Raw genomic sequence first — 57,671 nt, 5'->3', positions numbered from 1 at the left:
TTCCCGCAATGGCGGAACAGCGTTAATTGCTGTTAATAGCGGTGTCATAAACCGGGGTGCAATTTCGCTGGGTTTCACAACCACAGCACAACCTGCTAGCAGTGCTGGAATCACATCCATGGTTGACAGTAATAATGGTAAGTTCCACGGACTAATTACCCCCACCAGAGGATAAGGAACTGCTTTTTGTTGCAGTTTGATAAATGGTACTGCTGTCTGTTTTTCTGTTTCTTCTAATAACTTTGGTGCTAATTTACACCACTTATCAATATTAGAAAGAAACGAGTCAATTTCTAATACCGAAATTGACAATCTACCTGTATCAGCAACTAAGGCTTCAGTGAGTTTATCCCGCCCAGCAATAATAGCTTGTTTCCACTGTTGCAAAGCAGTTATTCGTCCTTCTAAACCAAGTTGCTGCCAGCCTTTTTGCGCTCTCCGCAAACGATTGCACAATTGTGCTAAAAGTTTTGGCGGTGGCGGTATAATTACGTAATCATATTTCCCCGTACGAGGATTACGGACATCTATTGGTTTGGTCATTGGTTAGTGGTTAATGGTTGGTTGTTGATGGTTGATAATAATTTCTCTACTCCCCCCATCACCCCATCACCCCACCCTCAAATCACTCCCAATTTGGCTAAACGCTCAATTGTTTGTTGCTGGGTTTGGATGAAGTGTTGGCGGTCTACTTCTTTGTCTAGCATAGTGTTTGCAGGATAAAAATTTGACTGGCGGTAGCTGTCTGCGTATAGTTCAAAGCGCTGGCGGGAAAGTAAATTATTTAACCCTGGACGACGGCGATCGCTACGCAAGGCTGCTAGGTTTATTTCTGCAAAAGCTGCCATGCTTTCCCCTGCTCCTGTTTCCGCTAGAACTAATCCCCGATAATCGATGATTTTAGAACCACCATCTGTAGAAGCTTGCGGTATAGGGGTATTGACGATACCAGCAGTATTGGCTGAGACTACGTATGCTATGTTTTCCACTGCCCGGCAAATTTTAGCAGCTTCTTTGGGTGCGCGCTCTTTTCCATAAACTTCTGATGTTGAATGCAGAAAAATCTCTGCACCCCGCATTGTCAAACACCGTGCTACTTCCGGGTACAAAATTTCTTCTGATGCCAAAGCTGCCAAATTACCTATTTCTGTTTTTGCTACGGGAAAAACACCATCCAAACCGTAACAGTCAAGATACTTATCCCAAACATCATGGGGTGTCGGTGTAAACATGGAATTTAAGCGTCGATAACGCAAAACTACTTCACCGGATGGGTCTATTACAAAGCATGTCTGAAAGTATAGGTCTGGGAAATTAGGATCAAGTTCGTAGGCATTACCAGCAATAAAAATTTTCAGCTTCTGAGCAATATTACTGAGGCTCTCATACTCTGCACCCCTCATTTCTAAACAAGCTTTTTCCGCCCAAACAGCAAACGTCTCTCCCATAGGAAAACCTGTGAGGAAGTACTCTGGTAGGACAATTAAACGACAGTCGGAGCCAATAAAAGCGATACTAGCAGCAATTTGCTGTCCTAAGCGCTCAATAGTCTTTTGCATTAAACAACGAGCTTCTTGGCGATCGCGTGCTTGGTTAACTGCATAACATGTTACTTGGAGTGCCAAAGCGCGGTATGAGTTGAGTGTAGTGGTATTTGCTGTCATAATATTAATTCTGTGATTTCAACAGATGCCTTTAACCACCCCATAAGGCTCGTATCAATTTGTCAACTGTACAGCAAGTTGATTTCCTGGATCACGTTCAAAAATGGTACGACGTATAAATAAATCACGAGCAGCCAGGGCTGGCTGCTCTTCTGCTGCTACAGGTTCTTCAGCTCTATCTACCCAGTTCAACCAGCGATCCATTATTTCATGAGCTATGGTGCGAAGTAAAATAATTGTCTAAATTTGTTTGCTGCTTAACCATAAAGTTCTTTGAGATAGTATCCTTACGGTTAACTGAGAGCTTAGCAGTCATGGTTTTATTATGAATGCGATCGCTTGGCGCTTACTGGAGACATTCGTTCACCTTTTAGCAAAGAAATCCAATCTTTACCACCACAAGAGTGCCTACAAGCATTTTCTACATTCAATGCTTATGCTGGAATCTATACAATAGAGGGCAACACGGTGACGCATCATGTCGAGATAGCCTCTATCCCTGGCGTTGCTGAATCAAAATATGAATTTACAATTTACGGGTGTGACCAGACGTAGCAATGCGTAGAGACGTAGCAATGCGTAGAGACGTAGCAATGCGTAGAGACGTAGCAATGCGTAGAGACGTAGCAATGCGTAGAGACGTAGCAATGCGTAGAGACGTAGCAATGCGTAGAGACGTAGCAATGCGTAGAGACGTAGCAATGCGTAGAGACGTAGCAATGCGTAGAGACGTAGCAATGCTACGTCTCTACGAAATGTAGACAAACACAATTCATGATCAAATTCAGCAACCCCCTATCCCTAATCGGGTTGGTACAGACTTAGTTCGTACTTTTACGTTGAACGGGAATCAAGTTACGCTGCAAACGCCACCAACTCAAACTGCTGGTGTCGAAAAAGTCTTTGAACTGGTGTGGGAAAAAGTAGAGCCTTAATCAAGTAGGATTGCTATGACGAAAAACAAGATCCCCGACTCTCTGCAAAAGCCGGGGATCTATATGTTTGGTTTGGGGTGTGCGCTATCTTTTAGTTGATATTGATTTTCGCCCAGACTTAAAATTGCTTATATTTACATAATTTTTAAATAAATATACGATCATTCTATGAAGCTCAGCCTGTGCATGATTGTTAAAGATGAAGAAAAAACACTACCCAAATGTCTGGGCAGCGTCAGAAATGTGGTAGATGAAATAGTAGTATTAGATACAGGCTCAACAGATAGCACCGTGCATATAGCTAACAAATTCGGTGCAAAGGTACATGAGTTTCAATGGTGCAATGACTTTAGTACAGCCCGAAATGAAGCTTTAAAATATGTCACAGGTGATTGGGTTCTAGTTTTAGATGCAGATGAAAGTTTGGCACAAAAGATTGTACCCCAGCTGCGAGAGGCAATCCATAGAGAAGAATATTTACTGATTAATCTAGTTCGTCAAGAAGTAGGGGCGGTACAATCTCCCTATTCCCTAGTTTCCCGTTTATTTCGTCATCATCCAGAAATTTATTTTTCTCGCCCTTACCATGCTTTAGTTGATGATAGCGTCACCGAGATTTTATCCAAAGAGCCAAAATGGGAAGTCGGTTATTTGCATGGTGTGGCAATTCTCCATTCTGGTTATCAAAAAGATGTCATAGATAAAAACAATAAATATGCCAAAGCCCAAGCAGCAATGGAACAGTTTTTAGCTACTCATCCTGATGATCCTTATGTTTGTAGTAAATTAGGGGCATTATATGTGGAAACTGGGAAAATTTCAGAAGGTGTAGAGTTATTGGCCAGAGGAGTCACTACCGCAGAAGACAACTATGACATTTTATATGAACTGTACTATCATTTAGGCATTGCTTACAGTCGAGTACAAAATTTAAAACAGGCTGTTGCTCATTATCAAGCTGCAATTAAATTACCTATTTATCCTATGCTGAAGCTAGGTGCATATAACAATTTAGGTAATTTGTTTAAAACAGCTGGAGATTTAAATCATGCCAAAATTGCTTACGAAAATGCTTTGAAAATTGACCCTAATTTTGCCACAGGACATTACAATTTAGGAATGACTCTGAAAGCAATGGGTTTATATACTGACGCGATCGCTTGCTATCAAAAAGCCATAGGGATCAATCCTAACTACGCCGATGCATATCAAAATTTAGGAGTTGTGCTGCTTAAATTAGGTAACTTGCAGGCTAGTTTAGCTGCCTTTGGCAGAGCGATCGCTCTACATGAAAAAAACAATCCCCAAGAAGCACAGCGACTGCGGCAAGGATTGCAAGAAATGGGGTTAATTTAGAGTAAAACTTCCAATTCATAACTTATAGTAAAAAAATCCTAAGCTTCTACAGGAAGCTTAGGACACTCAATAAATGGATTGCTTCTAAAATAGCAAATTTCAGGAAAAATGTAATTTATTTTTCCTTATGTGTTGTTTTTCTAGAGTTCTTTCCGTATTGACATGAAACCGAGATACATGTAAAAACCTGCACTCCGGGGCTGGAAATCTTTGATATACCTAGCTTTCAAAGATTTCGGATGGCAGATTCATTGCCGCCTCTAAGGTTGGGGAATATTATGTAAATTCACTACATAATCACCGTATCTTTTTATATGCCGATTTACATAAGGGCTTAAAGCCGCGATATGGCGTTGAAGAATCACTTCCCTCTGTTCACTCAACATTTAATTCCCCGAACGGGGTTGGATTTTATATATCCTTGTTCTACTGCAAAGTTAAATAGGCTTTGCAGTATCGCTTGATGCTTGTTGTGAGTTGTGTGTATCTTGTAACAGATTCTGGCCTTCAGGAAGTTGGCCTGTGCGGAGCCAGTGCTGAAGTTCAGCCGGAGGTTTAACCCGTTCTAAGGGCGATCGCAATGCTTCGCCCTCCAAAATTTCGGTTTGGAGTAGCGTCTGGGCAGTTTCTTCAAGCAGTTCCCGGTTTGTTTGCAAGACCGATAGAGCGATATGGTGAGCACCATCGACAATTTCTTTCACCTCACGGTCAATTTCCTCTGCTACCTTGGGGCTGACTGAACGGCGCGGGTTCGGATAGCCTTCCAAAAATTGCTGCTGAATTTTTTCAAACGCCACCGGGCCTAATGTATCGCTCATGCCGTAAAGGGTCACGGCACGCTCCGCCAGATCGGTCGCTTTCTGAATATCATCACTTGCCCCGGTGGAAACTTCGCCAAAGATGAGTTCTTCCGCTGATCGCCCCCCTAACAAAGTAGCAATTCGTCCTCGCAATTCACTCTCGACCATGAGAAACCGATCTTCTTCGGGCAATTGCAGCGTATAGCCCAAAGCCCCCACGCCTCGCGGCACGATCGAGATTTTCTCAACCTTTCCTGCCCCTGGCATCAATGCCCCAACCAGGGCATGACCCACTTCATGGTAGGCAACGGTCTTTTTCTCTAGATCATTAAGGACGCGCGATCGCTTTTCCAAGCCAGCCACCACTCGTTCAATCGCCTCATTAAAGTCAGCCATCGTCACGGCATCCCGATTTTGGCGGGCGGCTAGCAAGGCTGCCTCATTCACCAAATTAGCGAGATCGGCTCCGACAAATCCCGGTGTGCGAGCGGCAATTTTATCTAGATCCACATCAGAAGCGAGCTTGACCCGTCGGGCATGAACCTCCAGAATAGCTTTGCGTCCTATCTTATCGGGGCGATCGACCACAATCTGGCGGTCAAAGCGACCGGGACGACGCAGGGCGGGGTCTAGCACCTCTGGGCGGTTGGTTGCCGCCAGGATGATAACTCCTGTATTGGCATCGAAGCCATCCATTTCGGTTAGTAATTGATTGAGGGTTTGTTCGCGCTCATCGTTGCCGCCCACAAACGGGCCACCCGCCGCCCGCGATTTACCAAGGGCATCGAGTTCATCAATAAACACAATACAGGGAGCCTGTTGCTTCGCTTGTTCAAATAAGTCGCGCACCCGTGCAGCCCCAACCCCGACAAACAGTTCAATAAACTCCGAGCCGGAAATGCTAAAGAAAGGAACACCGGCTTCTCCAGCGATCGCCTTTGCCAGCAAGGTTTTACCCGTTCCCGGTGGACCTACCAATAACACGCCCTTAGGAATTTTGGCACCCAGACGGGCATAGCGATCAGCGTGCTTGAGAAAGTCTACGATCTCCTGTAGCTCTGCCTTCGCTTCGTCGATCCCGGCAACATCTGCAAAGGTGACCCCCGTATCCCCTTCTGAGTAAATCCGGGCTTTGCTTTTACCCACCGTCAATGCTGCCGGCCCTCCCTGGGCGCGATTAAACAACCATGCCCAAATGCCGAAGAAGATCAGTGGCGGCAAGACCCAACTTAAGAGGGTGCCGATCCAACCCGTGTTGCTAGGTGGTGGAGCCGCAAATTCCACATTATGCTCTCGCAAAATCTTCGGCAAGTCCAAATCGATTGCTACAGGCGTTGTGGCAAAAATGCGTGGCGGCTCTGTCTCACCGGGTTTGGGCTTCAACTGGTACTCAATTCGATTCGGACTGACGATTGCCCGTGCCACTTGTCCGGCTTCCACCTGCTCAACAAATTCGCTATAAGGAACTTCCGGGGGTCGCGGACTCAAGTTAGGAAAAATCAGCAAATTCAGCAAAAACAGGCTCACCAGAAAAATCAATAAGCTGCCACCTACATCCCTGGGTTTGGGCTGCTTTTGCGATCGCTGAGTTTCAGTTTCCACAGGCATAAGCACAACTTCCTTTGGCAATCACTGGTTCGGAAAACCCCAAAAGGTTCAAGGGCTTCTGGACGGGAAACCCTACTTCTGCCAAGAACCTACTGAAGACTAAATCCTGCATATTTACTGATTAGAGTAGAACATTCAAATCTGTGGAAAAAATGAGTACCGCGATCAGAACGATCATCCAATCGGATTGTTAGATCGTTGAGATTATTCCTCAGAAAGTCCTCAGATTTAGTTGTCAATTTATTGGGTGTAGGTACGGTGTCAGTCTAAACACCCTTGAATGATAGCTCCAGGCAGATGTTGCGTAATTAGATTGCGTATTTGGAGGATGAATACCTATGGCAACCATTAGCTTGAATGTTTCCACGGTAAAACCCTTGGGCGATCGCTTATTTGTTAAAGTTGCCCAAGCCGAGGAGAAAACAGCAGGCGGAATTTTGCTACCCGACACCGCCAAAGAAAAGCCTCAGGTCGGTGAAGTAGTGCAAATTGGGCCGGGCAAACGTGATGAATCAGGAAATCGCATCCCGATGGAAGTCAGCGTTGGAGACAAGGTTCTCTATTCCAAGTACGCTGGCACAGACGTTAAGTTAGGCAGTGAAGATTACGTCTTACTGTCAGAAAAAGACGTGCTTGCTATTGTTGCCTAGAGATCTGTGCTCTATCACCTCTGCTCATTTCAATGAGCAAAAAATCTGCTTAAGTTTCTGTTAGTTTCTGTCAAGTTCGGCCTCGGCTGGATTCCTGTCGAACATTCTACGCTCATGATCTCAATCATTTCAGGAGAGTGATTATCTATGGCCAAAACCATTTTGTACAATGATGTTGCTCGCCGCAGTCTTGAAAAAGGGATTGACGCGCTGGCAGAAGCGGTGGCTGTCACCCTTGGTCCTAAGGGGCGCAATGTGGTGTTGGAGAAGAAATACGGCGCACCGCAAATTATCAATGATGGCGTGACCATTGCCAAAGAAATTGAGCTAGAAGATCACGTAGAAAACACCGGAGTGTCTCTCCTGCGTCAAGCGGCATCGAAAACGAACGATATAGCAGGAGATGGAACGACCACCGCAACCGTACTTGCCCATGCCATGGTTAAAGAAGGGTTGCGCAACGTGGCGGCTGGAGCGAATCCATTGCTGTTGAAGCGAGGTATTGATAAAGCCACCCACTTTATTGTTGACCGGATTCAGGAACATGCCCGTCAGATTGATGACTCCAAATCGATTGCTCAGGTGGCAACCATTTCTGCGGGCAATGATGCTGAAGTTGGGCAAATGATTGCCGAAGCGATGGAAAAAGTCGGCAAAGAAGGCATAATTTCCCTAGAAGAAGGGAAGTCTATGCAGACGGAATTGGAAGTCACGGAAGGGATGCGCTTTGACAAAGGCTATATTTCCCCCTATTTCGTGACCGATGCCGAACGCATGGAAGCGATTCTGGAAGAACCCTATATCCTGATTACCGACAGAAAGATTACCCTGGTGCAGGATCTAGTGCCAATTCTGGAACAGATGGCACGGGCATCCAAACCGCTCCTGATCATTGCTGAAGACATTGAAAAAGAAGCTTTGGCAACCCTGGTTGTGAATAATATGCGTGGCGTACTACGGGTCTGCGCCGTCAAAGCACCAGGATTTGGCGATCGCCGTAAAGCCATGCTGGAAGACATCGCCGTCCTCACCAACGGTCAGGTAATCAGCGAAGACACAGGCTTGAAGTTGGAAAATGCCAAGCTCGAAATGCTTGGTAAAGCCCGTCGTGTCACCATCACCAAAGAAGACACCACGATCGTGGCTGAAGGCAACGAAAAAGCCGTCAAAGCCCGTTGTGAACAAATTCGTCGCCAAATTGAGGAAACCGACTCGTCCTACGACAAAGAAAAACTGCAAGAACGACTGGCGAAGCTCGCAGGTGGCGTAGCAGTCATCAAAGTGGGAGCCGCGACGGAAACCGAATTAAAAGACCGCAAACTCCGGCTGGAAGACGCCATCAACTCGACTAAAGCCGCCGTGGAAGAAGGGATTGTGCCCGGTGGTGGCACCACCTTTGCTCACCTCGCGCCGCAACTGGAAGAATGGGCGAAGAGCAATCTTCAAGATGAACAATTGACCGGTGCCATGATTGTGGCACGTGCCCTCTATGCACCCCTGCGTCGGATTGCGGATAACGCCGGTGTGAATGGTGCAGTGATTGCTGAACATGTGCGAGGGCTGCCCTTTGACGAAGGCTATGATGCCGCCAAAGATACGTTTGCGAACATGTTTGAGGCTGGCATCGTTGACCCAGCAAAAGTAGCTCGTAGTGCCCTGCAAAACGCTGCATCGGTAGCAGGTATGGTGCTGACAACCGAGTGTATTGTTGTTGATAAACCAGAACCAAAGGAGAAAACCCCCGCAGGCGCCGGAGCAGGCGGCGGTGACTTTGACTACTAATGGTAACAGATGAAATAGTGTAAACCGACGAGGAGGGAATATTTGATTTCTCTCCTCATTGTTATTTCTCAATTATTTCTTAGTCAAGTCACTGAAGATGTTTTTACTTGCTGCCAAATCAGCCACCGCCAGCCACCGCCAAGCTGAAATTATTGAAGTCATTTTACGCAATGGCTGGAATTATTTTCGCAGTCGCATTATCAAAGATGCCCAACCCGAACAACCCGCTTTACCTCTACCCCATGTTCTGCGACAAATCTTAATTGAGCTAGGGCCGACCTTTGTTAAGCTCGGACAACTGCTCAGTACTCGTCCAGACTTGCTCAGTCCAGAGTACATTGCAGTGCTGGAAACTTTGCAAAACAATGTTCCTGCTTTACCCTGGAATGAGATAGAACCGATTTTACAAAATGCTTTTGGAGAATCATTTCAATCTAAATTTCTCACTATTGAACCCGTGGCGATTGCCGCTGGTTCTCTGGCCCAGGTGCATCGGGCGGTTTTGAAAAACCACCAAACCGTTGCGATTAAAATTCAACGTCCTGGTATTCGAGAAATTGTCGAGCGGGACTTGGAGGTTCTAGAAGCTCTCGCGAACTGGTTTAGTCGAGATAAAATAGGACAGGCTTACGATTTACCTGGCTTAGTTGAAGAATTTCGATACAGCCTTTTGGGTGAACTTGATTTTCATCGAGAAGCTCGCAACACCGAAAAACTCCGCCAAAATTTAAGCAATAGCCGTTTTTGGAAATCTGGACAAGTCGTTGTTCCCAAGGTGTATTGGGATTGGACAACTGATTGTATTCTGACGTTGGAATGGATTGAAGGGATCAAGCTGAATCAGGTTGATCTCCCCGAACACCGCAAAAAGCGACTGGCAACCTTAGCGGTTCAGGTGGTGATGCAACAAATCTATCTGGATCGATTTTTTCATGCCGATCCCCATCCTGGTAATTTTTTGTATATCGGGGATGATACCCAGGATCGGTTAGCCTTACTGGATTGTGGCATGGTTGCCATGATCGACCCTCGTACACAAAGTATTCTCACCGATCTGCTCATTGGCATTGTGTACGAGCGGCCCAAAATTGTCACCCAGGCCATTCGGGAGCTAGGGTTTACCCGCTTAGATGTCGATTTACGATCAATTGAGTCTGCCTTTGACCGCCTGCTCAGGAGATTTTATACTCGACCTTTGACAGAAATTAACCTGGCTGAACTGCTCAATGAAGCACTGAGGGTGCCACGAGAAAATAATATTCAAATGCCAGGCACGATTGGATTATTTGTGAAAACGATCGCCAATGTGGAAGGAATCGCCCGCCAACTTGATCCCCTATTTCCCTTTGTAGAAGTTGCGCGTCCTATTGTAGAACAGGCAATTCGTCTGCGCCTATTTGGAACTGAGCTATGGCAAGATGCTGTGCAGTCGAGTCTTTATTTATCCCGGCTAACTACCCAATTTCCCCAGCGGTTTGAAGTGTTACTCGATCGCCTAGAGCGCTCAGAGTTAGGCATCAATCTAGGTTGGCGACTAGAGCAAGAATTTTTGCACACGCAGCAACAAGGGATGAACCGTTTGAGTTTAGCTATCCTGTCAATGGGTTCGCTGGTTTCTGGCGCAATTCTACAGCAATTATTGGGACAGGATTCTGTATCTTCTCCTTTGATTGAAATGGTTAGTCAAGGCTTACTCTTATCTGGCATTGGGTTGATGAGTTGGGTGACGATCGCTGTTTTGCGTTCTTTTTGATTGTCTTTTTCTATATACTCAAAACAATGTTTTTTTCATGAGAGCCAAGATCCCATCTATTACATACTGCACTGCCAGTGCCGCCAGTAAAATTCCCAACACTCTGGAAACGACATTAATCCCCGTCCGCCCGAGCCATTGGGTCAGGGTTTGGGCGATCGCCAGCGAACCATAGAGCAACAACAGCACAGACATCGTCATTCCTAAAACGATCACCGTACCAAAGGGATAAATAGTCGCCTCCCCCTGCAAGACCAAAATACTAGCCAATGCACCCGGCCCGGCAATCAACGGCGTTCCCAAGGGAAAGACGCTAATGTCTGTTCGGGTTTGAGCTTCTGATTCTTCTGCTTTCGTTTCTCGCTGATGTTGGGCAAACACCATATCAACGGCTATTTTTAACAATAAAATTCCAGCCGCTACCTGAAAGGCTTCCACGCTAATTCCCAGATAGCGCAGCAAATTGTTACCAAATAGGGCAAAGCTAAATAAAATACCCCCTGCGACTAAAATGGACTGGCGAATGATACGCATTTGCACTTTAGGGGAATACTCACCTGCCAGGGTCAGAAAAATAGGCACTAACCCGATCGGATCAAGAACCACGAAGAGCGTGAAGAATGCTCGTAGAATAAAAGGGGTCATGGGAAGGATCATGAAGCATCAAGATTGGCAGCTGTCAACGCCGTCGCCAGAACTTCCTCCGCCGCACTCACGGGTACAAACTGGAGTTGATGGCGCACTTCTTCCGGCACATCTTCTAAATCTGGTTCGTTCCGCTGGGGGAGAATCACTGTCTTAATTCCTGCTCGATAGGCGGCTAATACTTTTTCCCGAATTCCCCCCACTGGTAGCACTTTGCCCCGCAGCGTGATTTCTCCCGTCATGGCCACATCATTACGAACCAAGCGACCAGAGGCAACAGAGGCGATCGCTGTTACCATCGTCACCCCCGCTGAAGGCCCATCCTTGGGTGTCGCCCCCGCTGGCACATGTACATGCACGACTTTTCCCATAAATACCTTGGGATCAATCCCCAATTTCTCCGCATTAGACCGTACATAGGACAGGGCTGCCTGGGCAGACTCCCGCATCACATCCCCCAGCATCCCGGTTAACACCAACTGTTCGGCACGTCCAGGCATCATGGTCGCTTCCACAAACAACACATCGCCACCAGCAGGAGTCCAGGCTAAACCTGTGGCAATACCGGGGCGATCAATCCGTTCCACCACTTCATCAAGAAACCGGGGGCGACGCAAATAATCAGGAAGTTGCTCGGCTTCGACGGTGGTGGCTGTCACTTTTCCTTCCGCAATTTGGCGAGCCACTTTGCGCACCACCGCACCAATTTCTCGCTCTAAACTGCGAACCCCTGCTTCACGGGTATATTCCCGAATAATCCGCTGGAGTGCCGCATCGGTAATTGCCAGTTCCTCTGGCTTGAGTCCATTAGCCCGTAGCTGTTTGGGCAGCAGATAGCGACGAGCAATGTGCAACTTCTCCAGTTCAGTATAGCCAGAGAGACTTAAAATTTCCATGCGATCGAGCAAGGGAGAGGGGATGGTTTCGACAGTATTGGCTGTGCAGATAAACAATACCCTGGATAAATCAAAAGGTACGCCTAAATAGGTGTCTACAAAGGTATGATTTTGGGCTGGATCGAGGACTTCCAGCAGGGCTGCTGCTGGATCGCCCTGAAAACTTCTGCCCAGTTTATCCACTTCATCCAGCATAAACACCGGATCAGCCGTTTCGGCTCGTCGCAGAGCTTGAATTAAGCGCCCCGGTAACGCCCCAATGTAGGTACGACGATGACCGCGAATCTCGGCTTCATCACTCACCCCACCCAAACTAATGCGGACAAACTTGCGTCCCATTGCCCGGGCGATCGACTGTCCCAGGGAAGTTTTACCCACGCCGGGTGGCCCCACAAAACACAAAATCGGTTCGCGGCGAATCTCCTCTAGCACGGTTTCTGGAGGCTTTTGGGAAGCTGGTGCCTCTTCTGGAGCCTTTTCCTGGACAGAGGATTGCTCTTCCAGAACGGCACCACGCTCACTCTTGAGCTTTTTAACCGCCAGATATTCCAGAATCCGGTCTTTGATCTTCTCCAGATCATAGTGATCTTCATCCAATACTTGGTGCGCATATCCCAGGTCGATCGCCTCACCTGTCGTTGTATTCCAGGGCAGACTCACCATCCAGTCGAGATAGGTACGAATCATGCCGTATTCCGGGGAAATGGCGGGCAGTCGTTCCAGGCGTGACAATTCGCGGAATGCCTCTTTACGGGCTTCTTCGGGGAGCTGGGCTGCTTCCAGTTGGTTGCGTAGTTCTTGAATTTCTGCTTGTTCTGCGTTTTCTTCACCCAGTTCACGCTGAATCGATTTCAATTGTTCCCGAAGAATGTATTCCCGTTGAGATTTAGAAATTTTTTCCTGGGCATCCGAGGCAATTTGTTGCTGTAACTCCCGCACGGCTAATTCTTGCTGGACAATTTCAATCAGCCGCTGGAGCTTGTTTTCTACAGCATCTAACTCCAGGATTTCTTGCCGCAGGGGCGTTTCCATTGGGGTCATTGCCGCAACCAAGTAAGCAAACAGGCGGGGATCGCTGATATTTTCACCAGCAGCAGCTAATTCGTTAGGAATATCCTCCGTCAGGGGCACCAGTTTGCTAAATAACTCACCCAATGTGCGACGCAAAGCTTCTAGCTCCGTCACACCGGATATCACCTGCTCCGGAGAGGTTTCAATCCTGGCTACTAAGAAGGGTTCGGTTTGCAGAAAGTCCAGGATACGAATGCGTTTTAGTCCCTGAACAACGAGTTGGAGGGTGCCATCCGGCAAACGCAATAGTCGGTGAATAATTGCAGCAGTCCCCACACGGTAGATATCATCCGGGCCTGCTGGACGGGCCTCTGGGTGACGCTGGGCCACCAGTGCCACCAGCCGATTAGTCCGCATAACTTCATCTACCAGTTTGACCGATCGCTCCTGCCCAACCACAATGGGAGCTACCGCCATTGGAACTATCACCGTGTTGATGAGCGGTAAAACCGGCAGAATGTCGGGAATTTCGGGAGTTGTTTGGGCATCTATTTCGGAATTCTGATTCACATTGATGGGTGTATCGGTCATAATCACACCTCTGCTTTGGGTAGGATGACATACAGGAAACCCCGGTCATAGCGCGCCTGGATGCGATCGCGGTCAATTCGCTGCTGGATGGGAACTTCCAGTCGAAAAGCACCATAGTGAATGTTAACAGCGTGGTACAGTCCCTCCCCTTCAAAGCTCTCCCAGGGGCGCACACCTTGAATCACCAGGGCATTTTCGTAGAGGGAAATTTCAAAGTCTTCTTCCACCATGCCCGCCACTTCAACTTTCACAATTAGGGCGGTGGGCGTTTCATAGAGGTCGGCGGCGGGTTGCCACTGTGGATAGGCAAAGCTTGCCTGAAGTTGACCTTCCCAAACGGTGGACTGGGAAGGCGAAGTTATGCCAGAAAAAACACCCGTATATCGGTAGCTAAATCGACGGTAGCGCATAAATTTGATGGTTTCAATGATGATTTTGATAGATAATTGTCTTTTTCCTGGAACTGGCAATCACCAGAGATGTACTTAAGCTTCAACAATAGGCATTTTGCAATAAAAATTTGACTCCTTAGAATGACAATTTAGTGTTTATCGTGGTGCGAATTTGCGATCAGGTTTTACAAACTTGATTTAACTCGATAATCCCACCCCATCTTCAATCCAAATGGCAACCGTGCCGCCATCAGCCAGGAAATCAGCCCAACCAAATTCATCAGTGTAGAGTTCTTCGGCTTTGCTGCCATACATTTCGTAGCGATCGCGCACAACCAGGAAGCCATCTGGCGTTGCTTTAATGGTTGCCAGGTGATAGAAGCGTTTACTCGAACGTCCCGTATTCATACGAATTGCCTCCACACGGTTGTATGCATTATTGATGACAACAGCCATAGCCTCAATTAAGATCATTAAGATCATTTTCAGGGCAAAATTTGATTGATTCCATTCAATCTAAAAGTGGAAAATGCCAACCACCATCGGGTGGAGTCAGGCGATCGGCAAGGGGAGGTCCCCATGTGCCGGGTTCATACTCATAAACTGGCGATTTTCTGGTCAAAATAGGCTCCACAATTCGCCACTGGGCTTCTATTTCCTCCTGGTGGGCAAACAGCATGGGTTCTCCTTTAATTGCATCTCTTAAGAGGCGCTCGTAGGGTTGCATTTCACTCGCAGGTTCAACCTGAGCAACCAGTCCCACTTCATTACCAACCATTCCCTCACCGGGTGCTTTAGAGCGAACTCCGATCGCGGTTAACATATTGGGACTGAGACGAAAGTAAAAATAGTTCGCCAATCCAAACGCCCGTTCACCAAACACATCTTGAGGAGGACGCTTGAGCCTGAGTAACACTTCTGTTGCAGAAATCGGTAGACATTTCCCCGCACGCAGATAAATTGGCACCCCCGCCCATCGCCAGGTTTCGAGTTCGAGCTTGATCGCCGCAAACGTTTCTACCTTAGAGTCAGGGGCAACATCTGTCTCTTGGCGATAGCCACGATATTGCCCCCGAACAACATCAAGCGGATCAATTGGACGAATTGCTTTTAAGATACGTGCTTTTTCTTTGCGAATTGCATCACTATCTTCGGTTGGTGGTGGCTCCATAATGAGGCATGCAAGCACTTGAAGCAGATGATTTTGGATGACATCTCGAATGGCACCTGTTTCTTCATAAAATTTGCCGCGCCCCTGAATATCGAGGGTTTCAGCCATTGTTATTTGAATGCTAGAAACATGGGTACGGTTCCAGATGGGTTCTAATAGGGAGTTGGCAAAGCGCATATAAAGCAGATTCTGAACTGGCTCTTTGCCAAGATAATGGTCAATCCGAAAGATTTGTTCTTCTGAGAACAGCGTGTGGAGAATGTGATTCAGGTGCCGTGCAGATGCAAGATCGCGTCCAAAGGGTTTTTCTACAATGACACGCCCATTTTGAGAGCAATTGACCTGCTTTAATCCAGCTACGACAGTACTAAACAGGCTGGGCGGAATCGCTAAGTAAAATAAGGGACTCTTTGAGTTTTCTAAGACATGGCAAAGCTTTTCGTAAGTCCCGCGATCGCCATAATCTCCTGAAATGTAGCAAAGTAATGAACACAGCTTCTTAAAGGCAGGTTCATCCACCCCTCCCCGTTCCTCCAGGCTGCTGTGAATATGGCTTTGTAATTGCTCAATGCTCCAGTCACGCCTTGCTACCCCAATCACCGGAATCTCCAGGTGCCCCTGCTGAATCATTGCCTGCAACGCTGGAAAGATTTTTTTGTAGGCTAAATCACCTGTAATTCCAAACAAGACAAGTGCATCAGACGCTGTGGCTACCATCATTTACCTCCAGAACCGGAATGGTAGGTTTGCACATGTCCACCAAACTCATAGCGCAAAGCAGAGAGCAGCTTATCTGCAAAGTCGGCTTCACCCCGTGAGCTAAATCGCGAGTAGAGGGCTGAACTCAAAACAGCGGACAGCATCAGCCAGAAGGTACGGGGTTTGGCAAGCGCATTCACTAAATTAGAGAAAGCAGTCACGCCACGGGCGATCGCCCCTTCTTTTACTAATGCTTCTGTTTTTTCAGATTGGCGAGTGTAGCCAATAACTGTATGTCCAGCTTGTGTTAGCCGACGTGCCATGTTAGCCCCCATCCGCCCCAGTCCAATCAATCCAAGTTCCATGATCAAAATCTCGTCTATTGATTTTTTGCTTTTAGATCTTCCACAGAATTGGCAGGATTCCTCCTACCGTTGTGCTGAGTGTGCAGACGATTGCTAAAAGCCCAAAGATCTGCGAGTAACGCCATCCAATTTGATGGAAACGGTCGATCAGATGGGACAGGCTAATATCGAGTAAAAAAACGTTCATCCAACTGAGGGCGATCGCCACTGCCCATCCATAGATGCCACTATCCGTCAGGGCACCAACCAGAATCCAGGTAGCACTAAACGTCAGCGAGAGTAAGCCAGCCCAAACTGGAAACCCCGCTAGCCAACAGCCACGCACTCCTGCGGTTGCAATCATCAACAAAATCGCGCTGATTGGAGAATGATTAGTGACCGTGAACCAGCCCAAGCCGCCGAAAATCAGGATCAGCAAACTCAATTCTAAAAAGCCACTGATCTGGGAACGGAGCGAAGAAGAGAATGATAATGTTGAGCGATTATCACCTTGAAGCGAGTCTGAAATTTTGCTGATCATGATCCTGTAGCTCCTTGCGAACTTCTCTGGGAAGAGTCATGCAATCAATCTGATTTCAACGCACGTAATAGATCATCCCGTGTAATAATCCCAACCAGTGCCCCCGTTTCATCCACAACAGGTAGACGATTTACTCGTTTCTCTAGCATTAAATCAGCCGCTTGGGAGATAGGAGCATCTGGGGCGATCGTGATTGGGTCAGGTGTCATCACATCCTGGACTAGAATCCCTAAACTCTTTTTCAACTGCTGCACAAAATGATCAAGCGGTTCGAGATAAATGATTCCACCTAAAAACGAGAGATACAATGGCAAGCGAACAGGACGCTCTCTGAATAACAAATCTGCTTCTGAAACGACGCCAACCACCTTACCTGTTTCATCAACTACAGGAAGTCCACTGATGTGGTTTTCCTCAAGACATCGCAAAACCGTTTCAACAGAATCTGTCGGCTTTACAGTCACCGGGTCGGTCGTCATCAAATCCTTAACCTGGCGCGTTTCAGTCAGCATCGTTGCAATTCATCGAAAGTGGGCTATTTAAGCTTAAGCCGAAAATCTGAGGAAAATCTGAGGTGAATGAGTGTTGTCTTGTCTGTTACCGTGTGGGCGACTGGCCAATCAGTTTTGACGTTGATAGATTTGCTGCCACAACTGATCTTTAAGGAAAGTCTGTGCCGCCTCAATATCTGCCCGTACTTCTGTAACGCTTCGTTGTTGCAGCATGGCGATTTCCTCCACCTCCCATCCTTCTAGGAGGTAAAGCATCAATGCCCGACGTTGCAGCTTGGGCAATTTCGATAATTGGGCAAACAACCACTGCTCCTTCTCATCAAGGCTGTAGGCCTCCCAGGGTTCTTCAACTTCGTGTTGGGGAAGGATGTCCTCTAAAGTCAAAGATTCCAAATCGCCCCAAAATGGCTCGTTGTCTAGAATCCAGCCACTTGCCACACGAAACCGCGGATCATCTTCTGAAATTTCGGTCTCTAAAGAAATGGCAGGAATTGCTTTAGCTTCTCGCTCATCGATGATTTCATGCATTAGTCCACTGATCCACTGATCGAGAGGTTGCTGAGGAGGACGTTGCTCAAAGCCTTCCCAGGCCCGGAGGATCGCTTCATCGAGTAGATCGGATACCGTCATTTCATCAGGGGAAACCTTGCCTTCTAGTTGAGCAAAAACTAATTCCCGCCGGGCATGATTTCGTAAGTTGCGTAGTACAGGACGTAATAAATCAAAGAAGAATTCTCGGCGTTGTTGGCGAATATCTTGTTCTAACAATTCCAGGGCAGTAGCAAAGTCTGTTTGCTGCTGTTGTTTTTTCCGGTGGGTGCGATCGCGCCGCAACTTATCTTTGTGGCGACGAATTTCTTCTGCCAGAATATCGACAGCTTCATCGATCGCAGCTTGATACACGTCCTGTCGAGTTTTGGATTGAGCCACAAGCACCTGAGTCGGCAACATTAATACTGCTCTTGCTTGATAGCCGTCAGGATTGCGATCGACCATCAATCTTAAATGCCGTTGCTCCTCTGGAAATGTTTGCAAGAGTCGAGCAATTCGAGGCTGTTTTCGGCTCCAGTAGTCGCGAATTCCTTCTTTGACCGTATCGGGACAATTGTGAAAAATCAGATGCTGTACCATCAGTTCCTCCCGTGTATTGCAACAGTAAATAGTTGCTTTTTATACCTAAAACCCGAAGATTGGATGCCACTAGTGTTCGACAACTTCAAATCCTCTATCCCTATCACTGCAACTTTTACCAGGGAAACCTGTAGAAAAAATGAGACGTTTGTAGATTGTGCAACTTCAGCTTGACGAATTGACGGTGATGGGTTCCTGCGGAGAAATCATTGCCAGTGCAGCTTGTGTCATCACTAAGTTTCCTGCTAACTCCACTTGGTTACGTTCGATGACTCCCACCACTGTACGGGGGTTATCTTTATCAACTACTGGTAAGAGATATAGCCCTCTAGCTCCCATACGCTCTAGTGCTGCGGCAATGGATTCATCCTCATAGGTATAGAGAACTTCTCTAGTGCAGATTTCTTCAAGCGTTTGCTGAAAGGGATTTTGATCAGTTGATTGAGATGCCTTATCGATAGACTGAGAGCGTTCAGCGACAACTTGGGTGATTTTTCGCCGAATGTCGGCGAGGGTGACCACTCCAACTAATTGTCCTGTATTATTAAGAACTAAAGCTGTATGGCATTTGTTTTGTAACATCGTTTGTCCTGCCTGAATTAATGGCATCGATGCAGGTAAGGCAAAATAATCTCGATTCATGAGGGCAGAAACAGCTACATCTCCCAGAAGCTCTATCTCATCCTGGTTTTGCAGATTTACCCCCATTTGGGGTAGATCTAATTCTCGATTCGAGGAATTATACTGCATCAAATCAACTACCCAAACACTGATCCCCACTGCCGCCATCAGTGGCAAGACAATCAGGTAATTGCGGGTCATCTCAAACAGCAACAGAATCGCAGTCAGTGGTGCTCTCACACTTCCGGCTAAAACAGCAGCCGTTCCCACTAGGGCATAGGCTGGAGGAGGTGCGATTTCGGCATGGGGCCAGATTGTAAGCAGGAAATTGCCATAAGCACTCCCCAAGCAAGCTCCCAGAAGCATGGCAGGCGCGAAGATTCCCCCTACCAAACCACTGCCTAAACTAATTGCCGTGGCAATTAATTTGACAATTAGTAAGACACAGAGAAATTGTAGAGAAAATTGCTCTCCTTGAAGAATTAACTCTAGTACATCATAGCCGACACCAAGAATTTGTGGTAGCTTGAGTGCCAGAAGTCCGACAATTATTCCTCCTAGCAGTGGTTGTGTAATAGCAGGTAATTTACCTATCCCTATTTGGTTCGTCCATTCACCTTGAAAACATGCCTGGGCAAATCGAATTGATCGCGTATAGATGATTGAAACTAAACTTGCTAGTATCCCTAAGCCAAAATAGTTCAACCATTCCCAGTAGTTCATTAATTGATAAGTTGGCAAATCAAAGGCAGGATGTGCTCCCAAAAAGCTTTGAGCAATTAAGGCAGAAATAACCGCTGACAGCAAAATTAAACTGGCAGCAGGGGTAGCAAATCGGGTTCCCAAAATTACCTCGATCGCAAAGAAGACCCCGGCGATCGGTGCATTAAATCCGGCAGCAAATCCAGCAGCAGCCCCCGCTCCTAGCAATAAACGATAGCGTTCTCGCGAAACTTGAAATGTTTGTCCTAGTAATACACCCACACTAGAGCCAATTTCCACACTCGGTCCTTCTGGTCCTAAGGATGCTCCTGTTCCCAAAGATACAGCAGCAGCCAGCATTTTCACGAAGGGGCGCAACGGAGAAAACAGTTGGACTCTGGTATTACTCAACAGTGCTGCTAGGTCTTGTCCTAATAGGGTTGGAAACGACCAACGCAAGATACCAATCAGCAAGCCGCCTAGGGCAGGAATAGTAGCGAGTGTCCAAGTTCCCCATTTTAATAAGTAACTGAGTACCTGCACAAATGCCAAAGTTTGCACTAAGGAAATTAAGTTTTGAAATAAAACAATTGCTAAGCCTGCTCCTCCACCAATAATCAATGCAGAGAAGATTACCAAGACTTCTGGCGAGGGCTGCAAGCGATTCAGCAGGCTGGTGAGGCGATCGCTCAGCGAAGGGATTTTCGCTCCTAAGGACGGCAGTATTCTAGGTGGCGGAGTTGTCGCAGTCATTGAGTGGGGCTTGAATAAGGTGAATTGGTGCAACGTGAGTGCCGATGAAAATCTGGGAGGAAGTTGCTAGACGTGTGAACTGCGCACGCAGGTCACACTAAACTTTTCAATTCGATCTTCATCGTTTGCTTAGATTATTAATTTAATTTCTAGAAGTTGTTAGTTCAACAAAAGCCTATGTCGGACACTACCGCCCCCAGTACCATGAGCGCGACTCCAAAGCCCAACTTACCTCAGCGCGCGATCGGACTATGGATTGTTACCGTCTGGATTGCTGCGGTGGGGATAACGAATTTGTTATCTGCCGTCACGCCGGGTGTATCTGAACGAATGGAGTGGCTAAGAGCAATTTTTCCCTTTGAGGTCAGTGCAGGCGGTAATTTATTTGCAGCACTCAGTGGTTTTTTTCTACTCAGTTTGGCGACAAATCTGCTGCGACGAAAGCGTTTAGCTTGGTGGCTTGCGGTTTTCCTATTAGGTATTTCTTTGTCTTCTCATCTTGTGAAAGGATTGGACTATGAGGAGGGATTACTGTCTTTGGGGCTGTTTGTCTTGTTGTTGCCGATGCGACACCAATTTACAGCCCAATCCGATCGCCCGTCGATCGCCCAGGGGGTACGGGTCTTAATTGGTGCATTGTTATTCACCTTAGCCTACGGTACGGCTGGATTTTTTCTACTCGATCAAGAATTTAGTACACGCTTCAACTTCTGGCAAGCGATCGGACAAACTTTGGCGATGTTCTTCACGCTGGATCAAGCTGGATTGGAACCAACGACGCGATTCGGGCGATTTTTTGCCACATCCATCTATCTGGTGGGAGCGAGTACATTGTCCTATGCGTTGTGGATGTTGTGGCGACCCGTGATATTGAGGGGAATACCTGCTACGGATGAAGAACGTCAACGGGCAAAAGCAATCGTACAACGTTACGGGCGCTCATCCCTGGCTCATTTAACGCTCTTAAGCGACAAGTCTTACTACTTTAGTCCTTCAGGAGAAAGCGTGATTGCTTATGTTCCGAAAGGGCGAGGTGCTGTTGCTTTAGGCGATCCGATTGGCCCAGAAACAGACGTGACGCCAGCGATCGCAGGATTTGTACGATTTTGTCATCGCAACGATTGGCATCCTGCTTTCTATCAAACCCATCCTGATTACTTAGATCAGTATCATCGCCTGGGATTCAAGTCTGTCAAAATTGGTGAAGAGGCGATCGTAGATTTACAAAGATTTACGCTCCAAGGTAAAGCCGGACGAAATTTGCGGAATGCTGTCAATCGCCTGACAAAATTAGGACATCAAGTCGATTTTCATACTCCGCCACTGACTGACAGGCTACTCAAAGAGTTGCGATCGGTGAGCGATGAATGGTTAAAAATGCGGCAGGGTTCCGAAAAGCGGTTTTCATTAGGATGGTTTGATGAAGTCTATCTTCGGGAATGTGAAGTTGCTGTTGTCCAAACACCGACCGGACAAATCAGTGCCTTTGCCAATGTCATTCCGGAGTACCAACTGAATGAAATCACGATTGATTTAATGCGGCGAAGGTTAACCGTAGAACATGGCACTATGGAGTTTCTCTTTATTTCCTTGTTTCAACACTTTAAAGAACAAGGGTATGACCGATTTAATTTGGGCTTATCTGCTCTTGCGGGTGTGGGAGAAGATCCCTTCTCTCCTAAGCTAGAAAAAGCACTGCACTATCTTTACGAACACCTGACTCGATTTTACAACTTTCGAGGGTTGCATGAATTTAAAGAGAAATTTCATCCCCGTTGGGAACCCCGCTACTTTATTTATCCCGGAGTGGCTGCTTTACCGGAAGTAGTAGTGGCTCTGATTCGGGCCGATTCGGGCGATCGCCTGCTGGATTATTTCAGACCTGGTGCTTAGGAAAACTTAGAGAACCCAATTCAAGCAAGTTGCAATTTCTCGGTGCAGAGTCAACGGGTTAAAGGGTTTACCAATCAAACCTTTGATTCCCAGTGCTTCATACTGCTTAACGTCCAAAGAATCGGCCTTAGCCGTTAATAAAACCACAGGAATCGAGCGCGTTTCTGTCTGAGCCAGCAGCAGCTTGAGAAACTGGTAGCCGTCCATTTCTGGCATCATCACATCTAAAATGATCGCATCGGGATGTTCTGTTCTGGCTTTTTGTAAGCCCTCTTCTCCAGACTCTGCTACAATTACCGTCCAGTGGGCAATTTTTTCCAGACAGGTTTGCACGACGCGCCGTACATCAAATTCATCATCTACAAACAAAATGCGTCGCGTGGCTAGAATATTTTTTGCCGATGAGTCAATCATTGGCTGTTGTTGTATCGATCCGAGATTTGAGAACACCGCTATACTCCTGCACTGGGAGACCTTCAACTTCCTTCAGGTTTAGACTGATAGATTGTAATACTGACTTAAGCGTTTAAGTGTATCAATTTTGGCTTTCTTTTTTAGTACGTCTTAGATGATTCAGCCCGCCTTTCCCCAAACAGGCTAAGGTTCAGGGAGAGGGGCCAAGCACCCTGGAAGATAGACAGTAATCAGTGCAGGTTTTATTGCCCATTAAAAACCAGAATTCTAAGGAAACGCTGAGGGAGTTCAGGTTTTAGGTTGCGGAGACGGGGATGGTTTGCGATGACTGAAGTTGTTACAACAAGCCCTTTTACCAGTGGAGTTGGGTGATGATTTGATCGGCGAGTTGCAGGACGTTAAAGGGTTTGAGGATGACTCCTGCAATGTCAGCACTATTGCCTCCCAAGTTGTCTGTGGAGTTGGGGTCGGTGGGGTCACTGGCTGTGAAGAGAATCACGGGAATCGATCGCGTCACTAAATTGGTTTTCAGGGTTTGCAACCATTCCCATCCATTGCCATCGGGTAGGCTCAGGTCGAGTAAGATGAGATCCAGTGGTTGGGTTTGGGCAATGGTGAAGCCGTCCTGTCCGGTCTGAGCGGTTAGAATCTTCCAGCCTTTGAGGCGTTCCAGAGTAATTTTGACAATGCGACAGAGATCGGGTTCATCATCAATCAGCAAGATGCAGCGATTGGGATTAGAATTAAACATAAGAGTCAAACATATTGCTTTGAGCATAGGGAGAGTGTTGCCCACACACACCAGAGGGTTGAAACTGGAGCGATCGCCCCCAATGGGGTTGTACGATTATTGCCGACAATGTGCGGTTGATTCCTGGGCTGAAGTGCTCCACCCAGACGTTCAATCTAAAGCAATTGCAATGAATAACGACAATCCCGTCCTACTCCTGAGCGATCACAACATAAGTCACAAGACGGGCATCACTCCAAGTTTTTATCTTGACAGGCAGTGAAATCTTTTGAAAATACGGTATTCATGACAAAATAGGCCGTATTTCACGCCCAGATCCTAAACCGATCCCATTCCACATCGAGATTCAGATCCCTTCGGTCACTGCTTGTTCTACCTTAAAGAAGCTTCTGTGTTGTCTGGTTTCTTTCCGCTTCTTGTCGCTGCTCTGGATGGGGCAATGTGAAATAAAAGGTACTGCCTTTGTTCAGTTCGCTTTCTACCCAGATGCGCCCGCCATGTTGTTGCACAATCTGGCGACAGATGGCTAGTCCCAGTCCGGTTCCTCCCTTTTGGCGAGAGTCGGAAGCATCGACCTGCTGAAAACGACCAAAGATGGTTTGTAACTTATCTGCCGGGATACCGCGTCCTTGATCGGCGACCGAAAACTGGATGATGGACTCGGAGGCGATCGCCTCTGCGGTGACAGCGATCGCTGTTTGGGGAGGAGAGAACTTGATGGCATTGTTGACTAGATTGACCAGAACCTGCACCAGCCAATCGGGGTCAGCCCAGACCCGGAGATCGTCGGGTACAGTTGCCTCCAGGCGAATCTGGTGGGTAGTAGCGAGAGCTTCAACGCTGGAAAAGGCTTGCTGCACCAGAGAAATCACTGGACACCACTGATATTTCAAATCCACCTGTCCTGATTCCAAGCGATTCAGTGCCAGAATGTCGTTGACCAGTCTCACGAGCCGCTCAATGTTGTTATTGGCAATGCTTACCATCTCCCTAGCAGTTTGGGGATCGTCATCTAAAATGCCTTCGGCAACCAATCCCAAAGCACCGCGAATCGAAGACAGGGGAGTGCGAATTTCGTGGCTGATGATGGAGATAAATTCTCGCTTGAGCCGCTCCAGTTCTCGTTGCCGGGTGACATCTCGCAGCACAATTAATCCCCCGGTTACAGTTGTGCTGCCGTTGTGCAGGGGCGAGTAACGGGCTTCAATCATTTGCAATTGCCCAGTTTGGGGATGGGAGCGGGAAAAATCAAACGCCGTTACGGTATCCGCCATACCCAGATGCAGGTGCTGGAGAGTAGAGTCTGGAACAAGAGAACGGAAGAGATCCATCCCACACTGCCCAATGGCGCGATCGCGGGGAATGCCCGTCAGGGCTTCCATCGCCGGATTCCACACGGTACAGGTTCCCTGCTCATCAAAAGCAGCAATGCCGTCTACACTACTGTTGATGAGCTGAAGTGATCGATTGCGTTCCTGGCGTAGCGCATCCCGTAATTGTACCTGAGTCGTAATATCTCGTCCTTCAGCAATTAACCACATCACCTGCTTTGATTGAGCCGAATGGACAGGTTTCACGGAGACATCAAAGGTATGGGGCTGCCCAGTCGGGCTATTGAAGGTGACTTCGGTGTAGAAGAAGCGCCCTGCTGCTGCTTGACTAACCGCCGTTTTGGCAATTTCAGTTAATTCTGAACTTTGCTGCCAGAGGGGGAATTCCCAGAAAGGTTTGCCCAGCACGTCTTCCCGTGTCACTTGAGCAAAGGTGAGGGGTGCTTGATTAACTTCGATCAATAGGCCTGCGGGAGTTAACAACCCGGCAAATTCGTACAGTTCATCAAACACAGACTGAAACTTGTGTTCGCTGCGGCGGAGATTGGCTTCAGCCTGCTGTCGCTTTCCGGCTTCTAGTCGCAGTAGGGCATAGATAGTCGCCAGGGACACCAGACTCAAGCTATAGGCGATCGCCAGAATATGGTTTGTTATGCCCGTCAGGCGGGCAGTGGCGGCGGTGCGCTGTTGTAACAATTGTTGCTCGGTGGCAGCCATCTGGTTGAGCAGGGCAAAGATTTGTTGCTGGAGGCGATAGTACTCCGCACCGCTCAGAGAGCGATCAGGTGTTTGAATCACAGAGGAGGGCTGCGCTTCAGATTGATTCTCCGTTGGAGATGGCTCAACCTGAGACTGGTGGAGCGCCTGATACTGCTGCCAGAGGATGTTGATTTTTTGCAGGCGAGTTTGCTGGGTAGGATTGTCTGCTGTCAACTGCTGGAGTTGCGCCAGGGCTTGCTGTGTCTGTTGCACACTGGTTTGATAGTCTTGCAAAAAGAGCTTAGAGTCAGGCTCGACGTCCTGACTCAGCCAATAGCCTCGCCGCGCTTTCGCCGTGCCATTCAGGTTAGTTTTTGCCCGCTCCAAGGTCAGCAATATATCGTAAGTGTGTTGCACTCGTTCTTGGGTGGTTTGCCACTCGCGGGCATTGAGCAAGGCTACAACACCAGTACTACCCAAAAGCAAAATCGCCACGAGCAATCCCGCATTCACCAATCGTTTCTGAAGATGAAACCGATCCTCAGACAAGACGCTACTCCTGCAATGGGTGGATTTTTCTTTTACACTTTAGCACGGTGATTCATCCTGGAGATGTGATAATCTTGTATAGTCGCCTGGATGCCTTCAGTGAGTTAGATTCTGGAAAAGCAGGAACTTCAGCAGTTCAGGCGTATCAAGAGGCGATCGCCCCTCATAAAGAGCAGATGCGTCTGGAAAGCGAGCAGCAGAATTCAATGCAGACGGGTAGATAACTGACTCACATTGATTCTCTTTGCTTCAGCCCACCTTTAGGCGGGTACCTCCTCCAGAGCACTTATACGTCCCAGGCGTTTTAAAATTCGTTGAATTAAATCAGCTTCGGTGATCGGCTTGAGGACGTAATCATCGGCTCCGACTGACAGGGCTTCATGCAACGTATCGGCATCGGCATGGGCAGACAGAAACAGGATGGGCAGGGCGTACCAATGGGCATCGCAGCGAACCACTCGGCACAGGTCAATGCCGCTATATTCGGGCATAGACACATCTAGCAGCAGCAGATCGGGGCGGGTTGTTTGCAGCACCGACCAGAACTGGCTGGGATCGCTCAGCCCGGTGACTTGAAACCCCCAGGATTGCAGTTGTGTCTGCAATCGTGTCAGCAGGTCGGGATCGTCATCTACAATCAGCAGCTTGGCGGTGATGGGATCAAAGCGGTGCAGCAGGCGATTGACAACTCGCCATATATCGCTGGGAGATGCAAATTTTTGCAAGTAGGCATCGGCTCCCAGACGGGCAACAGTAATGCGATCGCGTAGCGTCTTTGAAGGAGAATTGCTCAACCCATCTTGCTGGGTCAAAATCAGGACGGGTGTAGATCCCAGGCGTTTAATTTGTGTCAGGAAAGTGAGTCCCGTGTTCTGGGTATCTGGGAAGTCCAGATCGAGAATAATGGCATCGGGCGTTTGGGTCAAAAGCTGCTGACGGGCGCTGGTGAGGTCGGTGGCAGTGTCCAGGTAATATCCCCAACTGGGTGCTTCGGTTTGGAGGGATTGCAACAGGGTGGGGTCAGGGGCGATCGCCAAAATTCGGTGGGTCAGCGGCGGTTGGGATGCTGTTGAGCTTGCAGGAGCATTGGCAAAGGGAGATTGAGTAGTCGCTTGCCGGAGTTGCTGTAGCAGGGTGGTTAATTGAGGGGCGATCGCAGATTGAGGCGCAGCAAATCCTTGCTCAATATGTCGCGCCAGTGTCGCTGCCTCTGGTTGCCCGTAAGCACTGAGGGACCCGATCAACCGATGAGCAATGTACTGAGCCTGCTGCTGTTGCGCTGGGGTCAGCGTTTGGTTGGCTAAGTTGCTGCTTGCTTCTTCCAGCAGGCTTAACTGCTCCTGGAGTCGTCCTTGAAACTCCTGCCACATCTGCCCAATGGCGGCGATCGCCTCCTGCTGTCCAGCGTCAAGGGGTTCCTGAGAGTGCGTTTGCGGTTGCCAAGCTCGTAAGCGATAGCCCAGTCCATATAGCGTTTCGATCGGGTCGTTGGGCAGCCCGGCGGCTTCCAGCTTGCGGCGTAGTCCCCGAATTTGGGTAGTGACGGCTTCTTCCCCTGGGCATTCATCAGTCGACCAGGCGTGATCGAGCAATGCTTTGCGATCAAAAATCCGGTGGGGATAGCGCAAAAAGAGTTCTAGTAACCGGTACTCTTTGGGGGTTAGCTTAATCGGATTGCCCTGATAGGTGACTTTGCAACCTTGGGGATCAACCTGCAACGCTCCCCAGGTCAGGGTTTCAGTAATAGGGGTCTGTCCCCGCCGCAGCAAAGCCCGAATTCGCGCCAGCAATTCTGCGGAGTCGTAAGGCTTGGTGAGATAGTCATCCGCCCCCGCTTCTAACCCAGCCACGCGATCGCCCACCGCATCCTTCGCTGTCAATAGCAAAATCGGGATAGTTTGCTGCTGTTGCCGAATCCTGCGACACAGGGAAATACCGTCTGCATCAGGCAACATCACATCCAGTACAATTAAATCGTAGGGAACCGTTTGGAGCAGTGCTAGTGCCGTCTGAGCATCCGGCGCAATGTCTAGCGTCAATTGCTGGGTGGTAAGTACAGCCCTCAGAGCAGAAGTTGTTTCGCGATCGTCATCTATAATCAACAGTTTCATCGTTCTGCCGCCATCCTACTACCCGTTATCTCCATTTTCCTACGATCAAACCAAGCAACGATTTACTTTCCCTCCTTTCCCAAGCCCTTCTCCCTTTTGAGGATAAGGTGAGCCGGATTGAATTCCCTCTCCCGCTTTGGCAGAGAGATTTAGGGTGAGGGCGACAAGCGTGGGATGCTCCCTTAACTTCCCCTCCAATATAATAATTGGCGAGGCAAATCCAGCCAGTCCTCAGAAAGTCCTCAGATTTTTTCCCTACTTTTAATCTTGAATCTTCAGTGCAGAACTCCAGAGAATTCCCGTTCTCTGTTTCCTGTTTCAGCACCAAGGCAGATTCAACATTTGCAGTTTATAGTAACAGTTTGTAGTAGTGACTTCAGTCATGACAGGCTAAAGCCTGCACCACGAACTCAGACAACTTGTTGGAGACAATTCATTCGATCGCATAAAAAATAACATCGCAAGTATCGACATAACAGGAGGTAAATTCCTATGGCACTCGTTCGTTGGGAACCGTTTCGGGAAATTGATACACTGCAACGGCAGATGAATCGCCTATTTGACGAGCTAATGCCGACCGTCCGCGAAACTGCAAATGGCATAACCTTTGTTCCCCCAGCCGAAATGGAGGAAACCCCCGATGCGATTCACCTCAAGCTAGAAGTCCCAGGTATGGATGCGAAAGATCTGGACGTCCAAGTATCGGCAGACTCTGTTTCGATTATGGGTGAACGGAAATCGGAAACTAAAACAGAAGAAAAAGGAATGACTCGCACAGAATTTCGTTACGGCAAGTTTCAGCGTATAATTCCATTGCCTGCGCGGGTACAGAATACCAATGTTCAGGCTGAGTACAAAGATGGCATTCTAAAACTCACCTTACCGAAGGCTGAAGAAGAAAAGAACAAGGTTGTGAAAGTGAACTTGGGTTAATCTAAAGCAGTCAATCCTGAGTGATTCATCCATTGACTGCACAAGGGGGATCGGAAAGAGGAACTTTTCCCATCTGGAAGACCGATCCCCTTTAATCTGAAATCAGTTCTACACTATTTTTATATAGTGGTTCTCTAGGCATCAATTTACAGGATCTACTGCTTGCTTGGTGAAGAGAAATTGCAGCTAAAACTGCACCTACAAATTATAGTCCACTAGAGTTTAGCTACCCTCAGCTCATAATCGCAGCCTTAGGCACCCCAAAAAGGCTGCAATCAGTCTCTTCAGGCTCCGTTGATCGCGCCATAAACCGTTTTAGGACAATTTGGAATAGTGGAGGAAACAAACGATGGCAAAAGTCGTTGGCATCGATTTAGGAACAACAAACTCCTGCGTGGCAGTGATGGAAGCAGGACAACCCGTTGTCATTGCTAATGCCGAAGGCAGCCGAACCACGCCATCGGTTGTAGCATTCACCAAAACGGGCGACAAGCTCGTTGGACAAATTGCCCGACGGCAGGCAGTGATGAACCCAGACAATACTTTTTACTCAGTTAAACGATTTATTGGACGCAAGTATGATGAAGTCACCGAGGAAGCCAAACAGGTTTCCTACAAGGTATTACGAGACAGTAATGGCAATGTCAAACTTGACTGCCCAATTTTGAAAAAGCAATTTGCACCAGAAGAAATCTCGGCTGAAGTGCTGCGCAAACTGGTCAATGATGCTAGCAAGTATTTGGGTGAACCTGTCACCCAAGCCGTGATTACCGTCCCAGCGTACTTCAACGACTCGCAACGACAAGCCACCAAAGATGCCGGACGGATTGCAGGCATTGAAGTTCTACGCATTATCAACGAGCCAACAGCGGCAGCACTGGCCTATGGGTTGGATAAGAAAAGTAATGAAACGATTCTGGTGTTTGACCTGGGGGGCGGTACGTTTGATGTCTCCATTTTGGAAGTGGGCGATGGCGTGTTCGAGGTCAAATCCACCAGTGGTGATACCCACTTGGGTGGAGATGACTTTGATAAAAAGATCGTGGATTGGCTTGCCACTGAATTTCAGCGCAATGAGGGCGTTGATTTACGCAAAGACAAGCAAGCCTTGCAACGGCTGACAGAGGCAGCAGAAAAAGCCAAGATTGAACTGTCGGGAGCGACTCAAACGCAAATTAATTTACCATTCATCACAGCTACCCAGGACGGACCGAAGCACCTGGATGTGACCTTGACCAGAGGTCAGTTTGAGCAATTGTGTAGTGACCTGCTCGATCGCTGCCGCAAACCCGTTGATCAAGCATTACGCGATGCCAAACTCACTGCTAGCGACATTGATGAGGTCGTGCTGGTGGGTGGTTCGACTCGCATTCCAGCAGTGCAGCAATTAGTGCGGCAAATGACCGGAAAAGAACCCTGTCAGGGCGTGAACCCGGACGAGGTTGTTGCTGTAGGTGCGGCCATCCAAGCGGGGGTATTGGCAGGTGATGTTAAAGACGTGTTGCTATTGGATGTCACACCATTGTCTTTAGGGGTAGAAACCCTGGGTGGCGTGATGACCAAAATTATCCCTCGCAACACCACCATTCCAGTCAAAAAGTCGGAGGTGTTTTCAACTGCTGCCGATGGCCAAACCAATGTGGAAATCCATGTTCTGCAAGGGGAGCGGGAGCTGGCATCCGACAACAAGAGCTTGGGAACCTTCCGACTCGACGGCATTCCTCCCGCACCGCGTGGTGTACCCCAAATTGAAGTCACCTTTGACATTGATGCGAACGGCATTCTCTCTGTCTCTGCCAAAGACAAAGCCACTGGCAAGCAGCAGTCGATCACGATTACAGGTGCCTCTACGCTCGATAAATCAGAAGTCGAGAAAATGGTGAAAGAAGCCGAACGCAACGCCGAAGCCGATCGCCGCCGCCGCGAACAAATTGACACCAAAAACAATGCTGATTCGGTTGCTTATCAAGCCGAGAAGCAACTCAAAGACTTGGGCGATAAAGTCCCCGCCGCAGACAAAACTCGCCTGGAAGAGATGATTCAAGACTTGCGAACCGCGATCGAGCAAGAAAACTACGATCGGATGAAATCCCTCACCAACGACATTCAGCAGGCACTCATGCAAATTGGCAGCGCGGTCTATTCTCAGCAGACAGGTGGCAGCACGAGCAGCGGCGGTGAAGATGTTATCGACGCTGACTTTATAGACCAAAAGTGATGGATGAGATTTGCCGTCAGGTTGGTAGTAAGTGCTGAAGCGCTTACTACAAGCCAAACATTCCCAACCACCAATTTGAAGACATTGAATTAAGGAGCAGCAACCATGACTTCAGCCTTTGCCAAAACCCCAGAAAAGTGCGTTTCCGCCACCTTCAAAGATGAGAAAAAGCTACAGGATGCTGTCCAACGCCTGCTCGATCGCGGTGTGCCCAAAGAGCGGATTTCCATCATTGGACGTAACTTCCAATCGGAAGCCCGCATTACTGGGTTTTTGACTAAAAAAGACGTGATTTTGGATGGTTTGGCCAGCGGTGCGCTCTATGGTTCGCTCTTTGGGTCTGTCCTGAGCCTGCTGACTGGGGTAGGTGTGCTGTTTATTCCCTTTTTGGGAGCAGTGGTGGCAGCCGGACCGCTGGCAGCGGCTCTGCTAGGGGCAACTAGCGGTGCGTTGTATGGGGCGCTGGGTGCAGGGCTTGGTTCGGTGCTGATGTCATTAGGAATGCCTCAAGAAAAGGCTGCTATTTATCAAACACGGGTGCAAGCGGGTGAATTTTTGCTGGTTGTGGAAGTTCCCGAAGAAAAATCGGGTGAAACCTTTTTGCTCCTACAAAGTGCCGGGGGTGAGGAAGTTGCCACTACAGATATGCAAATTCCCCATGAACCCGAAGGTAAATTGACAGGCAGTGACCAACTCTCACCTGAAATGAAGGCAGATTTGTCGGAAGAAGCGCAACAAGCCTTTGTGGAAACCTATAATCAGTCCCTCAACGAATCTCCAGAGAAAGCCAATGCGCTGATGAAAGCCTGGGAGCGCATCAAGCAATTGTTTGATCGCGATGACAAGGGCATCTTTTCAAAACGCAAAGCCAATTAAGGCTTGGTATTGACTCTCACTGCCCGATACACCACTAGTTTTCCTGCCGTGGAGTTGCCGATGGCTACAACCGATTTCAAAGACTATTACGAAATCCTGGGAGTGAGTAAAACCGCCACACCAGAAGAAATCAAAAAGGCCTACCGGAAACTGGCGCGCAAATATCATCCAGATCTAAATCCAGGTGATCAAGAGGCAGAAGCTCGCTTCAAAGAGATCAACGAAGCCCACGAAGTGCTGTCTGACCCAGAAAAGCGCCAGAAATACGACCAGTTTGGGCAATATTGGAAGCAAGCCGCTGCGGGTACACCCCCGCCGGGTGGAGCTGGCTTTGAAGGAATGGATTTTGGACAGTACAGCAGTTTTGATGACTTTATTAACGAACTGCTGGGACGCTTTGGGCGCGGCGGTGGTGCTGGGCGACGGGTATATACCTATCGGACAACAACGGGTCCAGAGGGATTCCGAGAATACGTGGACTTTGGGGACGATCCCTTCAGCCGTTTTGTGGAAATGCCTGCCCAAGATACAGAAGCGGCGATCGCCCTCACCCTTTCCGAAGCCTTTCACGGCACCCAAAAACGGTTGCAAATCGGGGATGAAACGGTTACTGTTCGCATTCCAGCCGGGGCAAAATCCGGCAGCCGGATTCGGGTAAAGGGCAAAGGGCAGATCAGCCCCTTTAGCCAGCAGCGGGGAGATTTATATCTTACTATTGAGTTACTGCCTCATTCTTTCTACAGATTTGAAGGAAATAATTTAATTTGTGAAATCCCGATTAGTCCGGCAGAAGCTGTACTTGGTGCCCAAATAAAAGTTCCAACGCCGGACGGAAAGGTAACGATGAGCATCCCCCCTGGCGTGGATTCTGGACAAACCTTGAGGTTACGCGGTAAAGGCTGGCGCGATCCCAAAGGCAACCGGACGGATTTGCTAGTGCGGCTGAAAATTGTCACCCCGAAAGAACTGAGTGTGCAGGAAAGAGAATGCTATGAAAAGTTGCAGCAGGTCAGCAGTTTTGATCCTCGAGGTGCGATCGCGGAGGTGCATCTATGACCACTAGCATGGGACTTTCACGAGTGGTTTGGTCTAATGGGGGCGATCGCCTCTACAGCTTTGAGCAAGCCGCTTACTTTACCCAAACCTTTTATTTCAGGAATTTGAACCAAACGACCAGAAATTGAGCATTGCAACTTAATGACTCACAGAATCCTTATCAAAAGAATCAGACTTTATCGCACGATATTGACTCAGTATTAGCAACCCAGTCGCAACTTAGAGGAATAGATATTTCTAATCTGAACTGCTTTTGATCGCTTAATTAAAACCTGTGATCACGCGAGGCATTATGACCAAAATATTCTCTCCAACTGAGCCAGCCTCAGAGACATCAGCAGACCAATTAGCATCCGAGCAGGCAAATTCTGTAGCTTTACCAAAGGCAAAACTTACCCATCGATCGCTGCTCTGGTGGTTAGGGATTGCGGGATTAACCCTTGTAACAGTTGCCATTCCAGCTTGGTACTTTGGGTTTCGTTCTTCCAGTCCCTCAACGGTGTTGGAAGTGAGCGGTCGGATTGAAGGCTATGAAACGGATATTGGTACTAAAGTACCTGGACGGGTGATGGTTGTAACGGTGCGCGAGGGCGATCGCGTCCAAGTGGGACAGGTGCTTGCTAAACTGGATGACTCAGAAATTCAGGCACAGCTCCAGGCGGCAGAGGCGCGACTAGCAGCCGCTCAACAGCAGGTCAACCAAGCACAAAGGCAGATCAATGTAATTCAAAGCCAGATTGAAGAAGCCCAGCTTAATCTGGAACAGGCACAAGAAGATACCCGGGGTCGAATCACGCAGGCGCGATCGGCACTTGCTGCTGCCCAAGCACAGTGGCAGCAAGCTCAGGCACAACAGGAACAAGCCGAGTCTGCGTTAAACCTGGCGCAGATTGAACGCGATCGCGCGATGAAATTGCACCAGGAAGGAGCCTACAGCCAGCAACAACTTGACCAGGCACAAACGGCATTAGAAACAGCTCAAGCCACCTTGCGGGCACAGCAAGCTGCCGTGGAGACGGCTCGACGACAAGTCAATGCAGCTAAGGGAGATCTCACGTCGGTACAAACGACTCGCCTCAATCCTAATATTCGCCAAACCCGCCTGCAAGGATTGCAAGAGCAACTAGTGATCGCGCGCTCGCAATGGGAGGCTGCCCAAGCCACCGTCCGGCAAGTTGCCGCGGAACGTCAGCGGATTTTAGCGCAGGTCAATGACCTGACGATTACCAGCCCCATTGATGGGATTGTCACAGCACGGAGTGTGGAACCGGGCACCGTAGTTAGCAGTGGAAAAACGCTGTTAACCGTGATTAACCCAAACACAGTTTACTTGCGTGGATTTATTCCAGAAGGTGAGATTGGACAGATACGCGTCGGTCAGACAGCGAAGGTCTATCTAGATTCGGCTCCTGAGCAATCACTTGCGGCTCATGTGGCTGCGATCGACACAGAAGCCTCCTTTACCCCTGAAAACATCTATTTCCGCAATGATCGAGTTGAACAAGTGTTTGGAGTCAAAATCAGCATTGCGACTCCCGATGGTTTAGCCAAACCGGGAATGCCTGCCGATGCTGAAATCGAATTGAACTAGGAGCAAAACTCATGCGATTGGCGAGTGCGATGCATTCGGCTGAATGGCTTCGCGGTGTAATTGTTGAACCCGTCATCCAAGTTCAAGGATTATCTAAACGGTACGGGCGTTTTACTGCTGTTAACAATATTAGTTTTGAGGTCAAGCCTGGAGAGATCTTCGGGTTGATTGGTCCTGATGGTGCGGGTAAAACTACAACCTTTCACATCCTGGCAGGCGTGATGCAAGCCACAGAGGGAACAGTGCAAATTTTGGGGCGATCGCCCCGTCAGATGCGACTCAGAACCGGATATCTGACCCAACAGTTTTCCCTTTACCTCGATTTGAGTATTGATGAAAACCTCCGCTACATGGCAGGGTTACGCAATGTCAACCCCGATCACTTTGCCCAACGCCGAGTCAAGTATTTGCGGTTGATGGATCTAGAACGCTTTAGCGATCGCCTTGCAGGTCAGCTATCGGGCGGTATGAAGCAAAAACTAGCGTTGTGCTGTGCCCTGATTGCTCAACCCGATGTGTTACTGCTGGATGAACCGACAACCGGAGTAGACCCCGTATCGCGGCGTGAGTTTTGGGATGTACTGGCGGCGTTGTCTCAGGAAGGGGTAACAATGGTGGTGGCAACGCCCTATCTGGATGAAGCGGAACGCTGCCATCGGGTGGCCCTCATGTATGACGGACAGATACAACAAATGGGGACACCTGCTGAGTTGCGATCAAGTTTAGGATTAGCCCGCTTGGAAGTGCGAGCAACAGACCTAAAAGCCTGCGAAACGATCCTGTGGAATGCCACCAAGCAGAGAGAACAAATGATTCAGGATGTGCAAACGTTTGGCGATCGCCTGGATGTGCTAGTTCCCCAAGCTGATCCCAACGCTGAAGCGGCAGTGGCTCAAGTTTCCCGGTTATTAACTCAGGCTCAGCAATCGGCAGAAATCCAGGTGAGTGAGCCGACGCTGGAAAATGTGTTTGTGACACGGTTGCGGCAGCGAGGATCAGATCCGCCATTTATCCCTTTTCCGCGTCTGTCTCAGGCTAGCCGTCCCGCTCCTTTGGCTCAACCAGATACACCCATTGCCATTGGGGCGACCAACCTCCACAAAATCTTCGGCACGTTTCATGCGGTTAATGGCGTTAATTTACAAATTCGCTACGGTGAAATTTATGGCTTGCTAGGGGCAAACGGAGCAGGAAAAACCACCACCATTAAAATGCTGTGTGGGTTACTTTCCCCAACTCAGGGAACGGTCACTCTGGCTGGGCAAAGCGGACAATTGCGCCACCCAGAACTGCGGCAGCGATTGGGATACATGAGCCAAAAATTTACGCTTTACAATGACCTCACCATTCAAGAGAATCTAGAATTCTACTGTGGGGTCTATGGGGTGCCACGTTCATTGCAGCGCGATCGCATTCAATGGGTGTTAGAAATCTGTGGGCTGTTGGGGCGAGAAACCCTATTAACCAAAAAATTACCAGGGGGCTGGAAACAGCGGGTTGCCTTTGGTGCATCCGTGCTACACGAACCCGAAATTCTGTTTTTGGATGAACCGACATCGGGAGTCGATCCACTGGCACGACGACAGTTTTGGCGTTTTATCGAAGCTTTTGCCAGGGCAGGAACGGCTGTGTTAGTCACCACTCACTACCTGGAAGAAGCGGAACACTGCCATCGCATCGGGTTTATGGTGGCAGGAGAAATGGTCGCCCAGGGGTCGCCGAGCCAAATTAAAGCGGAGCAACCAGGGCAACTGATCGAACTGCAAGTCTCCAATGCTCAGAAGGCTGCTGATGAATTAAAACAGGTGCTGGAGCCGTGGCGAGTGTCGTTATTTGGCGATCGCCTTCATGTCGTATTAAACGACACTGATTCCGATCTGGCAAATGTGTTGTCCTGGCTACAATCCATCAACATCACGGTGTTGTGTTCACGAACGATTCCATTCTCTCTCGAAGATGCCTTTATTGGCATTGTACAGCGGGCAAAGAAGAAAAGAGGGAGACAGCCATGAGACGAATCTGGAATCAATGTGTCAAAGAATTGGTGCAATTTCGGCGCGATCGCCTCACGGTGGCGCTAGCATTTCTCTTGCCGCTCATGACGCTGCTAATTTATGGGTTTGCCATTCGGCTGGAAATCAAAAACATTCCGCTGACTGTGCGCGATCTGGACAACACCCCTCAGAGTCGCAGCTACATTGAGCGAATTTTTGCCACCAACCAATTTGTTGCGGTTCCCTGGACAACGGTTGAACCTCTCTGTGCCCCTCTGCTAAAGGATTCAGGACATCCCAATCGTCTCGACCCCGTTGATCGCGGCAGTGCCAGAGCAGCAGTCATTATTCCACCTGATTTTGCCAATGATGTGAAAGCAGGGCGAACAGGACAGCTTCAGGTAATTATTGATGGAACAGATGTGGCAAATGCACGGGTCATCAAAAATAGCCTGCTGGCAACCAATCGATTTTTCTTAGAAACGCAGGGTCTATTGCCCCAACAAACTGGAATCGTACCTCATACGCGCCTCTGGTTTAATCCTGGTCGGCGAGAGTCCCTTTACATTGTGCCGGGAGCCTTTGCCATTGTTCTGGCAATTTATCCACCTCTGTTGGCGGCGATCGCAATGTCACGGGAACAGGAACAAGGCAATATTCTTCAGGTTTATGCCTCCAGCCTCACAGCAACTGAACTCCTGTTAGGCAAGAGTCTTGCTTACTTGCTCGTGGGCATTGGAGAAGCTGTCTTCATCATGACCATCGGTGCCATCATTTGGGGACTTCGGTTCGCAGGTGATCCTACCCCGTTGCTGGTCGGCACACCCATATTTATTTTCTCCAGCATTCAGCTTGGTGTTTTGATTGGCAGCAGAACCCAAACACAAAGTGCGGCTGTTCAGGGAGTCGCAACGGTGAAATTCATGACAGCACTCCTGCTGTCTGGATTCATCTTTCCGCTCAGCAATATTCCTTTTCCCCTTTCCCTAATTTCTTATGTTGTACCTGCTCGTTATTACCTGGAACTAGTGCGCGATGCCTTTGTCCGTGGCACAGGTTGGGCAGGCATCTGGTTTGTACCCGTAGTGTTGATGCTACTAGCTGGAGTGGAGTTTGCAATCACCTGGTGGGGCATTCGTCAGATGCAATTGTCTGATTAATCCATTCCATTGATCCATCCAAGAATGGAGAACTATGAAACATCCAGTTTTTCAAGCACAACAATTTTTTCGCTTTTTTAATGTCCGATTAATTGCCCTGATCCGCAAGGAAATCGCTCAAATTCGACGTAACAAGCAACTCATTTTTTTGCTCACCGTTTCGCCCATTCTACAACTCTTGATTTTTGGATTTGCAATTAGTCCTGAAGTTAACCACCTTCAGCTCGGGGTTTTAGACTATGCTCATGTGCCCGAAAGCCGGGAATTGATTGCTGCCTTTACCGCCAACCAGGTGTTTGAGATGCACACGCAGGCAGGCGATCGCAGGACTTTGATCGAGCAAGTTCGTCAGGGCGAAATTGATGTTGGAATTATCATTCCTCCTGACTTTAATACGACCCTGAGACGCAACCAATCTGCTGATGTTCAGGTATTGATTGATGGAGTCAATGCTTACACCGCTGGGGTTGCCAATGGCTACGTGTCACAGATTATTAGCCATTACAACCGTCGTATTGCCCCTGCTTCAATTTCTCTTGCCACCGAACCACACGTCATCTTTCGCTACAACCCTGGATTAGAAAGCAGTTGGTTTTTTGTGCCAGGAGTCATGGGGACAGTTTTAACCCTCGTAAGTTCTTTAGCATCAGCGGTGGAAGCCGTTAGAGAAAGGGACGAAGGAACTTTAGAGCAGGTGTTGATGACTCCTGCAAATGCCCTGGAAATCTTGCTGGCAAAGGTAATTCCTCTATTTGGATTATTATTGGCAGATGTATTGCTAGCATTGGCGATCGCCCGTTACATTTTTCATGTACCTTTCCGGGGCAGTATATTATTGTTTCTGTTGCTTTCCAGTATTTATGTCTTAATTGGCATCAGCATTGGAATGCTCTTAGCGACAATTTCCAGCAATAAACGACAAACAATTCTCACTTCATTTTTTATTAACTCGCCATTAGTCATGCTTTCGGGCGCATTGTCTGCTACTGAAAGTATGCCTACACTTTTTCGGACACTCAGCTATATGAACCCGCTCTACCACTACATTCAAATAGTGCGCGGAATTTTATTACGTGGGGTAGGCTTGGAGGTGTTGTGGAGTAATGCTCTGGTACTGATATTTTTTGCAGTGGTCTTACTCACAAACAGCACTTGGCGATTCCGTCGCCAATTAGTTTAAGGCTATTTTTGTGTAACGATGATAAACGATTCAGCAGATATCCTCATTATTGGTGTAAGCATTGCTGGGCAAGCAGACTACTCCCTCATTTTTTCTACAGATTTGAAGGGAATAATTTAGTTTGTGAAATCCCAATTCGCCTGAAAGCGGTAAAGGCTGGCGCGATCCCAAAGGCAACCGGACGGATTTGCTAGTGCGGCTGAAAATTGTCACCCCGAAAGAACTGAGTGTGCAGGAAAGAGAATGCTATGAAAAGTTGCAGCAGGTCAGCAGTTTTGATCCTCGAGGTGCGATCGCGGAGGTGCATCTATGACCACTAGCATGGGACTTTCACGAGTGGTTTGGTCTAATGGGGGCGATCGCCTCTACAGCTTTGAGCAAGCCGCTTACTTTACCCAAACCTCAGTGCCACTCATTGAGCAATTTGTGACGTTAGGTCTGGTGGAACCAACAGGCACCATGCTGCGCCGCCAGGATCTCGTCCGCGTGGTGCAGATTCAGCGCTTGCGTCGCGATTTGGGACTGAATTTAGTAGGGGCTGCGATGGTGCTGGATATGGCAGCGGAGATTGCCCAACTCAAGGCACAACTGCGTGTTTATCAAACAGAGTTGAGAACCAGGAATTAACGTGCTGACTTGAAACAACAGGATACTGACATCAATCAAGGAAGTGAACCATGCAACTCAATCGCAACATTGTTCAACAAGTATTGGAAATCGCTGCTGAACAGGGTGAAGCAGGGTTTGAAGAAAAAGATATTGCTCACTTATTCGGAGATGAATATGACCTGGTGTTTCACCTGGATTATCTGCATGAAAAGGGATTTATTACCGGAGAATTTACTCCAGGAGCCTACGCCGCCTTTGCGATTTTACCTGAACCAATTCACTTCATTCGCGGCAAAATCACAGCTAAAGGACAGCAATATTTGCAGGGGCTGCAACAATCGGATGAAGTTGTTACAAAAGGCTAAGAAGGCTTTTAGGCATGATTTTGTCGCCGTCTGGAGGATTCAAATATGCAACCGACTAACCCCAACCAATTTACTGAAAAAGCCTGGGAAGCGATCGTTCGGACGCCAGAAATCGCCAAACAATTTCAACATCAGCAAATTGAAAGCGAACATTTAATGCGGAGTCTTCTGGAACAGGAAGGACTAGCTAGTTCTATTTTTAATAAAGCAGGGGTGAATGTTCAGATCCTGCGCGATCGCACCCATGACTTCATCAACCGTCAGCCCAAAGTATCGGGTGGCAGTAGCGGCTCTGTTTATTTGGGGCGCAGCTTGGACACATTACTGGATCGGGCAGAACAGTATCGTAAAAACTTTGGGGATGAATATATTTCCATTGAACATTTAGTGCTGGCGTTTGCCAAGGACGATCGCTTTGGTAAAACGTTATTTCAAGAATTGGGACTCAACGAACAGAAACTCCGTACCACGATTGAACAAATTCGAGGCAGTCAAAAAGTGACCGATCAAAATCCGGAAGGCAAGTATGAATCCCTGGAAAAATATGGACGGGATTTAACCAAATTAGCACGAGAAGGGAAACTCGATCCGGTGATTGGACGGGATGACGAGATTCGTCGCACGATTCAAATCTTGTCTCGCCGCACTAAGAATAATCCTGTGCTGATTGGTGAACCAGGTGTGGGTAAAACAGCGATTGTGGAAGGACTCGCCCAGCGCATTGTCAGTGGGGACGTACCAGAATCATTGCGCGATCGCACCTTGATCGCTCTGGATATGGGCGCTTTAATTGCCGGAGCCAAGTATCGAGGAGAGTTTGAAGAACGACTGAAAGCCGTACTGAAGGAAGTCCAGGAAGCACAGGGACACATCATTCTGTTTATCGACGAAATTCACACTGTAGTGGGAGCTGGAGCCACCCAGGGGGCAATGGATGCGGGGAATTTGCTCAAGCCTCTACTGGCGCGGGGGGAACTGCGCTGCATTGGTGCTACTACCTTGGATGAATATCGTAAATACATTGAAAAAGATGCAGCCTTAGAGCGTCGTTTCCAGCAAGTCTATGTTGATCAACCCAGCATTGAAGATACTATTTCCATTCTCCGGGGACTGAAAGAGCGCTATGAATTACACCACGGTGTGAAAATTTCTGATAACGCCCTGGTAGCAGCAGCTGTATTGTCTACTCGCTATATTAGCGATCGCTTTCTGCCAGACAAAGCGATTGATTTGGTCGATGAAGCGGCTGCCAAACTGAAGATGGAAATTACCTCGAAGCCAGAGGAACTAGACGAAATTGATCGCAAAATTTTACAGTTAGAAATGGAGCGTTTATCCTTGCAGAAGGAAACCGATAGTGCTTCTAAGGAGCGCTTGGAACGATTGGAAAAAGAACTATCAGATCTCAAGGAACAACAATCCGCGCTGAATGCCCAATGGCAGGCAGAAAAAGAAATCATCGATCAAATTCAAAAACTCAAAGAAGAAATCGATCGCGTTAATATTGAAATTCAACAGGCGGAACGAGATTACGATCTCAACCGAGCTGCAGAATTAAAATATGGTAAGCTCACCGATTTACAGCGACAGCTAGAAACTGCCGAAACCCGCCTCAGCGAAACTCAAACTAGCGGCAAATCTATGCTGCGGGAAGAAGTCACCGAAGCCGATATTGCCGAAATAATTTCCAAATGGACGGGTATTCCAGTTAGTAAACTGGTGGAATCCGAGATGCAGAAACTCCTGCATCTGGAAGAGGAATTACACAAGCGCGTGGTTGGGCAAGATGAAGCCGTCACAGCGGTTGCTGACGCGATTCAGCGTTCCCGTGCTGGGCTTGCCGATCCCAATCGCCCGATTGCTAGCTTTATCTTCTTGGGCCCAACTGGGGTGGGTAAAACAGAGTTGGCAAAGGCGCTAGCTGCTTACTTATTCGACACCGAAGAGGCGATGGTACGGATCGATATGTCCGAGTACATGGAGAAACATACGGTTTCTCGGTTGATTGGTGCGCCTCCGGGTTATGTAGGGTATGACGAAGGTGGGCAACTGACTGAGGCAATTCGCCGTCGCCCCTATGCGGTAATTCTCTTCGATGAAATCGAAAAGGCGCATCCGGATGTGTTTAACGTCATGCTGCAAATTCTGGATGATGGTCGTCTAACCGATGCTCAAGGACACACGGTGGATTTCAAAAATACGGTTGTGATCATGACCAGCAATATTGGCTCGCAATACATTTTGGATGTGGCAGGTGATGATAGTAAGTATGAAGAAATGCGCGATCGCGTGATGGAAGCGATGCGAGCGAATTTCCGTCCGGAATTTCTCAATCGGATTGACGAAATTATTATCTTCCACAGTCTGCAATCGCAACAATTGCGCGAAATTGTGAAACTGCAAGTTCAGCGATTAGAACAGCGACTGGTTGAACGCAAACTAGCGCTGAAACTTTCTGAGGAAGCCCTCGATTGGTTGGCTCAGGTTGGCTACGATCCAGTGTATGGTGCACGTCCCCTAAAACGAGCCATACAAACAGAGCTGGAAACACCCATTGCCAAGGCAATTTTACGTGGAGAATTCCACGAAGGCGACACCATTTACGTTGGTGTAGAAAATGAGCGACTAGTCTTTAAGCGTTTATCTTCTGAACTCGTTAGTACTTCCTAGCATACTCAAGCCGGTACAAACACAGGAGGAACCCGACCATGACGAACAACTTTGAATCATCCGCTCCCATCACAATTAGTCCAGAAACTGATGCTCTGGTTGAACAAGAAATGGCAGGGCAAAATGCAGACATCAAGCAAGAAACCAAGGCGCTGATCGAAGCCATCAAAAAACGCGCTCAGTCTGAAATTCATACGGCACAAGACCTGACTCGCGAAGCCTATCTAACGGCTGTGCGGCGTGCCAGAGAAACAATTGAAGAAACAAAATTGATTGATCCTGATCGCCTAGAACAATCAGTGCAACTAATCCAGCAAGAAGCTCAGAAAAATTGGCAGTCTATTGCTGATGAAATTCAGCGTTTGGGCGATCGCCTGACCGAAGCAGCCAAAGCCGCGTGGAATGTTCTAACCCAACCCAAGTCTTCTGATTCCTAGGTACGACTATGATTGCGGAAATTGGAAAAACACTAGTCTTTCTTGGTGCTGGCATCTTGTTGCTAGGAGGTTTGCTCTGGCTCAGTGGTGGAACATTGAAGCACATCCCCCTTGGTCGTTTACCAGGAGATATTTTGGTGCAAAATGAGCATTTTACCTTCTACTTCCCCTTGACCACTGGCCTTCTCTTGAGCCTTGGCTTAAGTGCTTTCCTCTGGCTAGGAAAATTTATGACCAGTCGCTAATTTTCGCACCTTCCTACGGCTATGAAATATCCATCCTCGCCGAACCAAGGCTGGAAATTATGGTTTGAAAGAGACACCATCGTGCATAATCTGGAATTTTTCCAGAATTTTATTGTGGTATCTCTATGTATTGGTTTGTTTTGCGTCATGTTGATTCGGTTGGGTGAAATGTTTCTTTCTCTGTTGCAACCGATTAACTTTCAAGCCATCACGTCTGATATTTTGTTTGTTCTCATCCTGGTAGAAATCTTTCGCCTGTTAATTATCTACCTCCAAGAACAGCGGATTTCCATTGGAGCAGCCGTGGAAGTTTCCCTAGTGTCGGCATTGCGGGAAGTGATTTTACAGGGAGTAGTGGATATTCCTATTGATCGCCTATTAGGAGTCTGTGCTTTTTTAGTAGTTTTAGGTGGATTATTATATTTGCGAGTCTGGATGTTTCAGCGATTTGAGGCAATTGCAACTACCAGAAATGAACATCTCTCGCAACCAAGCACTCAAGATATATCCGACAATCAGCACTTTCAATTGCGCCGTCGTCCGCCATCTATCGAGCAATATCCCTTTTAGTGAACCTAATTGAGATGATCTATCTTCCGGTTACACTGTTACTATTTTTACTTTTCTTACTTATTTTTCCCTTTATCCGGCTGGCGATCACTACAGACGTTGAAGTGGCTGTTGCCAAACTGGGCTTTTCTCCTGGTTTTGCCCTGTGCGGATTATTTGCCCTGTTGTTAACCTGATTATGGATTTTGAAGAGGAATTAAAGATGTTTAACGTCATTCGTCGGAGTCAAATTGTTGGTTTAATGGCAATGGATAGTAGCACGGCCACCCGCTATGGCAGCGTGGAAGAAGTGTGGGTCGATGATAGCGGTCGAGTCGTCTACTTTGCTAGCGATGCAGGCTATACGCCCTTTGAGCAAGTGGCTATGATCGGCCCTGATGCCTTACTGACCTACTCAGAATTAGCGCTTACGCCACCGCCATCCCTACGCCGTCTCCATCAGATGGCTATCCGCACGCCCTCGTTGAGTACTCCCTTGGGTTGGGTAGAAGATTTTCTCTTTGATTGGGAAACGGGCGATATTGCGGCTTACATTTTAGGCGGTGAGATTGCAGCACCCTTTGGTGGTCGGGCAGTTTTATTTCCTGAGGACGTAGAAGCGATTGATGCAGAGGTTGTCGTTATCAAAGAGGATGCTAAAAATCGGCTCAAGAGTGAATCCGAAGGACTGAAAGGGTTTCTGAGTGAGAAATCGCAACAGGTGAAGAATCTGGTGAAGAAAATGGGCGATCGCTTGGCAAAACTCCTTTCACCCCAGGATAAACCCGAAGTTGTCCGCGTCAAAATCAAAGAAGTACGGGATGAACTAGGTCAATCGGGACGACATGACAAAAATGCCTTAGAAGAAGCCAGTGAATTTTTGCAAGATAAATGGGAGGACTTCCAGCATAGCCTCAGCCATACTGGAAAACGGATGAAACAAGCGATCGATTCGGCTTGGAGGCGATTAACTCATTCATCTTGAGGTAAGTATTATCCGCAGCAGGCTCACCAGAATGCAGAATCAAATCACTCTATCGAACGCGGCGGAATATTTTCGGGTTGCGTCGTAGGGCGACGACGGAACTGAATAAGGGAAAATTAAAACATTCTTTGTCCAGAGCGATGTTCTTTCACCGTTTGGGCGAAGTGTGTGATCGATCCTTTGAGGAGCAATGTCTACGAGCCAGTGGGTTAAATAAGCGTGATCGCAGTTTCCCGTTTTGGCACGATGACCCCAATTTTTGTCCCCGGTGCTGGACTCCTGAGACGGCGGCTGACCCTCTCTGGAGTCAAGTTAGGGCTAAATTTTGTTATCTGTGCGGTATGCAGTTGCAGACGAGTTGCACTCACTGTAGGGAGTTAGTTGTGTCACTCAAGTGGACAGCCTTATAAAAAGAAGAGTCAAAATCGCTAAAACCTTGGCATAGCAATCGTTTATAGACCCGGAGTGTAGCTTTTTACACCTATGTTGGCTTCACGTCGTATTCACAACATCTTAGCCCTTGCCCCGATGCTACACATAGGCTCGTATGATGAAGATATAGAAAAAAGTAGCCAAATTTTAACGGCATCACATGGGCAGTATTTGGGAACTTGATTTTTACTCCCGTCCAATTTTGGACGAAAATCAGAAAAAAGTTTGGGAAGTTCTGGTGTGCGAAAGCCCTTTGGATACGCGCACAAAAGTTGATTCTTTGTTTCGTTATGCTCAGTATTGTCCCAGTACCCAAGTAAACTCCGTATGGCTGCGGACAGCTTTACAAGAGGCAATAGACAAAGCAGGAGAAGCGCCGATTAAAATTCGCTTTTTCCGTCGCCAGATGAATAATATGATTACCAAGGCGTGTGGTGATATTGGTATTCCAGCACAGCCAAGCCGTCGGACTTTGGTATTGAATCAATGGTTGCAGCAGCGGATAGAACAAGTGTATCCACAAGAACCAGGGTATCAGGGTGGGGTAAATCCCTCGGTACGTTTGGAAGCACCTTTACCTCAACGCTTACCAGATGCTTTGGAATGGCAACAGTGGGGATTTGTTACTTTGCTAGGTTCGGAATTTGCGGATATGCCTGACTGGGAAATTGATTTTGGAGAAGGATTTCCCTTGGAATTAGCACAAGTTTCTCCGGAAACTAGCATTCCTGGTATTTTAATTTTCTCACCCAGAGCCTTACCTCTAGCAGGTTGGATGTCTGGGTTAGATTTAGCTTGGTTAAGATTTGACGACAGTCCACAGGGAGGAAGATTGCTTCTAGAAACAGGTGCTACAGAAAGTTGGATTTTAGCCAATCTCAAAAACCCGCAAATTTTGGCAGAAGCCAGAAACTTTGAACAAGCCAAGCAACAAGCAAACGGAGTACATTTTATCGGGGTACAGTCTGATCCCCAATCACAATCTTTTGCAGGGTTTTGGCTGTTGTGTGAGATCAATCTGTCTTAAAGTGAATTGGGGAATGATTAATGTTGGTGGTTGGTGGTTAGTGGTTAGTGGTTAGTTGTTTAATACTTACTCCCCCACTCTCCCCACTACCCCTAATCCCCACCAGGGGGCGCCGAGTTCCCCACCTCCCACTCCTAACTCACTGCCAGTACAAATCATGGTGTCTAAAAAGTTACCAAAAGATACACTAGCAGAACAGCTGCTGGAATTAGCCTTAAAATCTGGAGCAGAGACTGCTGAAGTGTATCAGTCGCGATCGCTGTCTCGCCCAGTGTTTTTTCAGGCCAACCGTCTCAAGCAGCTAGAAACTAGCCAAGCTGAAGGTACAGCGTTGAGGCTGTGGCACAATGGGCGTCCGGGACTGGCAGTAGCCTATGGGATTGTGGAACCCCAAGCTTTAGTAGAACGTGCCTTGTCTCTGAGTCGGCTAAATAAACCCGAAGCCTTGGAATTAAACAGTAACTTCCAGCCCTTTTACCCAGACTTAGGGCAAGATGTACCAGTAGAAAAGCTAGTCGAGTGGGGCAAAGAAACGATCGCCCTTATTCGTGACGTTTATCCAGAAGTTATTTGCAATGGCGACTGGGAATGTGATGTGGAAACTACTAGGCTTGTGAATACCACAGGTCTAGATTGCTACTACACCGACACTACTCTCAGTTGCTATATCTCAGCTGAATGGGTACGGGGAGATGATATTTTAAGTGTTTCTGATGGTGAAACCGAACGCGGCAACCTGCAACCGCAAAAACTTGCTCAACAAATTTTACAGCGTCTGGCTTGGGCAAAAGAAAATGTTCCACCACCATCAGGTCGTGTTCCAGTTCTATTTACTTCTAAAGCCGCTGATATGCTTTGGGGTACTGTGCAAGCTGCCTTGAATGCCAAACGTGTCTTGGAAGGGGCTTCCCCTTGGACAGAACGCATTGGTAAGTTAGTAGTTTCTCCCTTCCTTACTCTTTATCAAGATCCCCAAGCGGGACCCTACAGTTGCCCTTTTGACGATGAAGGCACTCCGACTCAACCTATGGTGTTTATCCAAAACGGAGAATTACAAAATTTTTACTGCGATCGCGCCACTGCTAGTCAGCTTGGTACTTTTTCCACAGGTAATGGTTTTCGTCCTGGTTTGGGTAGTTACCCCACCCCTGGTTTATTTAATTTTCTCATTCAACCCGGTTCGGGATCACTCCCAGAATTGATTGAATTACTCGATGATGGCTTAATTGTGGATCAAATGTTGGGTGGTAGTGGCATTTCTGGTGATTTTTCGATCAACGTAGACTTAGGCTACCGTGTCCAAAATGGCCAGGTAATAGGACGCGTAAAGGATACGATGGTTGCAGGTAATGTTTATACTGCACTCAAACAATTAGCGAAACTAGGCAGTGATACTGATTGGAACGGTTCCTGTTATACTCCTTCTTTAATTGTGGAAGGATTATCTACAACTGGTAGAAATAATTGAATTTTTTAAGTCCAAGCGTAGACATTCATGCTAATAGTGATACATTTAAACTTTTAGACTATCAGTCCTTTCCTGTACCAAATCCTCTGATTAGTATATATTCAGAATCATAATTCTTATTTATTCCTACCTTTGTGGTGCTTTCGCACAATATATATTAATGGGCGTTGCTGAATCAAAATATGAATTTACAATTTACGGGTGTGACCAGACGTAGCAATGCCTAGAGACTAGAGACGTAGCAATGCTACGTCTCTACAAAATGTAGACAAACACCATTCATGACTAAATTCAGCAACCCCAAATATTGAATATTTCGTTATCTCTATCATGTCCAACTAATGGCTTATGATATAAAGCTTGGATGTTGAACATTGGGCATGGTGAAAAAATAACTAATGATCACCAATTACCCATTACCCATCACCCATTACCAATTACCGATCCCGACGGATAATATAAGTGTTCAAGCGGACAATGATATCAGTCGTTTATCGCCTTCAGCACTCGCTACATTATAAAGAAATGAGTGAGTAATTATTGCTTATGCGTGCAATGCTGTTAGAAGCGCCCCGTCAACCTCTGCGATTAGTTAACTTACCTGTGCCAAAACCTCATCCTGAACAGGTACTGATTCGCATTCATGCTTGTGCTGTCTGTCGTACAGATTTGCATATTGTAGATGGAGAACTCACACACCCAAAATTACCTTTAATACCCGGACATCAAATTATGGGTATTGTAGAAGCACTAGGAGAACGAGTAGAAAAATTTCATGTGGGCGATCGCGTTGGTGTTCCTTGGTTAGGTTATACTTGCGATCGCTGTCGTTACTGTGTCTCCGGACGGGAAAATCTTTGTGATTATGCCGAATTTACAGGTTACAACTTAGATGGCGGCTATGCTGAGTATACTGTCGCCGACTACCGCTTTTGCTTTGCCATCCCCGAAGGTTATCCCGACTTGCAAGCCGCACCATTGTTATGTGGTGGGTTGATTGGCTACCGTGCCTATAGAATGACTGGCGAGGCTGAAAAACTCGGTTTTTATGGTTTCGGTTCTGCTGCCCATATATTAATTCAACTGGCGCGTTATCAAGGGCGTCAAGTCTTTGCTTTTACTCGTTCTGGCGATACCCAGGGACAAGAATTTGCCCGTCAGTTGGGTGCTGTTTGGGCAGGTGGTTCTGATGAGTTACCCCCAGAACCATTAGATGCAGCAATTATTTTTGCCCCTATAGGTAAATTAGTACCTGCTGCTTTGCGTGCAGTTGCTAAAGGCGGCGTGGTAGTTTGTGCTGGTATTCACATGAGTGATATTCCCGCTTTCCCCTACGAAATTCTTTGGGAAGAAAGAGTTTTGCGTTCTGTTGCTAATTTAACTCGCCAAGACGGAGAAGAATTTCTCGCCTTAGCACCTAAAGTTCCCATTCAGACAGAGGTGAATTTATTTAACTTAAGTGAAGCAAACGAGGCTTTAGACGCCCTTCGCAGTGGTAAAATTGAAGGCTCGGCTGTATTGGTAGTTGATTAGGCGGGTGTAGAAGCAGCAAAAGAACGAGTAGAAGAATTTCATGTGGGTACTTAGCTATAAATAGTTCCTGTAACTTTATATAACGGTTTTTACAAAAATACTTGTGATCATTGCTGACTATGTCATACTAATAGGTGAGAGTTAATTCGGCGACCGCGTTTGTTTTTAGTATTGACGGGCTTTTTCCTTTTGGTATTTACAGACTTTTCTCCGAAACTTAAATCTCTACACCCTTATGATTTCGGAGAAAATCTATGTCAGTTTATGTAGGCAATCTTTCTTATGAAGTTACAGAAGATAGTCTGAATGCAGTTTTTGCAGAATATGGTTCTGTGAAGCGGGTTCAGCTACCTACTGACCGTGAAACAGGTCATGTACGTGGCTTTGGTTTTGTGGAAATGAGTACAGATGCAGAAGAAACCGCTGCAATTGAAGCACTTGATGGTGCTGAGTGGATGGGACGTGACCTTAAAGTTAATAAGGCTAAACCCAAAGAAGATAGAGGTTCCTTTGGTGGTGGTCGCCGAAGCAACGGCGGACGTAACCGCTACTAAGCTTTATCGATTTAGCTTTTGAAGCTGACTCAATATGTAGCACATTAATTGCATTCAGTACTGGCTTAGGCAGAAATGCTTGAGCCTTTTTAATACAGAAGCTGGACTGGGCAGCGAAAATTTAAGCTTTCTCAGCCAAAACCTAATCTCTGGAGTTCTTTATGTCAGACTCAGGCACTCTCTTAGAACCTGCTGTTTTAATCACCATCATTGGTGAAACGGTGCTTAAAGACCGTATTGTTAAACTACTAAAAAGCCATAATGTAAGCGGCTACACCATTAGTCAAGTGCAGGGTGAAGGCGGTCATGGAAGACGCTTGGCAGACTTAGCAGGGTACAACACAAATATTGAAATTAAGACAATAGTTTCATTAGAAGCATCTGATGCGATCCTTTGTGCGTTAAAACAGGAGCAGGGGAAGCACGCCTTAATCGCCTTTCGACACAATATAGAAGCTTTCTATTGATTAACTTTTCTTTCTACGGCAGTTTTTATAGATATGTTGTCTTAGCAAATTTCCAATCATATCAGATAGCTTAAGTGTCATATTCAGGGACATCACACGATAAGTTTTGCTCTAATAACAGATTGCTAGGTATATCAAGAATGGAAACTACTTCAAATATAATTCCAGAGTTTGAAAAATTATTTAGACAAAAATTACAACTAAATAATTGTAAATTGAAGAAAAAAAGGCAAGAAAATAATTATGAAATTACCACTCCTGCTAAAGACATTTTTTTGATGTACTGGTGCGAATTTCCAGAAATTAAATTGATATATCAAGCCGTAGGAATACGCACACCGCAAACTGCCGTTTATGAGCGAGCTATCCGCTCCCATATTAATTCTTGTGTAAGTAGTCTCCAAGAAAGCATCATGATCACTGCCCAAGAAGTCTAGAATTAGCTGGAAGTAAGGCAAGCTGTCTAGCAAGACGCTAAATCAACAAAATTTACAGCCCTTGCTATTCCTTAAATGATTTATTTAGTGTTAATCAGAGTAATCTGTGAACTACCCCACCCTGCTATCCCTGAGGGAGGGGAATTCCGCCGAAATTTGTTAAACATTTTGTGATGCACTAGTACCCGCTACTTTCTTGGGGATCAGCAAGCCATAGTAACCAGCAGCGATCGCAGCTAGGGCATTGAGCCAAACATTGTTACCAAACAGAGGCATTAAGCCAAACATCGTCTTACCAAAGGGCAGTAATCCCATGATGGCGATGATAATATAAGCAACTGCAAAAGTGGCGTTGAAAAGTCGCGCACTGGTGGAACTCGTATAGCAAGCAATTCCTAACAAACCCACTGCACAGCGTACAAGGTTATGCAAAAAATTAGTGGGAAAAAGTCCAAATATGTAACCAAATCCCGCAGAATAGGCCCCAGGAGCGACATCAGGAGGAATATAAGATGCTGTTGTCCCTGGTAATGAAACAAAAGCTGGTATAAATCCAGCCAGGCCTAAAATGAGATAGAGAATTCCGATAGTTAAAGCGCAGTAACGCTCTGTCATTTTTGCTGCGTTAATATTTTCCATTGTATTACCCCTAATTTATGCAATAAACGTGTGGTATGAATCTTTAAATCTCCACCCCAAGACTCTCTTTGGTAAGAGGAGGGAGGTTGTGGAAATAGGTTTTTCTTGGTGTCTTTGTGGTGAAATAAAGAATTTTTGAAACACTAAGACACTAAGACACAAAGAGGAAGATAGTTTTTTGCTCTACCTTGAGCAGGCTAGAGGAGGGAGTTAAGCGTATCTCCTGACGGGGTGACCTGTGTATCGGGGCGCTGTTATACTTTCCATTCAACTCAAATACATTTCATTTATCTCTATCAAAAGGAAGGATTGAAAATTGCCAAAGGGTATTTTTATCTATTGCAAGGGTAGGATTTGAACGGTCACACTCCTCTATTTTCTCTGCTTCAGCCGCTTTGTCACCCCGTCAGGGAGTGGGTATTATGGGAGGTGGGGGAGCCAGTGCGGTTTTGTTGGTTTCCAACAAAGAGCAACTGGCGTGGAGTGTGGGGGGTGTGAGGAGTAGGTAGTGAATAACCACCAACAAACGACAAGCAACCTACCATTGACTATTGTCTAATTGCCTGGCTTGGTGGGAGTTGTTCTATGGTAATTAATGCTTCCATGACTGCTTTGGCAATTGGTGCGGCGACAGTACCACCATATGCGTTTGCACCTTTTGGTTCATCTACTAAGGCTAATACTACATACCTGGGTGCTTCTACTGGTAATATGCCTACAAAGCTGGTTATTCTGGCACCGCTAATATAACCACCTGAACTACTAGCTTTTTGGGCTGTACCAGTTTTACCAGCAATGCGATAACCCGGAATTTGTGATGCTTTGCCACTGCCATCAGCAACAACAGTTTCCATCATTTCTACTACTTGTTGGGCGGTGATGGATGAAAAAATTTGCCGTGGTGCGGGTCTTGTTGGTGTATAGTGCATCTGATTTTTGCTATCAACCAGACCCTTAACTACATGGGGTGTGACTAATTTACCACCATTGGCTAAAGCTCCGTGCATTTGTACTAGTTGCAACGGTGTTAAGGAAAAGCCTTGACCAAAAGAAGTTGTTGCCGGTTCAATCGGTAAGGTAATAAATTTTTCTTGACTTTTGAGTTGACTGGCTACAACGAAGGGTAAATCTGTAGATACAGCTTGTCCTAGTCCCAGTTTTTCTAACCAACCGTAATAAATAGAAGGCTGCAAACGTTGAATAATCTGCACCATGCCGATGTTACTGGAATGTTGGAGAATCTGGGCAATATTGATACGTCCGTAACTTTTGTTCTCAGCATTTTTGATTGTGCGATCGCCTACTTGAATATAACCGGGGTCGTTAAAAGTATCATTGGCTGTAATGACACCATTTTCTAGAGCGATCGCTACATTCAAAGGTTTGAAGGTAGAACCAGGTTCATAAAGATCCGCTACAGTCCAGTTTTTAAACAGCGAAATATCGGCTTTGGAATACTCATTGGGATTGTAGGTAGGCAAAGAAGCTAAGGCTAGTAAAGAACCATCCCAAGCATCCATAATAATCACCGCCCCACGCTTGGCACTATACTTATCCATTTGTTGTTTGAGTGCAGCACGAGCAATTCGTTGCAAGCGGCTATCAATAGTCAATTGTAGTTGTAGATCATCAGAATAGGGAAAACCATCCGGAGCATAATCTGGCATCAAAGAACCGTTACCAGTCCGACTCAAACGTACTGCTTGGACAGAACGTTCTAATAACTTTTCCTGACTATATTCCACACCTGCCTGACCCCGACGATCAAGATTAACATACCCTACTACCTCCGCCACTAAATCTTGTTGTGGATAAAATCGAGAGTATTTTTGAATCAACTCTAAACCATTGAGGCGCAATGCAAAAATGCGATTGGCTATTTCTTCAGGCATTGCCGATGCCAGTAGAATACCACTTTTTTTATTGTCAAATTTATTCTTTAATTCAGTGACGTCCTTATCTACTATTGGGGCTAGTAATTTGGCAATTTCTTGATTAGATTTATTAAATAGTTTGGGATGAGCGTAAACAGTGTACACTGGTCGGTCTATAGCCAGTACAGTTCGATTACGGTCTATTATTTGACGACGAGGTACAAAAGGGCGCAAATTTACCATTTGTTGGTTTCGCGCTTTTTCCTTCAGCTTTGGTCCTTGTACAATTTGTAAATTATACAAATTCATACCTAGCCCCAATCCAGCAGCAACTAATACACCCCAGACTATCAAAAGCCGAGTTTTAATGTTGGGTGTTTGCGGTTGGCTATTAAAATTAAACGAGGGTAAAAACCTTCGTCTTTTTTTTTGACCCTCTCGCTTTGGTGATTCTACCTTCCGAGACTTTCTCAATCTCCTTCTACTGGGGGATTTTTGCATATTTGTTTGTTAGTGGTTAGTTGTTGGTCGTTGGTTGTTGGTGGTTATTTCCTCACTCTCCCCCTTGTCTTCCCTGTCCTCACTCTCTTCAGACTCCTCACTTCCCCATTACTGACTACCCACCAACCACCAACCAATAACTATTGACTTTAATACCCAATTGGTGCAGAGTCTTGCTGTTGTGGTTGAAAGTTGGATTCAGAAGTTGTGGTAGATGGTAACGAGCTAGAATCCTCTGGTGCTGGAGGCAAAAAAATTGCCGATGCGGGGGATGGTGATACCAGTCCTGCTGCTGGCTTTTGTGCTTCCTGAGCCATTTTGTTTTTTAATACTTCGATAGTTGTCGTTAACTGTCGCTCATCGCGCTGTAAGGTTTGCAGTTTGCGATACGACTGACTCCAAAGTTGTTGAGAATATACTGTCCAACCATAAATTACCAGTGTTGTTGCTACCAACACAAACGCCATTATTCCTGAATGACGATGTATTACATACAAGCGTAACAACCACGTCGGAGTTGTTCCTTGTTGGTTTAAATCGGGGATAGGTGTCGAAGTGGATACTGGTATTGTGCCAGACGAGCGCCTGTATCTTCTGGAAGAAACTGGAGGAGATAGGGTTTTGTCTGCGATCATTCCCCTTGCAATGGACTGCTTGAGTGTGGCAGAATTTCTGGTTCTCAAAGAATTTCTCTGGAACCAACTACGCTTTGTAAAAACATCTGATTTGCGAGCAACAGCCATAATTTTTTGGGAAATATATCTTTGCGAGTAGGGACTGGGGATTAGATGGACAGGGGAAGGGGACAAGATATTTTGGATTTCAATCTAAAATCTAAAATTCTTTCCTTATTCTCGATCCTGATGTCCAATCCTCAGTAGTCAATATCGCATCTAAGTATGGCAATGCAAAATAGCAAGAGCAAGAGATTGTCTAAAATCTTCTTTTCTGGTATTGTAGTGTGTTCTATTAAAAATATATAGTTCTAGTGCTGTTATAAATTACAGCTATGTCATCTGTTTAACAATAAAACTACATGCTCTAGTGATAGTATTTAAGATAGGCCAAAGGCAAAAATCATCTTTATAAAGATATGATCTAAAAATTATTAAAATTAAGCAACAAATACGGTATCTTATTCAACAGGCCTAAAATAGTTTTTGCCGCATTTGGTGACAGAGGAGTTATGAAAATAAAAATCTTTGGTTTTGCTCTCTTACTCGGTCTAGCTGCTGCTCTTGGAGCTTGCGAAGGTGGTACTGATACTCCTAACACTACCACTACTACTCCAGGTGAACCCGCTGATACTGGCGCTACTACACCCGCAACCACTACTCCTGCTACTCCTGCTACTACTCCCTAGCTCGTAGTTTCACATTAGTTCATTAAGGGCGTTGACTTCGCTCCTCACTACATCACTACACTGATAATTCATTCTTTGCTGCCAAGAGGATGAAGGATTTGGTTGAGTAAGGCTAAGCTTTAGCTTGCATTACTCAAAATTTTTTGTTTTACTTTGCATCTTAATGAAGTTATAACAAACAAACGATCGCCCACCATAGCCAAAAATGTAGTCTAAAGTAAGGAGGCGATCGCTGTTTACAAAAGCTGGTAGCACTAAACCCCTTGATTACTGAACTGAAATCTGTTGCTCTAAAGCTGGTTGGATTTCGCAAACAAGTTCATAATAAGAGGTGGTTGGAGCGTGAGCAAACAAGTGGCTCATCTTTTTTAAGATATTTTGATAAGCTTCGCTGTAATTAGCTTCCATGTCACCGATATTTTCCCAGAAAATTATTGCGATACCTTTGTCAGTTCCTGGTTGCTGTAAGAGATATGCTTTTTGGAAGCCCTTAGTATACATTGATACAGCCTGTTCATAAAGTTGCTTGGCTTCTTCAAACTTACCTGGTTTAAACTCTCCCGTCGCTACATAAACGTATTGATGTCTGAGAAAATCTTGAAAATCCGTCATTTTTTTCTCCTTTGCGACATAGTAATAGGTCAATAGTCAATAGTGAAAATCTGGACGCTAGCTCTTTCAAGGTGGGTAAAAATTCTCGAAAATCAATTCCTCTATCATTTCTTTCCTCTGCGTTCTCTGCAACTCTACGGTTAAAAAAAATACTTTTAAACCACAGAACACAGAGTTAGCAGAGAAAAAAGAGGTTTTATGAGGGCTAACTCTAGACACTTGACTATTAACTCTGGAATCCTCTGAGGGTTTTCTCTACTTGTTGCAGTTTATAGGTTTGGTGTACCTCGACTTTCCTTTTTTATTTTTTATTTTGAATTTAATATTGATAACTGTTAAAGTTGCTGTGGTGGAGGACTAGATGCGTTAATGGTGTTTTGTTCTATGTAGCTATAGACTAGTCGGGAAACTTGATTAATAAAAGACTTTGCTCTTTTATCACCAAAGGGTCTGCGAACCATAATTCCAGCTAGGTAACGCTTACCTGTGGATGTTTGAATAATACCTGCATCTCCAAGAATAATCCCAAGTGTACCAGTTTTGTGAGCTATCACCGCACCTTTACCAAGACCTGCTGGTAATAAACTTCTGTTTTCTACACGACGCATGATATCCAATGTCTTGGAACGACTTGTATCACTTAACAATTGATTATTAGCTAGCAAAGCACCTAGTCTCACCAAGTCTTTTGCACTAGTTGTATTTGTTCCCTTAAAGTCACCCAATAAATTACGAATAACTGTATTTTGCAGTCCCCAACTCCGAAACCGCTGATTTAATTTCGCCTTACCACCCAAACGATCAATAATCATATTGGTTGCAGTATTGTCACTGATGGTAATCATCTTGGTAGCGGTTTCTAAAACACTCAGTTTAGTTCCTGGGCGTTTGTACTGCAATGTTCCCGAACCTCCAGTCATCAAGTCACGTCGCATGACCAAAGTTTCATTCAGTTTGATTCTACCTGCGTCTACTTCTTCAAACAAAGCCACTAAAATAGGAAATTTAATGGTGCTAGCAGCAGGAAATATCTTTTCTCCATTCAAATCTAGATAGTTACCTGTATCCAAATCTAGAAAGAACATCCCAGGTTGAAGATAGCTGTAGCGAGCCATTAATCCTTTAACTTGAGTATTTAACTGAGATATATCTTTACCTAAACGAATTCCTCCTACAAAGGAAGAAGCATCACCAATCTGGATAGGAAATTGTTCTTCGTTAGACTTGTTATTTGCACTTTGCTCAAATGAATTGTTAGCAGTTACACGTTCAATTGATGAAAAGTTTACTATCCAGTGAGAGGAAGAATCACCTTTTATCAGTAATTTATCGGGAGAAACTGTATAACCTGGTGCTAATTCAATTACCATTCTGGTAGTTTTAGAGTCAACCTGTCCAATCCGAATTTCTTTAATGGCTGACCCAAAACTTTGGCGAACTGTATCACGATTGAGATTAGTTCCAGGTAAATCTAGTACAAGTCTTGTAGGATTTTTAATTAAAAAAGCTCTTGGTTGAACTCCAGAATCAGTAGTTAAATGTAGTTGATTGCGCGCCTGATCAAAGCTCCAAGATTGCAATTGAGCTGCTT

Annotated in this window: 57 protein-coding genes (2 of these 57 cut by a window edge); 32 read left to right on the top strand and 25 right to left on the bottom strand. The window is 46.7% G+C overall.

Annotation, left to right across the window (positions count from 1 at the left end; all coding sequences use genetic code 11):
* From UYK_RS0121100 to UYK_RS26375, 4 genes are all read right to left on the bottom strand, one after another.
* Window positions 1-543, bottom strand: the 5' portion of a protein-coding gene (locus UYK_RS0121100) for an aldehyde dehydrogenase family protein (protein WP_009756754.1). Its footprint begins 873 nt before the window's first position; only the first 543 of its 1,416 coding nucleotides appear in the window; the start codon lies at window positions 541-543; its stop codon lies off the left edge, out of view.
* Window positions 544-620: 77 nt separating this feature from the next.
* A complete protein-coding gene (locus UYK_RS0121095; RefSeq protein WP_009756753.1) occupies window positions 621-1,664 on the bottom strand; it encodes a nitrilase-related carbon-nitrogen hydrolase in 1,044 nt (347 codons plus the stop codon).
* Between the two features lie 54 nt (window positions 1,665-1,718).
* Window positions 1,719-1,868 (bottom strand): red chlorophyll catabolite reductase, encoded by a 150-nt coding sequence (locus UYK_RS0121090; RefSeq protein ID WP_009756752.1) that lies wholly within the window; start codon window positions 1,866-1,868, stop codon window positions 1,719-1,721.
* 309 nt (window positions 1,869-2,177) lie between these two features.
* Complete coding sequence (locus UYK_RS26375; protein ID WP_157221845.1) at window positions 2,178-2,429, bottom strand: hypothetical protein; 252 nt, start codon at window positions 2,427-2,429, stop codon at window positions 2,178-2,180.
* Window positions 2,430-2,767: 338 nt separating this feature from the next.
* Here UYK_RS26375 and UYK_RS0121080 point away from each other — a divergent pair, with 338 nt between their 5' ends.
* Complete coding sequence (locus tag UYK_RS0121080; RefSeq protein WP_268741954.1) at window positions 2,768-3,955, top strand: tetratricopeptide repeat protein; 1,188 nt, start codon at window positions 2,768-2,770, stop codon at window positions 3,953-3,955.
* Window positions 3,956-4,392: 437 nt separating this feature from the next.
* On the opposite strand, the gene ftsH is transcribed toward UYK_RS0121080, so the two are convergent.
* Entirely contained in the window at window positions 4,393-6,363 is a 1,971-nt protein-coding gene (gene ftsH, locus UYK_RS0121075) for an ATP-dependent zinc metalloprotease FtsH (RefSeq protein ID WP_016872112.1), read from the bottom strand.
* A gap of 338 nt (window positions 6,364-6,701) precedes the next feature.
* Here ftsH and groES point away from each other — a divergent pair, with 338 nt between their 5' ends.
* The 3 genes from groES (at window position 6,702) to UYK_RS0121060 (ending at window position 10,548) form a co-directional block, all read left to right on the top strand.
* Window positions 6,702-7,013 (top strand): co-chaperone GroES, encoded by a 312-nt coding sequence (gene groES / locus UYK_RS0121070; protein WP_009756748.1) that lies wholly within the window; start codon window positions 6,702-6,704, stop codon window positions 7,011-7,013.
* Between the two features lie 147 nt (window positions 7,014-7,160).
* Window positions 7,161-8,795 carry a chaperonin GroEL gene (gene groL / locus UYK_RS0121065; protein WP_009756747.1) on the top strand — a complete coding sequence of 545 codons (1,635 nt, stop codon included), beginning with the start codon at window positions 7,161-7,163 and terminating at the stop codon, window positions 8,793-8,795.
* Between the two features lie 97 nt (window positions 8,796-8,892).
* On the top strand, window positions 8,893-10,548 hold the full coding sequence (locus UYK_RS0121060; protein ID WP_016872111.1) for an ABC1 kinase family protein: 1,656 nt from the start codon (window positions 8,893-8,895) through the stop codon (window positions 10,546-10,548).
* Window positions 10,549-10,566: 18 nt separating this feature from the next.
* On the opposite strand, the gene UYK_RS0121055 is transcribed toward UYK_RS0121060, so the two are convergent.
* The 10 genes from UYK_RS0121055 to UYK_RS0121010 all read right to left on the bottom strand — a co-directional run bounded on the left by UYK_RS0121055 (window position 10,567) and on the right by UYK_RS0121010 (window position 20,557).
* Window positions 10,567-11,193, bottom strand: coding sequence for a MarC family protein (locus tag UYK_RS0121055; protein WP_026086541.1), 627 nt, complete (start codon window positions 11,191-11,193; stop codon window positions 10,567-10,569).
* An 8-nt stretch (window positions 11,194-11,201) separates the two neighbouring features.
* Window positions 11,202-13,691 carry an endopeptidase La gene (lon, locus tag UYK_RS0121050; RefSeq protein ID WP_009756744.1) on the bottom strand — a complete coding sequence of 830 codons (2,490 nt, stop codon included), beginning with the start codon at window positions 13,689-13,691 and terminating at the stop codon, window positions 11,202-11,204.
* A gap of 2 nt (window positions 13,692-13,693) precedes the next feature.
* Window positions 13,694-14,101: an Hsp20/alpha crystallin family protein gene (locus tag UYK_RS0121045; RefSeq protein WP_009756743.1), complete on the bottom strand. Its 408-nt coding sequence runs from the start codon at window positions 14,099-14,101 to the stop codon at window positions 13,694-13,696.
* Between the two features lie 180 nt (window positions 14,102-14,281).
* Complete coding sequence (locus UYK_RS0121040) at window positions 14,282-14,566, bottom strand: hypothetical protein (protein WP_016872108.1); 285 nt, start codon at window positions 14,564-14,566, stop codon at window positions 14,282-14,284.
* A 28-nt stretch (window positions 14,567-14,594) separates the two neighbouring features.
* Window positions 14,595-15,971 (bottom strand): glucose-6-phosphate dehydrogenase, encoded by a 1,377-nt coding sequence (zwf, locus tag UYK_RS0121035; protein ID WP_009756741.1) that lies wholly within the window; start codon window positions 15,969-15,971, stop codon window positions 14,595-14,597.
* Entirely contained in the window at window positions 15,971-16,318 is a 348-nt protein-coding gene (locus UYK_RS0121030) for an NAD(P)-binding domain-containing protein (protein WP_009756740.1), read from the bottom strand. Before UYK_RS0121030 ends, zwf begins: the two co-directional genes overlap by 1 nt.
* Window positions 16,319-16,349: 31 nt before the next feature.
* Window positions 16,350-16,838 carry a hypothetical protein gene (locus tag UYK_RS0121025; protein WP_009756739.1) on the bottom strand — a complete coding sequence of 163 codons (489 nt, stop codon included), beginning with the start codon at window positions 16,836-16,838 and terminating at the stop codon, window positions 16,350-16,352.
* 44 nt (window positions 16,839-16,882) lie between these two features.
* Window positions 16,883-17,350 (bottom strand): CBS domain-containing protein, encoded by a 468-nt coding sequence (locus UYK_RS0121020; RefSeq protein ID WP_009756738.1) that lies wholly within the window; start codon window positions 17,348-17,350, stop codon window positions 16,883-16,885.
* A 108-nt stretch (window positions 17,351-17,458) separates the two neighbouring features.
* The gene (locus UYK_RS0121015) at window positions 17,459-18,481 is read right to left on the bottom strand and encodes an HPF/RaiA family ribosome-associated protein (RefSeq protein WP_009756737.1); all 1,023 of its coding nucleotides are present in this window, start codon (window positions 18,479-18,481) and stop codon (window positions 17,459-17,461) included.
* Window positions 18,482-18,646: 165 nt separating this feature from the next.
* A complete protein-coding gene (locus UYK_RS0121010) occupies window positions 18,647-20,557 on the bottom strand; it encodes a chloride channel protein (RefSeq protein WP_009756736.1) in 1,911 nt (636 codons plus the stop codon).
* Between the two features lie 204 nt (window positions 20,558-20,761).
* Here UYK_RS0121010 and UYK_RS0121005 point away from each other — a divergent pair, with 204 nt between their 5' ends.
* On the top strand, window positions 20,762-22,450 hold the full coding sequence (locus tag UYK_RS0121005; RefSeq protein ID WP_016872107.1) for a phosphatidylglycerol lysyltransferase domain-containing protein: 1,689 nt from the start codon (window positions 20,762-20,764) through the stop codon (window positions 22,448-22,450).
* Window positions 22,451-22,456: 6 nt separating this feature from the next.
* On the opposite strand, the gene UYK_RS0121000 is transcribed toward UYK_RS0121005, so the two are convergent.
* The 4 genes from UYK_RS0121000 to UYK_RS0120990 all read right to left on the bottom strand — a co-directional run bounded on the left by UYK_RS0121000 (window position 22,457) and on the right by UYK_RS0120990 (window position 26,194).
* Window positions 22,457-22,864, bottom strand: a complete 408-nt coding sequence (locus tag UYK_RS0121000) for a response regulator (RefSeq protein ID WP_016872106.1) — start codon at window positions 22,862-22,864, stop codon at window positions 22,457-22,459.
* Between the two features lie 352 nt (window positions 22,865-23,216).
* A complete protein-coding gene (locus UYK_RS0120995; protein WP_016872105.1) occupies window positions 23,217-23,615 on the bottom strand; it encodes a response regulator in 399 nt (132 codons plus the stop codon).
* Window positions 23,608-23,757 carry a hypothetical protein gene (locus tag UYK_RS27430; RefSeq protein ID WP_180962355.1) on the bottom strand — a complete coding sequence of 50 codons (150 nt, stop codon included), beginning with the start codon at window positions 23,755-23,757 and terminating at the stop codon, window positions 23,608-23,610. Before UYK_RS27430 ends, UYK_RS0120995 begins: the two co-directional genes overlap by 8 nt.
* Window positions 23,758-23,992: 235 nt before the next feature.
* Window positions 23,993-26,194 (bottom strand): ATP-binding protein, encoded by a 2,202-nt coding sequence (locus tag UYK_RS0120990; RefSeq protein WP_235182365.1) that lies wholly within the window; start codon window positions 26,192-26,194, stop codon window positions 23,993-23,995.
* A 74-nt stretch (window positions 26,195-26,268) separates the two neighbouring features.
* Between UYK_RS0120990 and UYK_RS26600 the strand changes: the two genes are divergently transcribed.
* Window positions 26,269-26,418 (top strand): hypothetical protein, encoded by a 150-nt coding sequence (locus tag UYK_RS26600; protein WP_162138650.1) that lies wholly within the window; start codon window positions 26,269-26,271, stop codon window positions 26,416-26,418.
* A gap of 36 nt (window positions 26,419-26,454) precedes the next feature.
* Here UYK_RS26600 and UYK_RS0120980 read toward each other — a convergent pair whose 3' ends face one another.
* Window positions 26,455-28,305, bottom strand: a complete 1,851-nt coding sequence (locus UYK_RS0120980) for a response regulator (RefSeq protein ID WP_016872102.1) — start codon at window positions 28,303-28,305, stop codon at window positions 26,455-26,457.
* 492 nt (window positions 28,306-28,797) lie between these two features.
* On the opposite strand from UYK_RS0120980, the gene UYK_RS0120975 reads away from it, so the two are divergent.
* From UYK_RS0120975 to UYK_RS0120870, 24 genes are all read left to right on the top strand, one after another.
* Window positions 28,798-29,238 (top strand): Hsp20/alpha crystallin family protein, encoded by a 441-nt coding sequence (locus UYK_RS0120975; RefSeq protein WP_009756731.1) that lies wholly within the window; start codon window positions 28,798-28,800, stop codon window positions 29,236-29,238.
* A 349-nt stretch (window positions 29,239-29,587) separates the two neighbouring features.
* Entirely contained in the window at window positions 29,588-31,456 is a 1,869-nt protein-coding gene (dnaK, locus tag UYK_RS0120970; protein WP_016872101.1) for a molecular chaperone DnaK, read from the top strand.
* 105 nt (window positions 31,457-31,561) lie between these two features.
* The gene (locus tag UYK_RS0120965) at window positions 31,562-32,332 is read left to right on the top strand and encodes a ChaB family protein (protein WP_016872100.1); all 771 of its coding nucleotides are present in this window, start codon (window positions 31,562-31,564) and stop codon (window positions 32,330-32,332) included.
* A gap of 60 nt (window positions 32,333-32,392) precedes the next feature.
* The gene (locus UYK_RS0120960) at window positions 32,393-33,388 is read left to right on the top strand and encodes a DnaJ C-terminal domain-containing protein (protein WP_016872099.1); all 996 of its coding nucleotides are present in this window, start codon (window positions 32,393-32,395) and stop codon (window positions 33,386-33,388) included.
* The gene (locus tag UYK_RS27620; RefSeq protein ID WP_268741953.1) at window positions 33,385-33,516 is read left to right on the top strand and encodes a hypothetical protein; all 132 of its coding nucleotides are present in this window, start codon (window positions 33,385-33,387) and stop codon (window positions 33,514-33,516) included. The genes UYK_RS0120960 and UYK_RS27620 overlap by 4 nt, the downstream gene beginning before the upstream one ends.
* Window positions 33,517-33,680: 164 nt before the next feature.
* A complete protein-coding gene (locus UYK_RS0120955; RefSeq protein ID WP_016872098.1) occupies window positions 33,681-34,979 on the top strand; it encodes an HlyD family secretion protein in 1,299 nt (432 codons plus the stop codon).
* An 11-nt stretch (window positions 34,980-34,990) separates the two neighbouring features.
* On the top strand, window positions 34,991-36,991 hold the full coding sequence (locus UYK_RS0120950; RefSeq protein WP_016872097.1) for an ATP-binding cassette domain-containing protein: 2,001 nt from the start codon (window positions 34,991-34,993) through the stop codon (window positions 36,989-36,991).
* Window positions 36,988-38,133 carry an ABC transporter permease gene (locus UYK_RS0120945; protein WP_016872096.1) on the top strand — a complete coding sequence of 382 codons (1,146 nt, stop codon included), beginning with the start codon at window positions 36,988-36,990 and terminating at the stop codon, window positions 38,131-38,133. The genes UYK_RS0120950 and UYK_RS0120945 overlap by 4 nt, the downstream gene beginning before the upstream one ends.
* A gap of 34 nt (window positions 38,134-38,167) precedes the next feature.
* Window positions 38,168-39,313: an ABC transporter permease gene (locus tag UYK_RS0120940; protein WP_016872095.1), complete on the top strand. Its 1,146-nt coding sequence runs from the start codon at window positions 38,168-38,170 to the stop codon at window positions 39,311-39,313.
* Between the two features lie 309 nt (window positions 39,314-39,622).
* Entirely contained in the window at window positions 39,623-39,940 is a 318-nt protein-coding gene (locus tag UYK_RS0120935; RefSeq protein WP_009756724.1) for a chaperone modulator CbpM, read from the top strand.
* Between the two features lie 50 nt (window positions 39,941-39,990).
* Window positions 39,991-40,287: a hypothetical protein gene (locus UYK_RS0120930; RefSeq protein WP_009756723.1), complete on the top strand. Its 297-nt coding sequence runs from the start codon at window positions 39,991-39,993 to the stop codon at window positions 40,285-40,287.
* Window positions 40,288-40,332: 45 nt separating this feature from the next.
* Complete coding sequence (clpB, locus tag UYK_RS0120925) at window positions 40,333-42,957, top strand: ATP-dependent chaperone ClpB (protein WP_016872094.1); 2,625 nt, start codon at window positions 40,333-40,335, stop codon at window positions 42,955-42,957.
* Between the two features lie 38 nt (window positions 42,958-42,995).
* Complete coding sequence (locus UYK_RS0120920; protein WP_009756721.1) at window positions 42,996-43,394, top strand: hypothetical protein; 399 nt, start codon at window positions 42,996-42,998, stop codon at window positions 43,392-43,394.
* An 8-nt stretch (window positions 43,395-43,402) separates the two neighbouring features.
* A complete protein-coding gene (locus UYK_RS0120915; protein ID WP_009756720.1) occupies window positions 43,403-43,639 on the top strand; it encodes a DUF2905 family protein in 237 nt (78 codons plus the stop codon).
* A 21-nt stretch (window positions 43,640-43,660) separates the two neighbouring features.
* A complete protein-coding gene (locus tag UYK_RS0120910) occupies window positions 43,661-44,209 on the top strand; it encodes a phosphate-starvation-inducible PsiE family protein (RefSeq protein WP_009756719.1) in 549 nt (182 codons plus the stop codon).
* Window positions 44,210-44,223: 14 nt separating this feature from the next.
* A complete protein-coding gene (locus UYK_RS26900; RefSeq protein ID WP_009756718.1) occupies window positions 44,224-44,385 on the top strand; it encodes a hypothetical protein in 162 nt (53 codons plus the stop codon).
* 26 nt (window positions 44,386-44,411) lie between these two features.
* Complete coding sequence (locus tag UYK_RS0120900) at window positions 44,412-45,173, top strand: PRC-barrel domain-containing protein (protein ID WP_026086540.1); 762 nt, start codon at window positions 44,412-44,414, stop codon at window positions 45,171-45,173.
* Window positions 45,174-45,250: 77 nt separating this feature from the next.
* The gene (locus UYK_RS27835) at window positions 45,251-45,583 is read left to right on the top strand and encodes a double zinc ribbon domain-containing protein (RefSeq protein WP_071588138.1); all 333 of its coding nucleotides are present in this window, start codon (window positions 45,251-45,253) and stop codon (window positions 45,581-45,583) included.
* A 182-nt stretch (window positions 45,584-45,765) separates the two neighbouring features.
* The gene (locus UYK_RS0120895; RefSeq protein ID WP_009756716.1) at window positions 45,766-46,632 is read left to right on the top strand and encodes a Tab2/Atab2 family RNA-binding protein; all 867 of its coding nucleotides are present in this window, start codon (window positions 45,766-45,768) and stop codon (window positions 46,630-46,632) included.
* Window positions 46,633-46,789: 157 nt separating this feature from the next.
* Entirely contained in the window at window positions 46,790-48,100 is a 1,311-nt protein-coding gene (locus tag UYK_RS0120890) for a TldD/PmbA family protein (protein ID WP_009756715.1), read from the top strand.
* Between the two features lie 546 nt (window positions 48,101-48,646).
* The gene (locus UYK_RS0120885; protein WP_009756714.1) at window positions 48,647-49,633 is read left to right on the top strand and encodes a zinc-dependent alcohol dehydrogenase family protein; all 987 of its coding nucleotides are present in this window, start codon (window positions 48,647-48,649) and stop codon (window positions 49,631-49,633) included.
* A 254-nt stretch (window positions 49,634-49,887) separates the two neighbouring features.
* On the top strand, window positions 49,888-50,187 hold the full coding sequence (locus UYK_RS0120880) for an RNA recognition motif domain-containing protein (protein ID WP_009756713.1): 300 nt from the start codon (window positions 49,888-49,890) through the stop codon (window positions 50,185-50,187).
* Between the two features lie 161 nt (window positions 50,188-50,348).
* Window positions 50,349-50,654, top strand: coding sequence for a P-II family nitrogen regulator (locus UYK_RS0120875; protein WP_009756712.1), 306 nt, complete (start codon window positions 50,349-50,351; stop codon window positions 50,652-50,654).
* 140 nt (window positions 50,655-50,794) lie between these two features.
* Window positions 50,795-51,091 (top strand): hypothetical protein, encoded by a 297-nt coding sequence (locus tag UYK_RS0120870; RefSeq protein WP_009756711.1) that lies wholly within the window; start codon window positions 50,795-50,797, stop codon window positions 51,089-51,091.
* 159 nt (window positions 51,092-51,250) lie between these two features.
* Here UYK_RS0120870 and UYK_RS0120865 read toward each other — a convergent pair whose 3' ends face one another.
* The 3 genes from UYK_RS0120865 to UYK_RS27700 all read right to left on the bottom strand — a co-directional run bounded on the left by UYK_RS0120865 (window position 51,251) and on the right by UYK_RS27700 (window position 54,572).
* Window positions 51,251-51,730: a DUF4383 domain-containing protein gene (locus UYK_RS0120865; protein WP_009756710.1), complete on the bottom strand. Its 480-nt coding sequence runs from the start codon at window positions 51,728-51,730 to the stop codon at window positions 51,251-51,253.
* A 548-nt stretch (window positions 51,731-52,278) separates the two neighbouring features.
* Complete coding sequence (locus UYK_RS0120860) at window positions 52,279-54,105, bottom strand: peptidoglycan D,D-transpeptidase FtsI family protein (RefSeq protein WP_016872093.1); 1,827 nt, start codon at window positions 54,103-54,105, stop codon at window positions 52,279-52,281.
* Between the two features lie 149 nt (window positions 54,106-54,254).
* Complete coding sequence (locus tag UYK_RS27700) at window positions 54,255-54,572, bottom strand: hypothetical protein (RefSeq protein WP_016872092.1); 318 nt, start codon at window positions 54,570-54,572, stop codon at window positions 54,255-54,257.
* Between the two features lie 88 nt (window positions 54,573-54,660).
* Here UYK_RS27700 and UYK_RS27695 point away from each other — a divergent pair, with 88 nt between their 5' ends.
* Both UYK_RS27695 and UYK_RS26895 read left to right on the top strand, forming a co-directional pair.
* Entirely contained in the window at window positions 54,661-54,879 is a 219-nt protein-coding gene (locus UYK_RS27695) for a hypothetical protein (protein WP_016872091.1), read from the top strand.
* Window positions 54,880-55,291: 412 nt separating this feature from the next.
* Window positions 55,292-55,468 (top strand): hypothetical protein, encoded by a 177-nt coding sequence (locus UYK_RS26895; protein WP_009456456.1) that lies wholly within the window; start codon window positions 55,292-55,294, stop codon window positions 55,466-55,468.
* A 267-nt stretch (window positions 55,469-55,735) separates the two neighbouring features.
* Here UYK_RS26895 and UYK_RS0120845 read toward each other — a convergent pair whose 3' ends face one another.
* Together UYK_RS0120845 and UYK_RS0120840 are read right to left on the bottom strand one after the other, a co-directional pair.
* Complete coding sequence (locus tag UYK_RS0120845) at window positions 55,736-56,080, bottom strand: hypothetical protein (RefSeq protein ID WP_009456453.1); 345 nt, start codon at window positions 56,078-56,080, stop codon at window positions 55,736-55,738.
* Between the two features lie 335 nt (window positions 56,081-56,415).
* Window positions 56,416-57,671, bottom strand: the 3' portion of a protein-coding gene (locus tag UYK_RS0120840) for a serine hydrolase (protein ID WP_009456451.1). Its footprint extends 61 nt past the window's final position; 1,256 of the gene's 1,317 nt are visible here — the last part of the coding sequence; the start codon falls outside the window, past its right edge; it ends in the stop codon at window positions 56,416-56,418.

Source organism: Fischerella thermalis PCC 7521 (genome assembly GCF_000317225.1).
Lineage (GTDB): Bacteria > Cyanobacteriota > Cyanobacteriia > Cyanobacteriales > Nostocaceae > Fischerella > Fischerella thermalis.
This window is presented reverse-complemented; position numbering and strand designations above follow the sequence as displayed.

Bases quoted from the DNA above. Each gene is read 5' to 3' on its own strand.
- UYK_RS0121095 (WP_009756753.1), bottom strand. From the start codon at position 1,664: ATGACAGCAAATACCACTACACTCAACTCATACCGCGCTTTGGCACTC.
- UYK_RS0121090 (WP_009756752.1), bottom strand. From the start codon at position 1,868: ATGGATCGCTGGTTGAACTGGGTAGATAGAGCTGAAGAACCTGTAGCA.
- UYK_RS0121080 (WP_268741954.1), top strand. From the start codon at position 2,768: ATGAAGCTCAGCCTGTGCATGATTGTTAAAGATGAAGAAAAAACACTA.
- ftsH (WP_016872112.1), bottom strand. From the start codon at position 6,363: ATGCCTGTGGAAACTGAAACTCAGCGATCGCAAAAGCAGCCCAAACCC.
- groES (WP_009756748.1), top strand. From the start codon at position 6,702: ATGGCAACCATTAGCTTGAATGTTTCCACGGTAAAACCCTTGGGCGAT.
- groL (WP_009756747.1), top strand. From the start codon at position 7,161: ATGGCCAAAACCATTTTGTACAATGATGTTGCTCGCCGCAGTCTTGAA.
- UYK_RS0121060 (WP_016872111.1), top strand. From the start codon at position 8,893: ATGTTTTTACTTGCTGCCAAATCAGCCACCGCCAGCCACCGCCAAGCT.
- UYK_RS0121055 (WP_026086541.1), bottom strand. From the start codon at position 11,193: ATGACCCCTTTTATTCTACGAGCATTCTTCACGCTCTTCGTGGTTCTT.
- lon (WP_009756744.1), bottom strand. From the start codon at position 13,691: ATGACCGATACACCCATCAATGTGAATCAGAATTCCGAAATAGATGCC.
- UYK_RS0121045 (WP_009756743.1), bottom strand. From the start codon at position 14,101: ATGCGCTACCGTCGATTTAGCTACCGATATACGGGTGTTTTTTCTGGC.
- UYK_RS0121040 (WP_016872108.1), bottom strand. From the start codon at position 14,566: ATGATCTTAATGATCTTAATTGAGGCTATGGCTGTTGTCATCAATAAT.
- zwf (WP_009756741.1), bottom strand. From the start codon at position 15,971: ATGGTAGCCACAGCGTCTGATGCACTTGTCTTGTTTGGAATTACAGGT.
- UYK_RS0121030 (WP_009756740.1), bottom strand. From the start codon at position 16,318: ATGGAACTTGGATTGATTGGACTGGGGCGGATGGGGGCTAACATGGCA.
- UYK_RS0121025 (WP_009756739.1), bottom strand. From the start codon at position 16,838: ATGATCAGCAAAATTTCAGACTCGCTTCAAGGTGATAATCGCTCAACA.
- UYK_RS0121020 (WP_009756738.1), bottom strand. From the start codon at position 17,350: ATGCTGACTGAAACGCGCCAGGTTAAGGATTTGATGACGACCGACCCG.
- UYK_RS0121015 (WP_009756737.1), bottom strand. From the start codon at position 18,481: ATGGTACAGCATCTGATTTTTCACAATTGTCCCGATACGGTCAAAGAA.
- UYK_RS0121010 (WP_009756736.1), bottom strand. From the start codon at position 20,557: ATGACTGCGACAACTCCGCCACCTAGAATACTGCCGTCCTTAGGAGCG.
- UYK_RS0121005 (WP_016872107.1), top strand. From the start codon at position 20,762: ATGAGCGCGACTCCAAAGCCCAACTTACCTCAGCGCGCGATCGGACTA.
- UYK_RS0121000 (WP_016872106.1), bottom strand. From the start codon at position 22,864: ATGATTGACTCATCGGCAAAAAATATTCTAGCCACGCGACGCATTTTG.
- UYK_RS0120995 (WP_016872105.1), bottom strand. From the start codon at position 23,615: ATGTTTAATTCTAATCCCAATCGCTGCATCTTGCTGATTGATGATGAA.
- UYK_RS0120980 (WP_016872102.1), bottom strand. From the start codon at position 28,305: ATGAAACTGTTGATTATAGATGACGATCGCGAAACAACTTCTGCTCTG.
- UYK_RS0120975 (WP_009756731.1), top strand. From the start codon at position 28,798: ATGGCACTCGTTCGTTGGGAACCGTTTCGGGAAATTGATACACTGCAA.
- dnaK (WP_016872101.1), top strand. From the start codon at position 29,588: ATGGCAAAAGTCGTTGGCATCGATTTAGGAACAACAAACTCCTGCGTG.
- UYK_RS0120965 (WP_016872100.1), top strand. From the start codon at position 31,562: ATGACTTCAGCCTTTGCCAAAACCCCAGAAAAGTGCGTTTCCGCCACC.
- UYK_RS0120960 (WP_016872099.1), top strand. From the start codon at position 32,393: ATGGCTACAACCGATTTCAAAGACTATTACGAAATCCTGGGAGTGAGT.
- UYK_RS27620 (WP_268741953.1), top strand. From the start codon at position 33,385: ATGACCACTAGCATGGGACTTTCACGAGTGGTTTGGTCTAATGGGGGC.
- UYK_RS0120955 (WP_016872098.1), top strand. From the start codon at position 33,681: ATGACCAAAATATTCTCTCCAACTGAGCCAGCCTCAGAGACATCAGCA.
- UYK_RS0120950 (WP_016872097.1), top strand. From the start codon at position 34,991: ATGCGATTGGCGAGTGCGATGCATTCGGCTGAATGGCTTCGCGGTGTA.
- UYK_RS0120945 (WP_016872096.1), top strand. From the start codon at position 36,988: ATGAGACGAATCTGGAATCAATGTGTCAAAGAATTGGTGCAATTTCGG.
- UYK_RS0120940 (WP_016872095.1), top strand. From the start codon at position 38,168: ATGAAACATCCAGTTTTTCAAGCACAACAATTTTTTCGCTTTTTTAAT.
- UYK_RS0120935 (WP_009756724.1), top strand. From the start codon at position 39,623: ATGACCACTAGCATGGGACTTTCACGAGTGGTTTGGTCTAATGGGGGC.
- UYK_RS0120930 (WP_009756723.1), top strand. From the start codon at position 39,991: ATGCAACTCAATCGCAACATTGTTCAACAAGTATTGGAAATCGCTGCT.
- clpB (WP_016872094.1), top strand. From the start codon at position 40,333: ATGCAACCGACTAACCCCAACCAATTTACTGAAAAAGCCTGGGAAGCG.
- UYK_RS0120920 (WP_009756721.1), top strand. From the start codon at position 42,996: ATGACGAACAACTTTGAATCATCCGCTCCCATCACAATTAGTCCAGAA.
- UYK_RS0120915 (WP_009756720.1), top strand. From the start codon at position 43,403: ATGATTGCGGAAATTGGAAAAACACTAGTCTTTCTTGGTGCTGGCATC.
- UYK_RS0120910 (WP_009756719.1), top strand. From the start codon at position 43,661: ATGAAATATCCATCCTCGCCGAACCAAGGCTGGAAATTATGGTTTGAA.
- UYK_RS26900 (WP_009756718.1), top strand. From the start codon at position 44,224: ATGATCTATCTTCCGGTTACACTGTTACTATTTTTACTTTTCTTACTT.
- UYK_RS0120900 (WP_026086540.1), top strand. From the start codon at position 44,412: ATGTTTAACGTCATTCGTCGGAGTCAAATTGTTGGTTTAATGGCAATG.
- UYK_RS0120895 (WP_009756716.1), top strand. From the start codon at position 45,766: ATGGGCAGTATTTGGGAACTTGATTTTTACTCCCGTCCAATTTTGGAC.
- UYK_RS0120890 (WP_009756715.1), top strand. From the start codon at position 46,790: ATGGTGTCTAAAAAGTTACCAAAAGATACACTAGCAGAACAGCTGCTG.
- UYK_RS0120885 (WP_009756714.1), top strand. From the start codon at position 48,647: ATGCGTGCAATGCTGTTAGAAGCGCCCCGTCAACCTCTGCGATTAGTT.
- UYK_RS0120880 (WP_009756713.1), top strand. From the start codon at position 49,888: ATGTCAGTTTATGTAGGCAATCTTTCTTATGAAGTTACAGAAGATAGT.
- UYK_RS0120875 (WP_009756712.1), top strand. From the start codon at position 50,349: ATGTCAGACTCAGGCACTCTCTTAGAACCTGCTGTTTTAATCACCATC.
- UYK_RS0120870 (WP_009756711.1), top strand. From the start codon at position 50,795: ATGGAAACTACTTCAAATATAATTCCAGAGTTTGAAAAATTATTTAGA.
- UYK_RS0120865 (WP_009756710.1), bottom strand. From the start codon at position 51,730: ATGGAAAATATTAACGCAGCAAAAATGACAGAGCGTTACTGCGCTTTA.
- UYK_RS0120860 (WP_016872093.1), bottom strand. From the start codon at position 54,105: ATGCAAAAATCCCCCAGTAGAAGGAGATTGAGAAAGTCTCGGAAGGTA.
- UYK_RS27700 (WP_016872092.1), bottom strand. From the start codon at position 54,572: ATGGCGTTTGTGTTGGTAGCAACAACACTGGTAATTTATGGTTGGACA.
- UYK_RS26895 (WP_009456456.1), top strand. From the start codon at position 55,292: ATGAAAATAAAAATCTTTGGTTTTGCTCTCTTACTCGGTCTAGCTGCT.
- UYK_RS0120845 (WP_009456453.1), bottom strand. From the start codon at position 56,080: ATGACGGATTTTCAAGATTTTCTCAGACATCAATACGTTTATGTAGCG.